Here is a 54,279-nt window from a genome sequence, read left to right as displayed (position 1 = left end):
CCCGGTGATCTCGTCAACGACCAACCCGGAAACCGGCCCGGGAGGGGACTGCTCAGACGAGCGTTGTCCTGGCTGACCACGAGCGAAAACAAGAGCAAGCGACGTGCCTGAAGTTCCGGCCACCTCACGTCGGGGTCCGGAGGACCGGGGCAACGCCAAGGTGTCCGGACAACCGTCGGAATCTCATCCAGGTGTCGATGCGCTGCGGCGCCTCGCGGAACTCACGCCACCGCTTAAACGTCCTCTTCTGCCGAAGAGCGGATGTTGGCGCCATCGTCGACCGGCTCCGTAGCGACCCGCACGGTGGCCACTTCAGGTCGATCGTGCTCGATCAAGGTTCGAGCGGATGATCCCGGTTCGGATCATCCGCCGCCTGGTAGGTGTGAGCCAGGTTGTTCCGCGAGGTCAGCGTGTTCGGATGGTCGGAGCCCAGAAACCGCTCCCGGTCGGCGAGAGTGGCCTCATACAGCGGGATCGCCCGCTCCAAACCACCCACCGACTCGTAGACGCCCGCCAGGTTGTTTTGCGGGACCAGCGTGTCGGGGTGGTCGGGCCGTTGATGCGCCGGGTCGGTCAGCAGGCGCCAAAAGTGGTTGGTGTGCCGGCCACTGAGCGGGACCATCGCCACGAACGACGGATCGAGCGCAATGTCTGCGGGTTGGGCGATGCGGGGGATGATCAGCGCCTCGGAGTCGCCTTCGCCGAGGACGACGAACTTGGCGAAGTACAGCTCCGGGTGCGCCCGGACCGCTTCCCGGACATATTTGCCCTCCTCGGATTCACCGGGCGGGAGCAGGATCGGCCGCACCCACGCTGTTGCCGTGGTCTGACCGGTGCGGAAGTAGCGCAGCCGCTCAGGAACGATGCGGTGCAGCACGCTCGCCGAGTGACTGGCGATGACCGCCTGCATGCGGAAGCTTCTGCTCAGTTCCTGCAGCTGGGTGATGATGCGCGAGATGTAGAACGCGGCCAGGCTGTTTCCGCCTCTTCGACAGCCACGAGAGTCAGGCTGGGCAAGTGCGCCGATCCGAGTTGGAACTCCCTCGCGTGTGGTCCGGAGGCGACGCCGGCCTCGATGTCGAGGGTTGCTCCCAGCAACGCCAGGTGCAGCAGCGAGCGCTGGCCGTCGCTGAGCTCGCGTGCCGGCCGGGCCCGCCCAGTCGGATCGGGCTGGAACACGAGCTCGATCGGCCAGGAGCTGGGCGAAATCGCTTTCCAACGGCCGGAAACGCGGCTCGGCGTGGGTACCGGCACCGTGCAGTTCCCGCCAGCGCCGGGCCAGCACACTTTCGACCGCGGATGTCGCAGGCTCGTCGTGGAACGTTGTGGCCAGCTCGGCGGCGGCGTGCTCCACCTTGCCAGGACCGTGAAAGAGTTCGCCAGCTAGTTGAAACAGTTGATCGAGTGCGCGGGACGTCCGCGAACCAGGTGTCCACCGCCTCCGACTTAGCGTCCACCATTTCGTACCTGGTCAACGGCAGGCGGCTCAGCCAACCCGAGACTTTCACCTCGTGCTGGCGAGCTACCGACGGTCCAGAGGCCAGCGCGCCCTGCGCGCGCGGGCTCCGGGGTCACCTTCACGTCGCCCCCGCGGCCGGAGCATCGCACCACGAGTTACAGGCCTGCAACCTGTCGCTACCGCCAGTGCCGCCGCCGCGTCCCAGCGGGCCCACAGTCGATCACTGGACGATCGTCAAGATAGACACTAAATCGCCCCTACCCATGGGTAGCAAAAAAGCCCAGGTCTGTGACCTGGGCTTTGCTCCCCCGCTTGGACTCGAACCAAGAACCCTCCGGTTAACAGCCGAATGCTCTGCCAGTTGAGCTACAGGGGAATGTTGCTCACTTCCGGTGCCGGTCTCTCCGACCGACAAGAGAAACTTTAGCCCATGCCCGCACACCCTCCGCACCCACCCCCCACTTGGCGCAACCGCCCCCTCGCGGCCGTTTTCCTGGACAATGGACAGTCGGACGACCTATCGATGGAAGGCGTGGACGCGGATGAAGAAGTTCCTGCTGGGGGCAGGCCTGGGGTACGTGCTGGGCGCCAAGGCAGGCCGGGGGCGGTACGAGCAGCTCGTGCGCACCTACCGCCGCATCGTCGACCACCCCATGGTCCAAGGTGCCGCCGGGGTTGCGCGGGCCAAGATCAGCGAGAAGGTCAAACGGTAGCCACCACGAACACCCGGCGGAACTCGAACCACGTCGTGCCGTCGGGCCTGGTCGGGTACGTCGCCGCCAGCCGGGGGGCCAGCTCCGTGCGGAACTGCTCCCACTCGGTGTCGGGCAGGGCCGCGCGGATCGGGCGCAGTGCCGTTCCGGTGATCCACTCCAGCACCGGTGACGGCCCCCGCAGCGGCTGCACGTACGTCGTCTCCCAGGCGTCGACTCCGCAGCCTGCGTCGGCCAGGAGGTTCGCGTACTCCTGGGGGCTCGAGACCGCGTCGTCCTCGCGGAGGACCACCTCCGCCAGCCGGGACGACCACGCCGGGGACGCCGCCAGTTCCCTGGTCAGCGCATGCGACGGCGCGTTGAAGTTGCCCGGCACCTGGATCGCCAGGTACGCACCCGAGGGCAGCGAGGACACCCAGCGGCGCAGCAACGCGGAGTGGTCCGGCACCCACTGCAGGACGGCGTTCGACACCACGACGTCGGTGTCCGGCGCCGGCGTCCAGTCGCGGACGTCCAGCAGCGACGCGTCGAGGCCGCGGACACGTGCTGCAGCCACCATTTCGGGTGAACTATCGCTGCACTCAAGCACCGCCGAAGGCCACCGGGAGCGCAGCGACACAGTCAGGTTGCCGGGGCCGCAGCCGAGGTCGACTACGCGGCGGGGCGCCGTCGCGCCGATGCGTGAGACCAGGTCGTAGAACGGCCGGGCCCGCAGGTCGGCGTAGTCGAGGTACTTCTCCGGATCCCACACGGCCGCCTCCCAGCAACAGTACGCTTGTACTGAGTACGAGCGTACTGCTACTCGACCGGGTTGACCAGCTTCGCGGCGGCCTGCTCGGCGATGGCCGCCACCAGGTCGGCGTCGGTGCCCGGGTCGGGCCGGACCTGCAGGACGCTGCCGTCGCGGCCGGGCACCTTGCGCTGCACGAACCACGCTCCCCCGGACCCGATCTCCTGCCGGTGCCGCGAGCGGATCGAACCCTCGACGCGCTGGTAGGCCTCGCGCGGCACCTTGCCCGGTGCGGCCAGCCGGTAGCGGACCGGCGGCAGGTCGGCCAGCAGGACCGCCGAGCCCGCCGTGCCGGCTTCGGCCGACTCGGTCAGCGTGAACACGCCGTCCGCCCAGGCCGCCTTGCCCACGAGGTGCCAGCCGACGCGCCGCGCCGCGCCTTCGGCCGGGACCCACAGCCCGAGCGGCGTCACGACGAGGTACCCACCGCCCTCGACCGGGGCGCTGTCGACGACGTCTTCCCCAGGCGAAAGCGAACCCGTGAAGTCCGGAGGCGTGCGGTCACCCAGCAACCGGCGCAGGAAGCTCATCTCAGCCCCACGCGCCGGCGGCGGCCTGCTCGCCCAGCGACTTCTTGTACTGCTCCAGCGCGACGAGGTCGCCGAACAGCGCGCGGTAGTCGTCCGGCGCTTCGACCGGCGAGAGCCGCTGCAGCTTGCCCTTGATCTCCGCGATCTGCCGGCCGACGAGGCCCTCCTGCAGCCGGGCGAGGATCGACGAGATGTAGCGCGAGTCGACTTCGTCCTTGGCCTGCAACGGTTCCACGGCCAGCTCGGACAGCACGCGCCGGACCGTCCCTTCCGGACAGTGCGGGGCGGCCGCGTCCAGCAGCGACGGCCCGGTCAGGCCCGAACCCGCGCCGCCCGCCTTGAGCACGGCTTCGTGCACCGCGACGTACACCGGGTGCGTGAACGCCTCCAGCGGCAGCGCGTCGTACTCGGGCCCGGCGATCGCGGGCTGCTGCAGCGCCGCCTTCAGCGCCTCGCGCTGGACGGCGAACCGCGGGTCCTTGGGCGCCGGGCGGGCCAGGTCCGGCGTCGCCGAAGCGGCCGGGGCCTCCTGGGCGCCGACGCGGGCCGGTTGCTTGAGGGGCGCGCCGCCACGCCGGTCGGTCGCGCCCGAGCTGCCGCGGACCCGGTTGACCACCTGCGCGACGTCCTGCCAGCCCACCCACCAGGCGAGCTTCGACGCGTAGCCGTCGCGGGCCGCGCGGTCCTTGATCGACGCGACCATCGGCACGGTCTTCTGCAGCGCCGCGACCTGGCCGTCGACCGAGTCGAGGTCGTAGTTCTTGAGCGTGCTCCGGATGACGAACTCGAACAGCGGAGTGCGCCGCGCGACCAGGTCCTTCACCGCGCTGTCGCCCTTGGCCAGGCGCAGCTCGCACGGGTCCATGCCGTCCGGCGCGACCGCGATGTACGTCTGGCCGGCGAACGTCTGGTCGCCTTCGAACGCCTTCAACGCGGCTTTCTGCCCCGCTTCGTCGCCGTCGAAGGTGAAGATCACCTCACCGCGGAAGGCGTCGTCGTCCATCATCAGCCGGCGCAGCACCTTCATGTGGTCCTCGCCGAACGCCGTGCCCGACGACGCGACCGCCGTCGGCACGCCGGCCGCGTGCATCGCCATCACGTCGGTGTAGCCCTCGACCACGACGACCTGGTGCCGCTTCGCGATCTCGCGCTTGGCCAGGTCGAGGCCGAACATGACCTGGGACTTCTTGTAGATCGGCGACTCGGCGGTGTTGAGGTACTTCGCCGAGATCCGGTCGTCGTCGAACAGCCGCCGCGCGCCGAAGCCGACGACCTCGTTGCCGACGTCGCGGATCGGCCAGACCAGGCGCCGGTGGAAGCGGTCCATCGGGCCGCGCTGGCCCTCCTTGGACAGTCCCGCCGTCAGCAGCTCCTTGACCTCGAAACCGCGCGTGAGCAGGTGCTTGGTCAGCTTGTCCCAGCCGCCGGGGGCGTAGCCGCAGCCGAACGTCTTCGCCGCGGACGCGTCGAACCCGCGCTCGGACAGGAAGTCCCGCGCGGTGCGCGCCTCGTCGGTGCCCAGCTGCTCGGCGTAGAACTCCTGGGCCGCGCGGTGCGCCTCGATCAGCCGGCTGCGGCTGCCGCGGTCACGCTGGATCGTCGCGCCGCCACCTTCGTAGGTGAGCCGGAAGCCGATCCGGTCGGCCAGCCGCTCGACGGCCTCCACGAAGGTGATCAGGTCGATCTTCTGGACGAACTTGATCACGTCGCCGCCCTCGCCACAGCCGAAGCAGTGGAAGGTGCCGTGCGTCGGGCGGACGTTGAACGACGGGGTCTTCTCGTTGTGGAACGGGCAGAGGCCCTTCAGGCTGCCCCCACCGGCGCGGCGCAGCGCCACGTACTCCCCGACGACCTCGTCGATCCGGTTCCGCTCGCGCACCTCCGCGATGTCGCTCTCCCGAATCCGTCCTGCCACGCCACCCACTCTAGGCCTTCACCTCTTCACCCCATACGGCACACTCGGGGCATGGCCTCCACGCCCACCGCCCAGGACACCCTCGCCGCGGAGTTCGCCGCGCACCGCGGTCACCTGATCGGGGTCGCCTACCGGCTGACCGGCACGCGCGCCGACGCCGAGGACGCGGTCCAGGAGTCCTGGCTGCGCCTGGCCGGGCTGGACGACGCCGGCCGCGCGGCGATCCGCGACCTGCGGGGCTGGCTCACCACGGTGGTCGGCCGGATCTGCCTGGACCGGCTTAAGTCGGCCGCCGCGCAGCGCGAGCGGTACGTCGGCCAGTGGCTGCCGGAGCCGGTCGTCACGCCGTTCGGGCAGCCGGTGAGCGAGGACCCCCTGGACATCGCGGTCCGCGACGACGGCCTGCGGATGGCCGCGCTGGTCGTCCTCGACAAGCTGACGCCGGAGCAGCGCGTCGCGTTCGTGCTGCACGACGCCTTCTCGGTGCCGTTCGCGGAGATCGCCGACGCGCTCGGCGTCTCGGTCGAGGCCGCCCGCCAGCACGCGTCCCGGGGCCGGAAGGCACTCGCCGACGCCGACCCGGCACCCCGCGTGCCGCTCGACGACCAGGCGCAGATCCTCGAGAAGTTCGTCGGCGCGCTCCTGGCCGGGGACATCCGGGCCATGACCGAGCTGCTCGCCCCGGACGTCGTGCTCATCGGCGACTCGGACGGCAAGGGCCGCACCACCCGCCAGCTCATCCTGGGCCCGGACAAGATCGCCCGGTTCTTCATCGGCCTCATGCGCAAGTACGAGCCGGGGGTGGTCGAGCGCGGCGCGCCGGTGCTGGTCAACGGCGACCTGGGGATGTACCTGCCGCCGATGCCGGGTCGCGAGGGCTTCCTGGCCCTCGACGAGCACGTGCAGTCCGTCAGCGTCCGCGACGGGAAGATCGTGGCCATCTACGACATGGTCAACCCGGACAAGCTGACCCGCATCACGCGTCCCGCCGCCGCGCAAGGGTGATCCCGGCGGACAGCAACACGGCGGCGAAAGCACCGAAGTAAGCCAGCGCCCAGCCCGGGCTCAGCGGCGAGTCCGACAGGACGGCCGCGTTGCCGCCGTCCCTGCCGGCGTTGGCCTCCCCGCTACCGCTGAGGAACTTCGTGACGGCGTTCAGCGGCATCCACCGGTGGATCGCCGGCCCGACCCGGGGGATGAGCGTGACGACGTTCTCCGCCATGAGCGGGTAGGCGACGAGCAGCGCGACCGTGCCGGCGGTGTGGCGCACGAGCAGGCCGACGCCGACCCCGCAGACGGCGGCCAGCGCGAACACCGGACCGGTGCCGGCGACGATCGTCCAGTCCGCGACGCTGTCCAGCGCCAGGTCGGCGTCCGGGGCGAGGACCCGCGCGACCAGCCAGGCCGTGAACGCGGCGGCCTCGCCGAGGAAGAACGCGAAGGCGGCGACGACCACGGCCTTCGCGAGCAAGGCGGGCCACCGGCTCGGCACTGCCTGGAAGGTGCCGTGGATCGTGCCGGAGTGGTACTCGCTGGTCACGGCGAGCGCAGCGGCCAGCAGGACGGCGACCATCCCCAGCTGGTAGCCGAACTGGGTGCTCGCGACGGTGGGCGGCAGCCGCGACTCGGTCGCCGTGAGGGCGGTGAGCGCGGCCGGGGCGGCCAGCGCGACGAGCGCGAAGACGCCGCACACCCAGGGCGTGGCGATGCTGAAGAGCTTGATCCGTTCACTGGCGACGAGGTGCATGCCGGAACGGTCTCGCGGCGGACCCCGGTTCCGCGTCCGACCGGGGTCCGATTCCCGGAGTCCTACGGGAGCGGGACACGGCAGGCGTCGCCCGAGGTGAAGCCCTGGTCGACGATGCCGAGCGCGCTGTTCATCCGGGCGCGCGAGTTCTCCAGCGCGACCTGGTAGGTCAGCTCGACGACGCCCTCGCGGCCGAACTCGCGCTCGAGCTCGGCGACCTGTTCGTCGGTGACGGTGACCTGCTCGCCGGACATCGCGTCGGCGTAGGCGATCGCGAGCCGTTCCTGGCGGCTGAACGCGGGCGACGTCGCGTAGTCGTCGATCTTCCTCAGCCGCTCGATGTCGAGGCCGTCGTGCTTCTGCAGCATCGTGCCGAAGTCGACGCACCACGAGCAGCCGATCCGGGTCGCGACGCGGTAGACGGCGAGCTCGCGCACGTTCGCCGGCACCTTCTTCGAGGCCCGCTCCACCATCAGCTCGTGCACGGCATTGGCCCGCAGCAGGCCGGCGTGGTGCGCGGCGACGGCCATCGGCTCGGGCACCGCGCCGTAGCGCCGGCCCGCGAAGCGGTACATCAGCTTGAGCACCAGGCCGGCTTCGGACGTCTTCTTCGCGGGGATGCGAGGCATCTGCGTTCTCCTTCGTTCGCGGTCACGAGGGGGACGAGACCGCTTCCGAAGACGTGACAGCGGGCGCGGTGACGCAGGCCACGAGCATGATCGCGGCCGCCGAGCCGAACACGACCGTGAGGCCGGCGGCGCCGAGCCCGCCGGTCGTGGCCAGCGCGAGCCAGCCGAACACCGCGGCGCCGGCCAGCCCGCCGGCCTGCCGGGCGAAGGTCAGCGAGCCCAGCGTGACGCCCATCAGGTCGCGGCGGGCACGGGTCTGGCCCAGGACGGTGTACGCGGACGTGCAGACGGCGAAGGCCGCGCCGATCGCGAACAGCCCCGGCACGAGGAGCCACGGAGTGCCGCCGAGAGCGGCCGCGACGGCGACCGCGGCGAGCCCGGCCGTGCCGAGCAGGCAGCCGAACCGGCCCCACGTCGCCATTTCCGGACGTCGGCGGGCCAGCGCGGCGAAGGACGCGGACAGGGCGAGCTGCCCGGCGGTCATCGCGACGAGCAGCGCGCCGGTCCCCGCCGCGGCCGCGGTCAAGGCCGCGACCAGCGCGACGTAGGTGAAGGTGCCGTAGAGCGCGGCGCCGGCGAGGCCGTTGACCACCACCGCGCGGGCCAGGACGGCGTCCGCGAAGACCTTCGGCGAGATCAGCGGGCTCTTGGTGCGACGCTGCCGTCGCACGAACAGGAACCCGGCTCCCCCGGCGATTCCGGCCAGGATCGGCGTCCACAGTGGACTTCGGGCGAGGTCGTCGACCGTGCCGAGCGCGACGACCGCCGACCCCGCGGCCACGAGCAGTGCGCTGCTCACGACGTCGAACTTTTCCTTGGTGCGACTCGGTTTCGCGGGCAGCCCGCGCAGGCCGAGCACCAGGGCGGGCACGCAGAGCGGGAGGTTGACCAGGAAGATCCACCGCCAGCCCGGGCCCGCGGCGAGCAGCCCGCCCAGGGGTGGACCGCCGAGGGTGGCGGCCGCGAAGACCGCCGTCTGCCAGCCCTGGCGGCGCAGCAGCTCGTCGCGCTCGAACAGCTCGCCGAGCGCGCTCATCGCCGTGACGATCAGGCCGCTCCCGCCCAGGCCCTGCAACGCGCGGGCGGCGATCAGCGAGCCGAGGTCGGGCGCGGCGGCACACCACGCCGAGGCCGCGGCGAACACGAGAACCGAGCAGGCGAACGAGATCCGGCGGCCGTGGAGGTCGCCGAGCCGGCCGTGCAACGGCGTCGCGACGGTGAGGGTGAGCAGGCCGGCGGCGGTCACCGCGACGAGGCCGGTGCGGACGTGCAGGTCTTCGCCGATCGAGGGCAGGGCCGCGGTGACGATCAGGCCGTCGAGCTGGGCCATGGCCATGCCGAGCAGCAGACCCGCGAAGGCGAGGTTCCGAGATGCGTGCATAAAGCACACGTTATAACGTGCCTTATGCACGCATCAAGCTCCGACGGTGGCCCCGCCCTCTTCCGGCTGGTCCGGCACTGGTCGCGCCAGTGGGCCCCGGACGTCGTCGAGCGCTTCGACTCCGACGCCCCGGCCGCGTGGACGGTGCCGAACCTGCTGGTCATCCAGGCCGTCGACGGCGCCACGGCGGACGAGGTGACGGTCGCCGACGTGGCCCACCAGCTGGGCATCGACCGCTCGGTGGCCAGCCGGATGGTCGGCGAAGCCGGGCGAGACGGCTTCGTGGTGCGCTCGACGTCGGCCCGGGACGCGCGCCGCGCGGTGCTGACGCTCACCGAAGCGGCGAAGGAGTTCCTCGCGGCTTCGCAGGCCCACCAGCGCCAGGCGTTCGAGACGCTGGTGGGCGACTGGCCGCGCGAGGACCGCGAACGCTTCGCCGGCTACTTGACCCGGCTCGCGGACGAAGTCCTCGGTTAGCCCAGGATTTCGTTCAGCACTTCCCACGCCTGCCAGGCGCGCGTGACGCCGAACTGGGCGTTGAACCGCAGGGCCGCGCGCACGTCTTCCGGCGACGCGCCGCCCCGGAGCGCGCGGCCGACGTGGATGCGGAACGTGTCGGCCAGCGTCTGGTAATGCACGTCGACGCTGAGGCTGACCAGGCCGCGCTCGCGTTCGCTCAGCGTGCCCGGCCCGTGCCCGGCGCGCATCCGCGACTGCAGGTCGAAGTACCCGGTGAAGTGCGCGTCCAGCTCGTCCAGCCGCGCCCGTACTTCGGCCGGCAGCGGACTGGGCCCGTCGGACAGCGGTTCGGGGACCGCGCGCTCCGGCTCGAGGCCCAGTTCCGTTTCGAGCTCGGCGATCCGCTCGATGCCCGCCGTCGCGGCGTGGTAGCCGCAGTCGTAGGAGACGAACCGCAGCAGCTCCCGGATGTCCGAAGTGGACACTCCGGCGGCCAGCCCGGCCCGCACGTGGGCGCTGAACGCCAGGCCCAGGCTCGCCTGGCAGACGTCGGCCGTGACGCACAGAAACGTCTTTTCCCGGTCGGTCAGCTCCGGGATCGCCCGGACGTACTTCGCGGTGGCGCCGACCAGCTGGGCAAACGCCGGATCGAGTGCGGCCAGCCGCTCGAGGCTCGTCGGTGGTGCGGTGGTGGTCAAAGTCGAGCTCCCTCAGTGTGGTGAACATTCGTAGCGCTACAGCTGTAGTGCGAGTGACGCTACACCTGTAGCGCAATAGGTGTCCAGCTACACTGGGCCGACCATGACCGAGACCCGCCGCCGTCCCAACGCCCGTGGCCAGGGCGAGCTGCTGCGCGAAGAGATCGTCACGGCCGCCGTGCGGATGCTCGACGAGCTGGCCGACGACGAAGCACTGTCCCTGCGGGCCGTCGCGCGCGCGGTGTCGATCGCGGCGACGTCGGTCTACCTGCACTTCCCGGACCGCGACGCGCTCGTGCTGGCCGCGATGCAACGCTGTCACGAGGAGCTCGTCGGCACCGGCGACGCCGCGGCCGCGGAAGCTCCGGACCCGGCGAGCGCGCTGCGGGCCCGGATCCTGACGCAGGCGGCGTGGGCGCGTGAGCACCCCGGGCTCTACAAGGTGCTGCACGAGAGCAAGGTCCACCGGCGGCTCGGCATGCCGTTCAAGGAGGTCATGGTCGCGCGCACGGTCGAGGCGGTCCAGGCGTGCATGGACGCGGGCCTGGCCCCGGCCGGCGACGCCGCGACCGTCGCGATCGACCTGCGGACCGCCGTCAACGGCATGCTGGCGCAGCGGATCAACGAGCCCGACCTGCCGTGGCCGCCCGCCGTCGAACAAGTCGACCGGTTCCTGGTGAAGCTGGTCGGCCTGCGGCTGTGACTTGTGCTCCCGGCCGCGAGCGGCTTGGGTGGGCCGGTATGACCCCGGGTTTCCAGACGGTGATCCCGCGGATGGTGGTGAGCGATCTCGTCGCCGCCGTCGCGTTCCTGCGCTCGGTCTTCGGCGCGACCGGAGAAGTCGAAAGCGGCCGGCCCGCCGAGATCCGCATCGGCGGCTCGCTCGTGATGCTGTCGGCCGAAGGCGAGCGCGAGCTGTTCCCCGCGTTCCTCCACGTGTACGTCCCCGACGCGGACGCGACGTACCGCCGAGCCCTCGACTGCGGCGCGACGAGCCTGGAGGCCCCGGCGAACATGCCCTACGGCGACCGGCGAGCGATGGTCCGCGACCCGTTCGGCAACGTCTTCCAGATCGCGCACCGCCGTGGGTGAAGGACCGGGCGCCCGCCCTGTTCGACGGCAGGTTTCGCCGTAACCCGAACGGGTTCCTGGGCTGCCGACGTGTAACGCGCTGTCGGTCGCGCCGCGACTTCGCAAGGGTAATCCGCCTGCGAAGGAGCCACGTGAACCCGGAATTCGGGCCGTACCGGATCGAGCGGCCGATCGCGCGCGGCGGCATGGGCGAAGTCCTGCGCGCCCGCGACACCCGGCTCGACCGGGTCGTGGCGTTGAAGGTGCTGCCGCCCCACCTCGCCGCCGACGAAGAGTTCCGCGAACGCTTCCGCCGCGAAGCCCACGCGGCGGCCCGGCTGCGCGAGCCGCACATCGTGCCGATTCACGCGTTCGGGGAAATCGACGGCCGCCTCTACCTGGACATGCAGCTCGTCGAAGGCGACGACCTGGCGACGAGGCTGAGCAAGCACGGACCGATGGACCCGGGCGAAGCCGTCGACGTGATCGGCCAGATCGCCCAGGCCCTCACCGCCGCGCACGCCGAGGGCCTGGTCCACCGGGACGTCAAGCCGTCGAACATCCTGATCAACGGAACCGGGTTCGCCTACCTGGTGGACTTCGGGATCGCGCGGTCGCAGGAGTCGGCGACCGGACTGACCGGTGCCGGCGCGGCGATCGGCACGCTCGACTACATGGCTCCCGAACGGTTCACCGGTGCGCGGCCCGACCAGCGCGTCGACGTCTACGCCCTGGCGTGCGTGCTGCACCAGTGCCTGACCGCAACCAAGCCGTTCGCCGCGACGACGGCCGCGTCCCTCCTCAACGCCCACCTGAACCAGGCGCCGCCGCGCCCGAGCCGGCTGCGCCCGGGCATCCCCGGGGCGCTCGACGGCGTCGTGGCCCGGGGCATGGCGAAGAGCCCGGACGACCGGTACCCCACCGCCGCGGCACTGGCGGCGGGTGCGAGCGCAGCACTCGGCTCACCGCAGGTGCATCCCGGCTTCGCGGCCCCGCCCGCCGCGACCCGGGCCTTCACCAGGGTCGAACCGGATGCCGTGCCACCGCGCAAGACGGGCCTCCTGGTCGCGCTCACGATCGTCACGGTCCTGCTGCTCGGCGGGGTGGGTGCGCTGATCGCGCTGCCCGCCCTTTTGTCGCGGACGCCGGCCGGGACACCGACCTCGACGCCCCTCGCCGCACCGGTACCGATTCCGGTGCGCACGAGCACCCCGGCGGCGGAGACGACCGTCCCCGTCGCGGTGACCACGGCCAGTTCGAGCCGGCCGTCCACCGGCGACCTCGCCGGCTTTGTCGTCCACTACTACGGGCTGATGCCGGACACCGACTCCGGCTGGGAGCTGATCGGCCCGAACCTGCGGCTGCGGACGCGGGACAGCTACGACAAGTTCTGGAGCAAGTTCAGTGGCGCCGAGGTTCTCGGGACGCCCGCGGTCGAGGGCAGCACGGTGACCGCGCGGATCCGGCTGCACTACCGCGACGGCCGCCCGGACAGCACCGAAACGCACGTCCTCGGGATAGCCATGCGGGACGGCAGCCTGTGCATCGACGCCGACGCGGTCGCCAAGAGCCGCTGAGCTACTCGCCCGTGCTGCCGTCGATCGACTCGCGGATGAGGTCGGCGTGGCCGTTGTGGCGGCTGTACTCCTCGACCAGGTGGACCAGGATCCAGCGCAGGCTCGGCGAAGTGCCGTCCCGTCGCGTGTGCTTCGACGCCTGCGAAAGGTCGCCGTTCGTCAACGCCTCCGCGTACAGCTCGCGGGACCGCGTCACCGCTGCCTGCCAGAGCTCGCGGAGCTGCTCCGGGGTGTCCTCCGCGGCGGAATCCCAGTCCCAGTCCGGGTTTTCGCGCCAGTCGACGGTGTTCCACGGGGCCGCCGGCTCGCGGTCGAACAGGACGCAGGAGAACCAGTAGTCCTCGACGTACGCGAGGTGCTTGAGCAGGCCGCCCAGCGTCAAGGTGGACGGCGGGTGCGTCGCGCGCAGGCCCGCTTCGTCCAGCCCGCCGCACTTCCACGCCAGGGTTTCGCGGTGGAAGTCGAGGAAGCCGAGCAGGATCGCGGCTTCGTCGCCGTCGACGGGCGGTTCGGTCCGGCCCTGGTCGTCCACTGAGGTCACGGGCGCCGACTCTACCGAAATTGTCGGACCCCTCCACTAGGTTTCCGGCATGGCTGAATTCGTACTGGTGGCAGGCGCTTGGCTCGGTTCGTGGGCATGGGACGACGTCGTCCCGGGGCTGCGCGAAGCGGGTCACGGCGCACACGCGGTGACGCTGTCCGGCGTCGCCGAAAAACGCGACGAGCCCGGCGGGCAGCAAAAGCACGTGCAGGACATCGTCGACGTCGTCTCGCAAGGCGATCTGCGGGACGTCGTGGTGGTCGGGCACAGCTACTCCGGCATCCCGGTCGGGCAGGCGGCCGAGCGGATCGGCGACCGGCTGAAGCGCGCGGTGTTCGTCGACTCGAACGTGCCGACCGACGGCGAGTCGTTCACCTCTGTCTGGTCCGAGGCGCAGGTGGCGGCGCTCACCGAGCGCGGCTTCTGGCCCGCGCTGACCGCGGAAGACTTTGCGGAGCAAGGGCTTTCGGACGCCGAGATCGCCCGGCTCGTCGAGGGCTCGACCCCGCACCCGGCCGCGTCGCTCACCGAACCCGCGGTGCTTTCCCGGCCGCTGGGCGAGCTGTCGACCACCTACGTCAAGTGCCTGCTCGACGGTGACACGCACAGCCCCGACGTCGTCGAGCTGCTGAAGAGCGACCGCTGGGAGCTGGTGGAGATGACCACCGGGCACTGGCCGATGTTCTCTCAACCGAAGGAGCTGACCGCGATCCTGCTCGACGCCGCGAAGGCCTGACCGACGCGTGCGCCCGGGCGCCGGTCACGGCGTCAGGGGCCGCACGTCCCAGATCCACACCCCGCCGACGAACTCCGCCGGCTTGCGCAGGAGGAGCTCCACAGTGGACTTCAATGCTTCCTGGTTCTGCCGGGGGCCGACCACCAGCACGTCCGCGTTCCAGGCGCGCAGGTCGGCCAGCGCCTGGGTGCGGTCGGCTTCGGTGACGTCCGCGGCCTGCCCCGTCTTCTCGACCTCCGCGAACAGGTCCGAGGTCGGCAGGGGCACCGCGCCGTACCGGCCGCGGCGGTCGTCCGGCGAGGTCGGGCCGACGAAGTAGCCCTCGGGCATCGGGTAGCCGAGGCCCGCGTCGACCTGCCAGTGCAGGGGCTCGGCCTCGCCGGTGCTCGGCAGCGGGACGGGCACGAGCGAGCCACCGGGAGCGACGTACTGGCGCCAGATCCCGTCGGCGAAGAAAGGAGGGGAGAGCGGACGTTCGTGCGTCACCAGCTCCGTCGGCGCGATCGGCAGCAGCACCGCCACCACCGCGCCGATCCAGATCATGCGCAGCGGGAAGACGGGCTTGCCGTCCAGGAGTTCCGGTTGCTCGGCCGCCGCCGTCCAGACGCGGTGCGTCGCGATCGCCAGGAGCGCGCCGACCACCGGGATGCAGCCCATCGCGAGCCGGGATTCGAGCAGTGAGTCCAGCAGCGGGAGCTGGCCCAGCCACTTCCACGGGCCCGGGATGCCGGTGTCGTCGTGCGCCACCGTGATCTCGATGCCGAGGGAAAGGAGGGCCATCACGTACATCGTGATCGCCAGCGCGCGCGACACGACGTCACGCCACAGCCAGATCGTGAGCACGACCATGAGCACGATCAGCGGCCAGCCGAAGAACGCGTTCTCCTCGGTGCGGTTCATCGACACGTCCGCGGCCGCTTCCGGCGCGCCGGCGATCGACTGCGTCGCGAAGCGCGTGAAGGCCGCCGTGTCGTTGCCCGCCGAACCGTGCAGCAGCGAGTGGAAGCTCTGCGGGCCGAAGAACTGCCAGTACAACGGGAATCCGGCGATCAGCAACGCGACGACCGCGCCGATGCCGATCCCCTTGCCCAGCGGCGCCAGCATGCCGCGGATCTCCGCGCGGTGCGGGATCAGGTACGCGACGGCGAACACGACGAAGGTCAGCGCGAAGATCATCAGCGGCTCTTCGCCCAGCAGGATCTGCCACGCGACGAGCAGCCCGAGCACGATCCCGTTGCGCACCGGGCGTTCGCCGTGCGCGAGCTGGATCGTCTTGAGCGCGATGAACGGCAGCACGAACAGCACGACGAAGTTCGGGTGCGCGTTGCCGTGCGAGATCATCGGCGGGGCGAAGCCGCAGAACGCGCCGCCGATCGCGGCCGCGGTGCGGTTCGGCACCAGGTGGCGGGAGAACACCCAGTACCAGCCGGTCGCGGTGCCGGCGAGCCCGGCGGTGAGCACGATCGCCCACGTCAGCGTCGCGCCGAAGGTCAGCGTGATCGGGGCGAGCGGGATGTTGAGGCCGAACATCGCCGCGTTCGCCGCCATGTTGACGCCGAGCGGGTAGTTCTGGAGGTCCGTGGTGAACGGGTTCTGGAAGTGCAGGACGGACTTCGCGACGACCGTCGAGTACCACTCCCACTGGCTCTGGTCGGCGGCGCCGTTCCAGAGGTAGCCGCGCTTGAGGTCGAACCAGAGCCCGTTGTAGAGCAGGATCGTGAACAGCAGGAACCCGCCGGTGATGGCGGAGTCCTGCCACGCCCAGCGTTTCGGGCCTTCGGGTGGTTCGGGGGTGGGCGGGACGAGGTCGGGAACGGCTTCGGACTTCAAGCTCACGGTTCGACCACCCTGGCGAGGAAGTGGAGGGCCCCGGTGCCGGCGTGCCGGACCAGCAGCAGGAACGGCCGGTCGACCGTGACGGTGACCGGGTCGTCGATGATCATCGAGGTGAGGCGCATGGTCAGCGCGGTCGCCGCGGCCCCCTCGAAGCCCTGTTCGTCCACCCGCAGCACGGCCTGGTGCAGCACCTCGGACACGGTCAGCCGCGGGTCCGGGGAGAGTCCGCTCAGGTCGGCCTCGTCGGTGAACATCGTGCGGACGCCGAGGCCGCGCAGCACGCCGGTGAGCGAGCTGGGGACGTCCAGCGAGATCTTCGGCAGCGCGAGCTCGACGGCTTTCGCGCCGATCCCGTCGAGCAAGCTCGTCAGGGTCGGCTGGTCGAGGGCCGCTTCGGCGTCGGCGAGGTCGCCGTCGGGCAGCAGCACCACGGCCTGCAGACCGCCCGCCGCGACCAGCTGCACGGCCTGCCAGCCGGCGGCGTGCGCGTACCCGACGCGTTCGCTGAGCCACATGGTCGGGACGTCGCGAGTGCCGGACGGCGCGTGGAACGGCGCGTCGCTCGTGTTCGCCTCGCGGAACGGCAGCTTCCACGCGGCCTTGAGGTAGAGGGCGTTGACCAGCACGGCCGCGACGTCCCGGTCGATCGAGCCGGGCGGCAGCAGCTGCGGGATGAGGCCGCGCGTGGTGCGCCCGACGTCGTCGTTGATCAGGGCACGCGCGGCTTCGGGCCGGCTCTCGAAGGGCGCGCTCGCGACGGCGGCGCCGGGCCACTCGGCCAGCTCGGCCTTGAAGGAGTCTTCGAGCGGGAGCCGGTCGTCGGCCCACAGCGTGTTCGAGACGGCCAGCTCGGCTTGCTCGCCCCGGGCCTCGTCGACGAGCTGCGCGGCGTCCCGCAAAAGGGTCTTCTGCTCACCGGGATCACCGAGCAGGGCGACGAGCTCGTCGCGGGTCTCCCCCCGCGCGGCCAGGGCGGCCAGGGTCAGCGCGCTGGCCACCGAATACGGCGAGAAACAGGAGTTCCCGCCCTCGGCACCGAGGGCCGCGTGGACGCCGAGGGCGAACCGGAGGTGGCTGTCCGTGGCCATGCGGGCGAGACTACCGGAACGGTTCACCCCACCGGGCGGCCACGCGGAACTCCGCCCACGGGTGACAAATCCCCCACGCGGAAGGCCACCCCCGCATGCCAGGACCACCCCACGCCCAGGTCCGCACCGCCACCTCCCCAGCTCACGTGCCGGAAGGGGCATCACACGTGATTGGCGGGGAATCTCGCGTGATCAGGAAGGCATCACGCGTGATTGAAGGGGCATCACGCGTGATTAGAGGGTCGACACGGCATCAGGCTCGAGCCGCGCCGTGTCGACCCGCCAATCACGCGTGTCGACCCTCGGATCACGCGTGATGCCTCTCCAAACACGCGTGATGCCTCGCTGGACACGGGTGATGCCTCGCCGGACACGCGGGGCGGGCGGTCAGCGGTGGTGGCGGGTTACGTGCCAGGAGTACCACGTGTGGGCTTGGGCGTCCGTCAGGGAGGCGACCTGGTCGATCACCACCCGGAGCAGGCCCGCGTCGTCGCGGGCCGCGTTCCAGGCCGGGACGAACAGCGGGTCCAGGGACTCCGGCGCGCGGCGGGCCAGCGCGTGGACCAGCTCCACCAGCAGCTCGCGCTGGCCCTCCTGCATCGCCAACCGGCGGTGGTCGCTCATCACGTACCGCAGCGCCAGCGCCTTCAGCAGCGCCACCTCCGCCGCGACCTGCTCCGGGACGCACAGCCGCGCCCGGTACCGCCCCAGCGGGCCCTCGCCGAACTCCGCGCGGGTGCCGGTGACCGCCGCCGTCGTGAAGCGGCCAACCAGCTCGCTCGTCAACCGCTTCAACGCCACCTGGGCGCCCGGTGAGCCGTCCGGCTCCGACGACGTCAGCGCCGCCACCACCGGCAGTGCCAGCAGCTCCGCCGCCGCATCCTCCAAAGTGGACACCGACTGGGCCGAGAAGTGCTTGGCCGCGGCCTCCGCGACGGCCGCGCGCTCGTCCGGGTGGGCGAGCACGCGCAGCTTGATCCGGCCGGCCAGGACGCCGTCCTCGACGTCGTGGACCGAGTACGCGACGTCGTCCGCCCAGTCCATGATCTGCGCTTCGAGGCAGGTCTGCTCCGACGGCGCCCCGGAACGGACCCAGTCGAACACCGGCACATCGTCGGCGTACACGCCGTACTTCACCTGCCCCGGCTTGCGCGGCCACGGGTACTTCGTGGTCGCGTCCAGGCACGCGCGGGTCAGGTTGAGCCCCACCGGGTCACCGTCATCGGAGAGCAGCTTCGGCTCCAGCCGGGTGAGGATGCGCAACGTCTGCGCGTTGCCCTCGAACCCGCCGCACGCGGCCGCCACCGAGTCGAGCGCGCGCTCGCCGTTGTGCCCGAACGGCGGGTGCCCGATGTCGTGCGCCAGCCCCGCGGTGTCCACGAGATCCGGGTCCGCGCCCAGCTCCTCGGCGATGCCCCGCCCGATCTGGGCGACCTCCAGCGAGTGCGTCAGCCGGGTGCGCGGGACGCCGGTGACCTCGGCGCCCTCCCCCGGCCCGACCACCTGGGTCTTGCCGGCGAGCCGCCGCAGCGCCGCCGAGTGCAGCACGCGGGCCCGGTCGCGGGAGAACGCGCTGCGCCCGTCCGCGCGCGTGCCGGGCAGCGCCGCGCCCTTCGCCGGCTCCGGCAGCAGGCGGGCGGTGTCGTGCTCCGTGTAGTCCACCCGACCAGCCTAAACGGCGGGACCGACAAAAATCTCAGCCCAGGAACGTGGCGAAGAGGTCGTCGGCCGGGGTCTTCGTCAGCCGGTAGTACAGCAGCGCGCCGGTCTCGCGGACGATGTAGCGCACCTGGGTGACTCGCTCCTGCACGATCGGCCCGCTGTGCGTCGGCGCGGTCCACGCGTCCAGCCCCAGGTCGTCGGCCATGGTCCGGGCCCGGAACGAGTGCCACGGGTCGCTGACGAGCACCGCCGTGTGCCAGCCGCGCCCCTGGACCTCGTCCGCGACCGCCCGGAGGCTGCGCAGCGTGTCGCTGCCTTCCCCGACCGCCAGCGTCGCGGTGGACGGAACGCCGTGCCGCGTCAGCCAGAGCTGACCGGCGCGAGCCTCGGTGAAGTTGTCCTCGGCCTTCTTGCCGCCCGCGGTGACGATCGTCTTCGCGACGCCCGCGTCGTAGAGCTGCTTCGCCTTGACCAGCCGCGCCGCGTAGATGTCCGACGGCTTGCCGTTGTACTGCGCCGCGCCCAGCACCACGATGACGTCGGCGGGCGTCCGGTCGTTCACGCGCGCGACCTGCCAGACGCGGAACGCCGTGCCGCCGACCAGCGCGAGCAGCATGAGGACCGTGCCGAAGGCGATCCGGCGCGCCCAGCTCGCGCGCGTCGGCTTCGTACGTTCAGCGGTACCCACCCGCCCCATCTTGTCAGACGGCCGCGCGCCGCTCAGAGCCAGCCGCGCTCCTCGGAGACGCGGACCGCTTCGGCCCGCGTCCGGGCACCCGTCTTGCCGATCGCGGCGGAGAGATGGTTGCGCACGGTCCCTTCCGACAGGTGCAGGGCCCGCGCGACGTCGGCCACCGTGCTGCCGTCCTTGGCCTCCCGCAACACGTCCCGCTCGCGCCCGGTTAGCGGGCTGGCGCCGGTGGCCAGCGACTCGGCGGCCAGCGCCGGGTCCACCACCCGGAGTCCACTGTGGACTCGACGGACGGCCTCGACGAGCTGCTCGGGCGGGGCGTCCTTGACGACGAACCCGGCCGCGCCCGCCGCCATCGCGCGGGCCAGGTAGCCGGGCCGGCCGAACGTGGTGCAGATGATCACCCGGCACGACGGCAGCGCGGCCCGCAGGTCGGCGGCCGCCTCCAGGCCGTCCTTGCCCGGCATCTGCACGTCGAGCAGGGCGACGTCCGGCTTGGCCTCGCGTGCGGCGGCGACCACCTCGTCGCCGGAGCCGACCTGCCCGACCACCTCGATGTCCGGTTCGAGGCCGAGCACAGTCGCCAGCGCGCCGCGCACCATGGCCTGGTCGTCGGCCAGCAACACCCGGATCAAGCGAGTCCTCCCGCGGGTTCGGCGCGCACGGCCGAGGCGGCCGCGCGAGGTTCCGGCAGCGGGATCTCCGCCCGCACCAGCAATCCTCCCCCGGGCCGCGCCGACGTCCGCAACGTCCCCCCGACGGCGGCGAGCCGCTCCCGGAGCCCGCGCAGGCCGTTGCCCGCGACGACCTCGGTGGCGGTGCCGTCGTCCTCGATCTCCAGCCAGGTGTCCCCGAGCTTCACCTTGACCAGCTTGGCGCCGGAGTGCCGCAGCACGTTCGTCACGGCTTCACGCAGCACGTACCCGAAGACGCTTTGGAACTCGGGCCGCACGTTGTCGACCGCGTGCGGCAGGTCGGCGTCGATCTCCGCGGCCCGCAACGCGGCCCGGGCACCGACGATCTCCGCCGACAGCGACACCTCCCGGTACTCCGACACGGTGGCGCGGACGTCGGACAGCGCACTGCGGGTGAGGCTCTCGACCTCGCGGATCTCCTCGACCGCGCGCGGGATGTCGCCGGCGCTCTCCAGCACCCGCCGGGCCAGCCCGGCCTTGACGGTGATCGTGGTGAGGCTGTGCCCGAGCAGGTCGTGCAGGTCGCGGGCGACGCGCTCGCGTTCGTTCGCCACGGCGAGCGTCGCGATCTCCTCGTTGGCCAGCTGCAGCCGCCGGACCGCGCGGACCAGGCTGGACATGAAGAACATCGCCATCGTCACCGACCCGACGGTGACCAGGTCGCCCCAGTTGTCGGCGAAGCGGCCGTTCACCAGCAGGATCACCGCCGCGACCAGCAGCGCGGCGCCGTCGAGGAGCACCACCCAGGCCAGCGGCAGCAGGAACACCAGCGCGGCGGTGCCGTAGAGCAGGACGAACGGGTTGGTGTGCGTCGCGGCGACCACCGTCAGGCCCAGGGCGAGCATCCAGACGCTGTAGGCGAAGCGGAACGGGCGGCCGCGGTCGAACGCGATCGGGAAGAGCGCGTAGGACACCGCGACGCCGTAGACGAGCACCCACAGCGCCACCACGCCGAAGGTCACCCGGTCCACGGCCAGCAGCGTCTTCGTCACGGGGATGAGGTAGGGCAGGGTGAACACGATCGACAGGAACGGCCACCGGAACTTGTCCGGCCCGCTCTTGCCCCGGTTGGGCGGCGGGTCCTCCCACCACGTGGCGTGGTTGCCCAGCCCGTACTGCTGCGATTCGTCCTTGGCCATCGCCGTTCCCATTCCCCTGTCCCCGGCCCTCAGACCCGGGCGCTGTCCTTACGGTAACGCCTGATCACCAGCGCTCCGAGCACGACCGTCCACGCCCCGAGCACGCCGGCGGCCTGCGGCAGCGAGACCACCATGTCGCTGGTCACGGCGGGTCGCGCGACCTGCAGCACCCAGTACGTCGGCATGAGCTGCGCGACGTCGTGCATCCAGCCCGGCATGGTCTCGATCGGGATCCACAGGCCGCCGAGGAAACCCATGCCGAGGGTGACGATCATGTTGACCGGCTGCATGGAATCGGGCGTGCCGAACTGGCCGAGCAGCAGCCCGAGCAGGACCAGCGGGATCGTGCCGAGCCACACGCCGGCGAAGATCCGCACCCAGCCCGCGGCGTCGAGGTGCACGCCTTCGACCGTCACGGCCAGCAGGGGCACGAGGATCAGCGCGGGCAGCCCCACGAGCATCCCGGAGATGCCCTTGCCCGCCAGGTAGCCGGTGCCGGTCAGCGGGGTCAGGCGCAGCTGCCGCTGCCAGCCGAGCGCGCGTTCCAGGGCGAGCCGGGCGCCGCTGTTCGTCGCCGCGGCGAACGTCCCGAACGTCATCATGTTGATCATGATCGCGGCGGCGATCGCGGCGTGGTCCGGCGCGTCCGCCTTCGTGAAGACGTTGGCCTGCAACAGGAACATCAGTACCGGGAACGCAACGACGAAGATCAGGAACCGCGGCGCCCGGAAGTTCCGGCGGATCTCGGTGAGCAGGTAGGCGGCGTTCATCGCACGGACTCCGGGGTCTCGTCGGCGGTCAGGGAGAGGAAGGCGCCTTCGAGGCCGACGGCGCTGATCTCGACGTCGTGGACGGCGGGCACCGCGGCCTTGAGCGCCCACAGCGTCGCGTCGGAGTCGCCGGTGGAGATCGCGACGCGGTCGCCGCGCAGTTCGAACTCCTTGACGCCGGGCAGCGCCGCGATCGCGGCTTCGGTGGCGCCCGGGACGGCGGCCCGCAGCGTGCGCCCGCCGGCCAGCGCGCGGACCTCGGCGACCGACCCGTCGGCCACGACGCGGCCGCGGCGCATCAGCACCACGCGGTCGGCGAATTCCTCGGCCTCTTCGAGGTAGTGCGTGGCGAACAGGACCGTGCGGCCGGACTCGGTGAACGAGTACATCGACTGCCAGAACTCGCGGCGCGTGCCGACGTCCATCGCGGCGGTCGGCTCGTCGAGGATCAGCAGGTCGGGGTTGCTCACCAGCGCGACAGCGAAGCGCACGCGCTGCTTCTGCCCGCCGGAGAGCTTGTTGGCGCGGCGGCCGGCCAGCTCTTCGACGCCGGCGGCGCGCAGGGCTTCGGCGACCGGCATCGGCCGGCGGTGCAGGGCCGCGACCATGCCGACGGTCTCACCGACGGTCAGGTCGTCCATCAGGGCGCCGCCCTGCAGCATCGCGCCGATCAGGCCGGCGCGGACCGCGTCGACCGGCTTGCGCCCGAACACGCGCACGTCGCCCGCGTCCGGCGTGGTCAGGCCGAGGATCATGTCGACGGTGGTGGACTTGCCCGCGCCGTTGGGGCCGAGCAGGGCGACCACCTCGCCCGGGGCGATCGTGAGGTCGACGCCGTCGACCGCGTGGACGTCACCGTAGTGCTTGCGCAGGCCGGCGAGGTGAACCGCGGCCCCCGCCGCCACCGCCTGGATGTCGTTTTCTCGCATGCCCCCAGGCTGCCGCCCGGGAGGCCCGGGTCCCCGGATCGTGCGTCACGGATTGACCGTGACAGGTGTCAGGGGTACCCGGGCTCCGGGTGGTTCAGCAGCCGATGAGGCGGCCGGCCAGGTAGGACTCCAGCTTGTCGATCGCGACGCGTTCCTGCGCCATGGTGTCGCGGTCGCGGACCGTGACGGCGTTGTCCTCGAGGCTGTCGAAGTCGACCGTCACGCAGTACGGCGTGCCGATCTCTTCCTGACGGCGGTAGCGCTTGCCGATCGACCCGGCGTCGTCGAAGTCGATGTTCCAGTGCTTGCGCAGCAGGTCGGCGACGGCCTTCGCCTTCGGGGTCAGGTCGGCGTTGCGCGACAGCGGTAGCACCGCGGCCTTGTACGGCGCGAGCCGCGGGTCGAGCTTCAGGACCACGCGCTTTTCGGTGCCGCCCTTGGCGTTCGGCACCTCGTCCTCGTGGTAGGCGTCGATCAGGAAGGCCATCATCGACCGGCCGACACCGGCCGCCGGCTCGATCACGAACGGCCGGAACCGCTGCTTCGAGGTCGGGTCGAAGTACGACAGGTCCACGCCCGAGTGGTTCGAGTGCGTGGTCAGGTCGAAGTCGGTGCGGTTGGCGATGCCCTCGAGCTCACCCCACTCCTGACCGGCGTTGAACGAGAACCGGTACTCGATGTCGACGGTCCGCTTCGCGTAGTGCGAAAGCTTTTCCTTCGGGTGCTCGAAGTGGCGCAGGTTCTCGGCGGCGATGCCGAGGTCGGTGTACCACTTCGTGCGCTCGTCGATCCAGTACTGGTGCCAGGTCTCGTCTTCGCCCGGCTCGACGAAGAACTCCATCTCCATCTGCTCGAACTCGCGCGTCCGGAAGATGAAGTTGCCCGGTGTGATCTCGTTGCGGAACGACTTGCCGATCTGGCCGATGCCGAACGGCGGCTTCTTGCGGGCCGTCGTCTGCACGTTGAGGTAGTTGACGAAGATGCCCTGCGCGGTCTCCGGACGGAGGTAGTGCAGGCCTTCTTCGGACTCCACCGGGCCGAGGTAGGTCTTCAGCATCATGTTGAAGTCCCGCGGCGCGGTGTACTTGCCGCGGGTGCCGCAGTTCGGGCAGGGCACGTCGGACAGGTCGTCCTCGGTGGTCTCCTTGCCGGTGCGGCCGGCGTACTCCTCGGCGAGCTGGTCGGCGCGGAACCGCTTGTGGCACGAGAGGCACTCGATCAGCGGGTCGGTGAACACGTTGACGTGCCCCGAAGCCACCCACACCTGGCGCGGCAGGATGACCGAGGAGTCGAGGCCGACGACGTCGTCGCGGCCCTGGACCACGGTCTTCCACCACTGGCGCTTGATGTTGTCCTTGAGCTCGACCCCGAGCGGCCCGTAGTCCCACGCCGAGCGGGTACCGCCGTAGATCTCTCCGCTGGCGAAGACGAAACCACGGCGCTTGCACAGGCTGACTACGGTATCGATGGTGTTCGTGGGCACTCCACGCTCCGGAAGCATGCGGGGACGGTTATCGGACTTGAACGTCCAGGGTATCCGCCGGGGCCGAGTCCTTTTCGCGCAGGCTACGGCCGGGTCACCAGCGACGCCGTCACGACGCGGTTGTCCTCGTATCCCTCGGTCCCGCCGACGTACTCGCCACCGCAGGTGACCAGGAGCAGCTTGTGCGGGCCGTCGGGGTCGAACAGCTGCGCCGAACGGCCGGCCAGCTCGGACTTGTGGATGGTCTCGGTCGCGTCGACCCGGTAGACCCAGGCACCGCCGGCGGCGTCGGTCAGCTTGACCTCCTGCCCCTGCTTGACCTGCCAGAGCTCGTTGAACGGGCCTTTCTTTCCCTTCCAGTTCACGTGCCCGGACAGCAGCGCGACCCCGTGGTCGGCGCCCAGCTTCGCGCCCCACCAAGCGGCTTCGTCGAGCCCCTCGGGGATCTTGAGGGCGCCCGCGTCGTCGAGGTCCTCCTGGACGAGCTTCGCGGCGCCGCCACCGGGGAGCGACAGCTGCGAGGGCGTCTGGCCGGTGTCCTGCTTGGCCTGCTGGCCAGCGGGCTGCTCCGCGACGGGCGTGGTCGTGCCGTTCGCGCCGGCGGGTTCATCCTTTCCGGTGAAGATGAGCAGCGTGGCGACGAGCGCCGCGACCACGAACGCGCCGGCGACGCCGACGATCCACCAGCGGCCGAGGCCCTTCTTCGGTTCCGCCGGGTTCTGCTCCTGCATGCGCCTGTGCTCCTTCGCTGGTCGTGCCGTTGCGAAGACACACATGCGCCGACGGGCGCGGGAGGTTGCACCGAACTCGATCAGCCGGCGGGGCGCGTCACCAGCTTGGCCGTGACCAGGCGGTTCTCGTCGTAGCCCTCGGTGCCGCCGACGTAGTCGCCGCCGCAGGTCACCAGGACCAGGCGGTGCGGGCCGTCCTGGCCGAACCACTTCGCGGCCTGCTCCGGCAGCGTCTCCTTCGGAAGCGTCACCACGCTGTCGACGCGGTAGACCCAGCGGCCGCCGCGCGCGTCGGCCACGCTGACCTCGTCGCCCTCGCGCATGCGCCAGAGCTCGTCGAACGGGCCCCGGTGCCCTTCCCAGTTCACGTGCCCGGACAGCAGCGCCGCACCCTGGGCCGCGCCCAGCTTGGCACCCCACCAGGCGGCGTCACCCAGGCCGCGCGGGATCGGGAGCACGCCGCGGTCGGTGAGCTCCGTGCGGACCAGGCGGGCGGTGGCGCCGTCGGGCAGGCGGACCGTGCCCGGACGCTGCTGCGCGGCGGACTCGCTGTCCGCGGGCAGCACGGCCGGGGCCGCGTTCTCCCCCGGCAGCGAGCCGGGCGGTGGCGCGGCGAGCGCCGTCGGCTCGGGCGGCAGCCAGGTCAGCAGGATGACGCCGGCCGCGAAGGCGGCCACGGCCAGCGCCGCCGAGACGGCGGCCAGCCCGGTGCGCAGCACCTAGTCCGTCCCGGACTTGCGCCGCCTGCCGAGCAGCAGCGCGACGGCCCCGAAGAACACCCCGCCGAAGAGCAGGCCGATGCCGAGCGGGACGCGTGAGCCGTCGCTGCCGGTGTCGGGCTCGGCCGCGCCGAGGTACCCGGCCGGGACCTGGGTCGGCACCGCGGCCTGCGTCGCGCTCGTGCCGCCGCCGGTGGAGCCCGCGGCCTTCGCGACGAAGCCCTTCGGCACCGAGCAGCTGACCCCGCCGAGCACGATGTTCGTCTGCACGTCCTGCAGCGCGGTGCCCGCGGCGTCCTTGACGTGGGTGGTGATCTCGACGTGCCAGCCGGCGACGGCGGTGTAGTCGCCCCCGCGCCAGCCGTCCTGGCGGATCAGCTGGTCGAACGCGGCGACGCGGGTCAGCCTGAGGTCGGAGACCGTGGTGTCCTTGCTCGCGTTCGCGATGTCGCCGGGCGGGCCGAGCCGCAGGTTCTTCAGCTCGAGGCCCGCGGTGCCGCCGGGCATCGGGACGATGCCGAGCCCGCCGTCCTGGCGCACCCACAGCCGGCTCACCGACGACGTGCCGGTCAGCTTCGACGGCGCGGTGCAGTCCACCGACGTCTTCGCGCCTTCGAGCACGAGCACGGTGTCGTCGAGCGCCTTCGCGCCGCCCTGCCAGGAGTCGCGCAGCGCGTAGTTGGTCTCGGCGACGGCGGTGGGCACGGTGGTCGCCTGCAGTGCGGCGACGACGTTGTGGTCGCGGCTCGCGACGCCAGTCGGGTACGGGTTGCCGTCGCTGTAGCGGCCGAGGTCGATCCGGTAGTGCCCGCCGAACGTGGCTCGCTCGCCGTCGTCCTTGGGCACCGTGACGCGGTCCGTGCCGAGCTTCGACTGGCCGGGCAGCAGCGGCGAGCGCTGGGTCTCGGTGATGAGGGCGCCGCCCTTCTGGCCCTCGCTGCCGATCCGGACCGACGCGATGTTCGCGAACGAGACCGGCCCGGTCTTCTCGTCGACGGCCTGGCTCTGCGCCCCGGCGACCCCGGCTCCGACCAGCGGGAAGAGGACGGCCGTCACCGCGGCTGCCTTGGTTGCGAAACGGATCATGTCTCCCCACTGCTCTGCTCGGGCGGGTCGCCAGCGTACGAGAAGCGACGAAACGCTCCGCGACAACCTTGCACCGTCGGCCACGACATGCGAAGCCGAAGAGGCAATTACCCACGAACTCACCCGAATGGAGTACTACGACCGGCCGTAATCCGCAAGGCGCGATCACGGAGCGGGTGATATCGCGGGGAACACTAGGATGGGTGGTGCCGTTATCGGCAATGACTACGGAATTCATGGTCGCCGGCGGCGATGACGAGCAGCGTGGAGGCGGGAATGGCGACAGTCACCGGGGGTGGCGCCCAGCCGGGCCTCGCTGAGTGCGCACCTGCGGCGGCCCAGGCGCCGGCGCACCCGCCCGCGTCGGTCCTCAACGACGCGGGCGACCTGTTGCGCGCGCTGGCGGCCCCGGTCCGGATCGCGATCGTGCTGCAGCTGCGCGCGGCCGACCGGTGCGTGCACGAGCTGGTGGACGCCCTCGACGTCGCCCAGCCGCTGATCAGCCAGCACCTGCGGGTGCTGAAGACGGCCGGGGTGGTCCAGGGCGAGCGGCGCGGGCGCGAGGTCGTCTACCGGCTCGCCGACGACCACCTGGCGCACATCGTCGTCGACGCCGTCGCCCACGTGCAGGAAGGAAAGTGATGAACGCCGTCGTACCGCGCGGCCAGGCCCCGGTGCCCGGGCGCCGATCGACCCGCCAGCGCGCGGCGGTCGTCGAGCTGCTGAGCACCGTCGACGACTTCCGGTCGGCCCAGGAACTGCACGACGAGCTGCGCAAACGCGGCGACGGCATCGGCCTGACGACGGTCTACCGCACGCTGCAGTCGCTGTCGGAGGCCGGCGAGATCGACGTGCTGAGGACGGACTCGGGCGAGGCGATCTACCGCCGCTGCTCGGCGCACCACCACCATCACCTGGTGTGCCGCCTGTGCGGCCGCACGGTGGAGGTCGAGGGGCCGGCGGTGGAGCGCTGGGCGGAGAAGATCGCGGCCGAGCACGGCTTTTCGGAGATCTCGCACACGGTGGAGATCACCGGGACCTGCGCGGAGCACTGACGCCGGCCTGGGCGGTCCTGCCCGGCCGGCCCCGCGCGAGGTCGCGGATGACTCACTCGCGACATGCCCAGCCTCGCGCCGGCATCCGCGCCGATCTGCCGCGCGGTGGCCGGCGGCCGCGGATGTCGCGCCGGCGGGCCGGCCCGGGTCCGGCGAACGGGGCCAGCCGGCCTGGGACCGGTTGAGCGCGGACCAGCGATGGCCGGGCCGAGTTGCCGGACGGCCCCGCCCGAGCCAAGCTCCGCCCGCTCAAGCCGAGCGCCGGGCCGGGACGAGCGCCGGGCGACGGGCAGCCGCCGGACCGATGCCCTGGCCACGAGGGGCTCACTCGAGACCCCCGCCACTCGGTGAACCGAGCCCACGCGGCCCAGCCCGCCGCCGGCGGCGGGCCGGCGGGCGCCGATGGCCCTGCCGGGAAACGAGCCGACCCCGGGACAACCCGACCTCAAGCCGCGGCCCGGGCGGTCCTGCCCGGCGGCGGCCCCAGGCCGGGCCGGGTGCGTCCGGCGGCGGACCAGCGCGGCCGCGCTCGGCACACCGAATCCACCTCACGGCGCCCCCGTGCCGCACGCCGGCGGTCACGGCGGGCGATCGCGCGACCAGCTTCGTCAGTACTCGTACGGGTCCTTCGGGGCCGGAACCGTCGTGATCGAGGCCAAGGTGAAGTCCGGCGTGTAGCTGTTGTCCTTCGTCGCCGTGCCGGGGACGGCTTCGCCCGTCACCTGGATCCACGCGTCGCTCGGCAGGTGGTCGGCTTCGCCGCCGCGGAGGTGGACCGTCACCGGGAACGCGTCCGCCGCGCAGCAGCTGATCACCAGGCGGGCCAGGAGCGTGCGGCCGCCGGTGTGCACCACGAAGCCGGTCAGCGAGATCGTGCGGTGGTCGAGCGTGCCCGACGCGTCCCAGCCCGCCCGGCTGACGAACTCGTTCACCGACAGCGGCACCACGTTCCCCGCGGGCAACGGCGGGAAGGCGGCCGCGTTGGCGGCGGCCGCGCTCGCCGGGACCCGGGACTCGGTGCGGATCACCGAGTCCGCGCCCAGTGCGGGCGGTGCCACCAGGAAGACCGCCAGCACCGGCACCAGCAGCAGCCACGCGGGACGCGCCGAGTGCGAATGACCATCGTGCTCGACGGCTTTCGCCCGCGCGGCAACGAGGTCGCGCACGATCGCGACGGCGCCGAGCAGCACCATGACCGCCCCGCCGGCGATGATCCACGGCTGCTGCGCCGGCTTGACGTAGCGCAGGTAGTCGCCGTTGACCGCGATCTTGACCAGCGCGCCGCCGAGCAGGATCAGCAGGATGTTCTGCGTCTCGCGCCTCATGCCAGCCCCACCACCGATCCGGCCACCACCGCACACGCCGCCGCGACCACGAACGTCACCGGGGCGAACCGCACCGCGAACGACTTGCCGAACGTGCCCGCCTGCAGCGCGAAGAGCTTCACGTCCACCGCCGGCCCCACCACCAGGAACACCAGCTTCGGCAGCATCGGCATCGCCGTCAGCGACGCCGCCACGAACGCGTCCGCCTCACTGCACAGCGCCAACACCACCGCCAGCACCGCCATCACCACGATGCCCAGCACGACCTGCTCGCCCAGCACCCCGAACCAGCGAGCCGGCACCAGCACGTTCAGCGCCGACGAGATCAACGCTCCCAGCACCAGGAAGCCGCCCGCCTCGACCAGGTCCGTGCGGGCCGTCTCGGCGAAGACCCGCCAGCGGTGGCCGCTCGGGACGTCGGGCAGGCGCCGCAACGCGCGTTCGGTGATCCACTCCAGCTTGCCCCAGCGGGCCCACAGCCAGCCCATCACCATCGCCGTCGCCAGCGAACCCGCGAAGCGCGCCAGCACCATCTCCGGCTTGCCCGGGAACGCCACCGCCGTCGCGACCAGCACCACCGGGTTCACCGCCGGCGCCGCCAGCAGGAACGTCAGCGCCGCCGCCGGCGCCACACCCTGCCCCATCAGCCGGCGCGCCACCGGCACCGACGCGCACTCACAGCCCGGCAGCGCGACCCCGGCCAGCCCGGCGACACCGACCGCCGCGCCGGCCCGCCGCGGCAGCACCTTCTCCAGCACGCGAGCAGGCACGAACGCCGCGATGGCCCCGCTGATCAGCACGCCCAGCACGAGGAACGGCAGAGCCTGCACGCAGACCGCGACGAACACGGTCGAGCCGGTGCGCAGCGCGGGCACGTCGAACGCCTGCTGCAGCCAGCCCTGGGCGAGGATCGCGACCAGCAGGATCGCGCACAGCACCTCGACGGAGCTGATGCGGAACCGGCGGGTGCGCCGGGCCGAGTCGGAAACGATGTTCACGAAGGCGATGATGCCAGCCCGGTCCGACAGCCCGGGCGCCGCACAGCCGCGAACGGTCGGGAAGTGCCGGTTTCCGACCGGAATTCGCCGTTCGCGGCGGAAACGACGCCCCGAGTGGGTTACTCGCCCGGCACGATTCCCGGCAAATCGGTCCGCAGCTGCGAAGCCGTCGACACCACCAGCATCAGCAACGTCCCGAGCGCCGCCTCGTCCAGGCCCGCCGCCGGGAACGCGTACCGCAGCGTCACGTCCACGCCGTTGTCGGAGTGCCCGACGCCCAGCGTCCCGAACAGTCCCTGCCCCGCCCGCTCGGCGACGGCGACCGACAGCTCCGGCCCGTCCGCGAGGTCCCAGCCGACCACGCAGGTCAGCGACAGCACGGTGAGGCCTTCGCCGAGCCGGGTCGCCTGGATCACGCACGGGACGTCGCCGTGGGAGAACGTCAGCGCGCCGTCGTCGTCGACGTGCACCTCGAGGTAGCGCTCGAGCGATTCCTTCGCCTGCGTAAGCAGTTCCGCGGTCTCGGCCGCTTCGGTCGCGCTCATGACGACGCCTGGTCGACAGCGCCGCCGAAGCGGCGATCCCGCTTCGCGAACTCCAGGCACGCGCGCCACAGGTGCGTCCGGTCGAAGTCCGGGAACAGCGTGTCCTGGTAGACCATCTCGGCGTAGGCCGACTGCCACAGCAGGAAGTTCGACGTCCGCTGCTCGCCCGAGGGCCGCAGGAACAGGTCGACGTCCGGCATGTCCGGCTGGTACAGGTACTTGCCGATGGTCTTCTCGGTGACCTTGCCGGGATCGAGCTTGCCGTCGGCGACGTCCCGCGCGATCCGCTGCATCGCGTCGCCCAGCTCGGCACGGCCGCCGTAGTTGACGCACATAGTCATGTTCAGCGCCGTGTTGTCCTTGGTCTTCTCCTCGGCCGCCTGCAGCTCCTTGATGACCGACGCCCACAGTTTCGGGCGCCGCCCGGCCCAGCGGATGCGCACGCCGATCGAGCCGAGGTAGTCGACCTGGCGGCGGATCGTGTCGCGGTTGAAGCCCATCAGGAACCGCACCTCTTCGGGGCTGCGCTTCCAGTTCTCCGTCGAGAACGCGTACACCGAGAGCCACTTGACGCCGATCTCGACCGCGCCGGCGGCCACGTCGATCATCACCGCTTCGCCGCGCTTGTGGCCTTCGATCCGCGGCAGGCCGCGCTGGTTGGCCCAGCGGCCGTTGCCGTCCATGACCAGCGCGACGTGCTTCGGGACCAGCTCACGCGGGATCTCCGGCGGCTTCGCGCCGGACGGGTGCGGATCCGGGGCTCGCAGCTCGTACCGCGACGCCTTGTTCTCGCGTCCCCTGCGCAGCACTGCGAGCCTCCCTGGATGGTGAAACCGATCAGGGCCGACCCTACTGCCCGGGCACGACCGTCTCCCGAGCGCGTCGCTCGACCAGGGGAAGGGACCGGAGCTGACGCTCCAGATGCCACTGCAGGTGGGCCGCGACCAGGCCGCTCGCGTCGCGGCGGGTGCCCGGCAGGGTCGACTCGGCCATCGGCCATTCGCCGTGGAGGAGGGCGGTGAGCAGGTCCAGGACCTCGGGCGCGGGGTGCACCGAACCGGGGACGCGGCAGTCCTGGCACATCGAGCCGCCGGCCGCGACGCTGAACGCGACGTGCGGGCCGGGCAGGCCGCAGCGGGCGCACTCGGTGAGGGCGGGCGCCCAGCCGGCGTAGGACATCGCGCGGAGGAAGAACGCGTCGAGCACGAGGGACGCGTCACGCTCCCCGGCGGCGAGGGAACGCAGGGCGCCGCAGACGAGGAGGTAGAGCTTGAGCACCGGTTCGCCCTCTTCGGCCGAGAGCCGGTCCGCGGTTTCGGCGATCGCGCTGGCCGCGGTGTAGCGCTGGTAGTCGGCGACCAGCGGCAGCGCGAACGCGTCGACGGTCTCGACCTGGGTGATCACGTCGAGCGTGCGCCCGGTGTAGAACTGCACGTCGACGTGGCCGAACGGCTCCAGCCGGGCCCCGAACCGCGACGACGTCCGCCGCACACCCTTCGCGACGGCGCGGACCTTGCCGTGCCGGCGCGTGAGCAGGGTGATGATCCGGTCGGCCTCACCCAGCTTGTGCGTGCGCAACACCACCCCGGTGTCGCGGTAGAGGTTCACCACCCCGACATCGTCCCACTCTCGGGCGATGCCGGGGTGGAGCGCCCCGCGGAAGTCAGCAGTAGTAGCCGTAGCAGGTGCTGACGGCGACCGCCGAGGCGATGATCACGATGATCGCCACGACGCAGCCGATGCTGCCCAGGATGGTGGAGATCAGGCAGAGCGTCTTGGTGGTGCGCGACGCCTGCTCCGCCATCATGTAGTTGCCCTGCATCTTGTACGTGCCGACCTCGTTCGACTTCATGATCGCGAAGATGCCGAGGATCAGGCCGCCCAGGAAGAGCGAGGCGATCGCCCAGCCCTTGTAGTCCTTGATGGCGTTGATGTCGCCGCCACCGCCGGGCATGCCGTAGCCGGGGGCGCCGAAGCCGCCGGACGGGGGCTGGCCGTACGGCGCGGGCTGGCCGTAGGCGGGCATCCCGCCCGACGGCGTGCCGTAGGGCTGCTGCGGCTGCTGCTGCGGGAAACCGCCGGACTGCGGCTGCTGGCCGTAAGGCGGCTGCTGCTGGCCGTAGGGATTGGTCATGAACGTCTACCCCAATTACTCGTGAACGTCCCGCCGGGTCACCCCGGCGGTGGTGCGGGAAAAGTGCCTCAGTGCTGCGGCGGCTGGTCGTTCGGCGGCTGGCCGAACTGGCCCGGCTGGAGCTTCTGCGTCGCTTCGGGTCCACCCTGACCTTCGGGGCGGAGCATCTGCGTCCGCTCCGCCTCCTCGTCGAACGGAGACGCGCCGCCGGGGCGGAGCATCTGGGTCCGCTCGGCCTGCTCGTCGAACGCGGACGACGGCTGCTGGCCGGGGGGCGGCGCCAGCGGCTGGCCGAACCCACCGGACTGCGGCTGGTCGAACCCGCCCGGCTGCGGCTGCTGCCCGAAGCCGCCCGGCGCGGGCTGCTGCGGGAAACCACCCGGCTGCGGCTGGTCGAAGCCGCCGGACGGGGGCTGCTGCGGGAAGCCGCCGGGCTGCTGGCCGAACTGACCCGGCTGCTGACCGGCCGGCGGGTAGCCGCCGAACGGCTGCGCGCCGGGCTGGCCCGCGCCGGGCTGCCCGTAGGCGCCGTTGTCGTCGGCGTTGACGACGACCGTGCCGACGATCTTGTCGGCGAGGGTCTGGGACTTGTCGTCCCACAGCGGCCACAGCCAGCCGACGTAGCAGATGACGCCGTCGACGAAGTGGGCGAGGTCGCGCAGGAACGCCATGCCGGCGCCGATCGGCTGCCCGGTGGCCTCGCTGACCAGCTTGATCTTCGCGACGCGCTTGCCGAGCGACTGGCCGGTGTTGCCCTGCTGGATCCAGCGGTTGAAGACCGCCCAGCCGATCCAGGCGAGGGTGCCGAGGATGACGACGATCTGCAGGATGCCGATCTTCCCCATCAGCGCCACGATGATGAAGATCAGGTACAGCAGGGCCAGGGGGCCCATGTCGATGAGCCAGCCGAGTGCGCGCTGGCCCCAGTTCGCGTAGTTTTGTGGTGCACCGAAGGGATTCCCCGGCTGGCCGAACGGCGCCTGCTGCCCGTACGGTGCCGGCTGCCCGAAGGGCGCGGGCTGACCGTACGGCGGCGGTGCCTGACCGGGCGGCGGTTGTCCGAACGGCTGCTGGCCCCCGGGCTGCTGCCCGAACGGCTGCTGACCGTAGGGATCGGTCATCTGGGTCTCCCCCTCGCTGGTCACTCCACCGCGCGTTTCGCGCGGAACCGGTGCGAATGTACGGCACTGGTCCGCGGGAGCGTACTCGGTTCACCTGCGGCCGCGCTGCCCAGGCATCCACTGTCCGGGTGAACCGGACGAGCCTCCGACGCGGTGCGTGGCGAAGCGGTTCCCGTGCGTCGAAAGTCAGACCCGCAGGCCGGTGAACGGGGCGAACGGGAGGTTGCGAATGACGAACCAGACGGCGAACACGACGCCGACGGTCAGCGGCGTCCACCGCCAGTGCAGCCAGCTGTTCACCCAGCGGCCGCGCAGCCGCCCGACCGTCCAGGCGGCCGTGCTCCAGACGAACAAGAGGATGAAGACGAGAGACACGGCGTTGTAGTGCAGGGCCGCGGGGAGGTCGCCGCGCATCAGGCTGTACGCCATCCGCATGCCGCCGCAGCCCGGGCAGTCGATGCCGAACAGCGCCTTGGTCGGGCAGACGGGCAGCCAGCCGCCGGGGGTGGTCGGGTCGCCGATGAGGACCGCCGCGCAGCACACGCCGAGCCCGCCGACGACGGCCATCGGGGCGCCGAGCGCGCGCAACGTGGCCCTGGCGCCGCGGGCCGGGTATCCCGTGTAGACGGTCGTCATGGCACCAGCGACCAGAAGGAGACGCCGACGAGGGCGAACATGACCAGGACGAACGCGAGGTAGAGCACGACCAGCGCCGCGGACGCGATCGCCGACCACATCGCCCACTTGCGGGCTTCGTCGGCGGCTCGGTGCGCTTCGGCGTGGAAGCCCTGGAACCACAGGGAGTTGACCTGACTCGCCTTCACGATGGCGACGATACCCAACGGCAGGCAGCACATCACCGTCGACAGGATCGCCCAGACCAGGTTGTTGTCCGGCGGCGGCCCGTAGTTCGGCACCCAGCCGGGCGGCGGCGGGTACTGCGGGTAGGGCTGGGTCACCGGGATCGCCTCCTGCTGCGTCGTCGTCAGTTCGACGCGGCGTCGTCGGTGAGCGTTCCGAAGAGCAGGACGATCGTCACGATCGCGGCGACCCACAGGACGGCTCCGGCGACGGCGGCGACGACCGCCCACCGCCGGGCGTCGCGAGCCGAAGCCAGCGCCGCGTCCTGCTCGCCCTGCGCCCAGAGCTTTTCGACCTTGGCGGCCTGGTAGATCGAGAGGACGCCGAACGGCAGGCAGCACAGGACGGCGCTGACGATCCCCCAGACCAGGTTGGTCGCGGGCGGGGGCCCGGGGTTGTAGTCGGCGGGCGGCCGCGGCTGTTCGGCCACGTCAGAACCCGAGCCGGCGCAGCTGACGGGGGTCGCGCTGCCACTCCTTGGCCACCTTGACGTGCAGGTCGAGGTAGACCTTGGAGCCGAGCAGCGCCTCGATGTTCTTGCGCGCGGTGGCCCCGACCTCGCGCAGCCGCTCGCCCTTGTGCCCGAGGATGATGCCCTTCTGGCTGGGCCTTTCCACGTACAGGAACGCGTGCACGTCGATGAGGTCGTCGCGGCCTTCGCGCGCCAGCATCTCCTCGACGGTGACGGCGATCGAGTGCGGCAGCTCGTCGCGGACGCCTTCGAGCGCCGCCTCGCGGATCAGCTCGGCGACCAGCGTCTGCTCGGGCTCGTCGGTGAGCTCGCCGCCCGGGTAGAGCTGCGGCCCCTCCGGGAGCTTGCCGACGAGGAGGTCCGCGAGCGCGCCGACCTGGAAGCCGTCCACGGCGGACACCGGGATCAGCTCCGCGAAGTCCATGACCTCCTGCAGCGCGAGGAGCTGCTCTGCGACCTGCTGCGGCTGGACGAGGTCGGTCTTGGTGACGATGCCGATCACCGGCGTGCGCTTGGCGATCTTCTGCAGCTCGGCGGCGATGAACCGGTCGCCGGGCCCGACCTTCTCGTTCGCCGGCACGCACAGGCCGACGACGTCCACTTCGGACCACGTCGTGTGCACGATGTCGTTGAGCCGCTCGCCGAGCAGGGTGCGGGGGCGGTGCAGGCCGGGGGTGTCGATGAGGACGAGCTGGGCGTCCTCGCGGTGCACGATGCCGCGGATCGCGTGGCGCGTGGTCTGCGGCTTGCTGGAGGTGATCGCGACCTTGCTGCCGACGAGGGCGTTGGTCAGCGTCGACTTGCCCGCGTTGGGCCGACCGACGAAGCAGGCGAACCCGGACCGGTGTTCCGTCATCGCTCCAGCACCTCAAGAACCGTGCCGTCGGGGGCGGCGAGGATGATCGGCGCGTACTTCGCCAGGTCGCGGACCGCGTGCACGGACGCGCCCTTGAGCAGCCCTTCTTCGCTGACGACGGCGGCGGCTTCGATGCCTTCGGCGCCGCTGGACAGCGCCGCGGCGACGGCGGCCTGGAGCGCGGTGAGCTTGAACGACGGCTGGTCGACCGTGCCCGCGGCGTAGGTGCGGCCGTCGGTGTCGCGGACCGCGGCGCCTTCGGGGGCCTGGATGCGGGCGCGTGCGGACTTGGCCAGCGTCACCAGTTTCTGGTCCTCGGCCTCGAGGTCAGGCATGTTCGACGCTCCTGTCGCGTTCATCGGGGTTGGGCAGGCGCGTGCGGCGCCGGGTGGTGCGGTCGGCCGGGTCGGTCATCGCATCGGCGGTGGCCGGGTGCACGACCACCGAGGTGATCCGCATGCGGCCGCGCCGGTCCTTGCCGCCTTCGGCGAACAGCCGAAGGCCGGCGACCTCGGCTTCGGCCCCCGGCAGCGGGACCCTACCCAGTCGCTCCGCGAGCAGCCCGCCCACGGTCTCCACGTCGTGGTCTTCGAGGTCGATGCCGAAGAGCTCGCCCAGGTCGTCGACGCTCATCCGGGACGACACGCGGACGGCGCCGCCGGCGAGCTCCTCGACCTCGGGGCGCTCGTCGGCGTCGGACTCGTCGGTGATCTCGCCGACGATCTCTTCGAGGACGTCCTCGATGGTGAGCAGGCCGGCGGTGCCGCCGTACTCGTCGACGGCGATCGCCATGTGGTGGTGCGAGCGCTGCATCTCCTTGAGGAGCTCGTCGAGGCGCTTCGAGTCGGGGACGAAGGAGGCTTCGTTCATCAGCGTGTCGACGATCGTGCTCGAACCGTCCGGGTCCATGTACGCCGACATCAGGTCCTTGATGTTGACGACGCCGACGATGTCGTCGACCGAGTCGCCGATCACCGGGAGCCGGGTGAAGCCGGTGCGCAGGGCCAGCGCCAGTGCCTGGCGGACGGTCTTGGTGCGCTCGATCCAGACGATCTCGGTGCGCGGCACCATGACCTCGCGGGCGACGGTGTCGCCGAGCTCGAACACCGAGTGGATCATCTCGCGCTCGGAGTCCTCGACGACGCCGCGTTGCTGGGCGAGGTCGACGAGCTCGCGCAGCTCGACCTCGGAGGTGAACGGGCCTTCGCGGAAGCCCTGACCGGGGGTGATGGCGTTACCGATGAGGATGAGCAGCCGGGACAGCGGGCCGAGGATCGAGCCGAGGACGCGGACGGGCCCGGCGACGTAGCGGCCGATGCGGTAGGGGTGCTGGCGGCCGAGGGTGCGGGGGCCGACGCCGATGAGGACGTAGCTGACCACGACCATGACGACGGCGGCGACGAGGACGGCGAGGCCGAGAGGCCGGAGCCGGGTGCCGACGAAGACCGTGACGAGCACGGTGGCGGTGAGCTCGCAGCCGAGGCGCAGCAGGAGCAGCAGGTTGATGTGCCGGCGGCGTTCGGCGACGACGGCGGCGAGCTGGCGGGCACCGGGCAGCCCGAGCCGGGCGAGGCCTTCGGCCCGGGCTTGCGACACGGTGCTGATGGCGGCGTCGGCCGCCGCGAACACGCCCGCGAGGAGCACGAGCGCGATCGCGAAGAGGAGCTGGACCATGGCTGGCGCCTAGGGCGTTTCCCCGGTGGCCGGTTCGGCGGCCGGCGCGGCGCCCGTGTCGAGTCCGGCGATGCCGAGGACGCGGTCGTCGGTGTTGCGCTGGGCGTCGCGCTTCTCCAGTGCGGAGACGGCGTCCTGGTACTCGCCGAGGATCCGCTTCTGGAGGGCGAACATCTCGCGTTCCTCGGCGGGTTCGGCGTGGTCGTAACCGAGGAGGTGGAGGCAGCCGTGCACGGTGAGCAGGTGCAGCTCGTCGATCAGGCCGTGGCCCGCGGTCTTGGCCTGGTCCTTGGCGAACGCCGGGCAGAGCACGATGTCCCCGAGCAGCGCCGGCGACGCGTCGGGCGCGTCCGGGCGGCGGGAGGAGTCGAGCTCGTCCATCGGGAAGGCCATGACGTCGGTGGGGCCGGGGAGGTCCATCCAGCGTTCGTGCAGGTCTTCCATGACTTCGAGGGTGACGAGCAGGATGGACAGCTCGGCGAGCGGGCTGACCTCCATCTTGTCGAGGGCGTAGCGGGCGGCCGAGACGATGGACGTCTCGTCGACGTCGACGCCGGACTCGTTGGCGATCTCGATGCTCACCGCCGGTTGCCCTTCCAGCCGTTGCCCTGCTGCTGGTCCTGCGCGTCCTGCACGGCCTGCCACTTCTCGTAGGCGTCGACGATGTCGCCGACGAGCTTGTGCCGGACGACGTCCTGGCTGGTCAGTTCGGCGAAGTGGAGTCCTTCGACGCCGCCGAGGATGTCGCGCACGACGCGGAGGCCGCTGCGCTGCCCGTTGGGGAGGTCGACCTGGGTGACGTCGCCGGTGACGACGATCTTGGAGCCCTGGCCGAGGCGGGTGAGGAACATCTTCATCTGCTCGGGCGTGGTGTTCTGGGCCTCGTCGAGGATGATGAAGGCGTCGTTGAGCGTGCGGCCGCGCATGTAGGCGAGCGGCGCGATCTCGATGGTGCCGGCCTGCATGAGCCGCGGGATGGACTCGGGTTCGACCATGTCGTGCAGCGCGTCGTAGAGCGGCCGCAGGTAGGGGTCGATCTTCTCGTTGAGCGTGCCGGGCAGGTAGCCGAGGCGCTCGCCGGCTTCGACGGCCGGGCGGGTCAGCACGATGCGGGTGACCTGCTTGGCCTGGAGGGCCTGGACGGCCTTCGCCATGGCGAGGTAGGTCTTACCGGTGCCGGCGGGGCCGATGCCGAAGACGACGGTGTGCTTGTCGATGGCGTCGACGTAGCGCTTCTGGTTGAGCGTCTTGGGCCGGATGGTCTTGCCGCGGCGGGAGACGATGTTGAGGCTGAGGACCTCGGCGGGCGACGCGTCTCCGCTGGAGAGCATGCCGATGGTGCGCCGGACGGTGTCCGGGCCGACCTGCTGCCCGCCGGTGGCGAGGGTGACGAGGTCGGCGAAGACGCGCTCGGCGAAGGCGACGTCGGCGGGGGTGCCGGTGAGGGTGACCTCGTTGCCGCGGACGTGCACGTCGGCGGCGAGGAGTTCCTCGGCGACGCGCAGGTTCTCGTCGCGGGAGCCGAGCAGGCTGAGCGCGGCGGCGTCGGGAATGGGGAACCGGGACTGGGCCGCCTGCACGGCGGCATCCTCGGTCTTGGCGACGTCCCCGGGGACATCGGGTCGGGCGGCGCCACCCGGTACGGTTCCGGCCACGTGGCCTCAGGCCTGCTTTCTCGGTGAGGGAGAACGGACCCCACCAACGATACTGGCACCCACCGACAGAACGCAGACGGGTTTGGGCTAGTCCTGCTCAGGAGCCCCGAAGAGCCCCAGAGGCTCACCCCCCAGGACATGCGCATGAACATGAAAAACGGTCTGCCCGGCATCCCCATCGGTGTTGAAGACAACCCGATACCCGGACTCGGCAACACCCTCAAGCTCAGCAACCTTACGAGCAGCGAGAGCAACCTGAGCAAGCAACTGAGGATCACCAGCAGCAAGCTCCCCAAGGTTCCGATACCGCTTCTTGGGCACGACCAGCACATGAACCTTCGCCTGAGGCCGAATATCCCGAAAGGCAAAGGTGGCATCGTCCTGATAGACAACATCAGCAGGGATCTGACCAGCAATGATCCGCTCGAAGAGAGTCTCATCCTCACTCATAGGAGACACCCTATCGACCCCAGCCAACAACAAGACCGGCACCGAGCGGGGGGTCCGGGGGGAACCCCCGGCTGGGGGTCTGGGGGTTTGACCCCCAGAGAACACAACGAACGCGAAGCGGCCCCCGACCGAAGCGAAGCGAGGAAGGGGGCCGCGGAGCGGTAGACCCTGGGGGTCGATCTACCGCTGCCGCGGCGGCCGCCGGACCGAGGGGGGAGGTGCCCGGCGGAGCTTTGTAACTTCCCAGTGGCGCGGCACCCGGTTCGGGCCGTGACGGTCCGGAACGGTGCGTGCTGCGTTAGTAAACGAGAGTAACGGGTCGGAGTGTGATCGCGCCATAACTGGGCGCAAAATCGGGGTTCTTTTTTCCGGTGATCTTTTCACCGCCACCGGGCGGTGAGGGCGCCCAGCGCGCCGAGTGCGACGGCCGCGGCGGTGGAGGTGCGCAGCACTGTCGTCCCGAGGCGGACGGCTCGGGCGCCGGCTTCGCGCAGGGTGCGGAGCTCGTCGTCGGTGATGCCGCCTTCGGGGCCGACGACCAGGAGGATGTCGCCGGTGTCGGGCAGGTCGAGGTCGGTGAGGCGGTCGGGGACGTCGGACTCGAGCACGATCGTCAGGGAGGTGGTGGCGATCAGTCCGGCGAGCTCGTGGGTGCCGGCGGGTTCGGTGACGTCGGGGATGTGGGCGCGGCGGGCTTGTTTGGCGGCGGCGCGGGCGGTGGCGCGCCAGCGGGCGAGGGCTTTGTCGCCGCGTCCGCCGTCGTCCCACTTGGCGACGCTGCGGGCGGCGCGCCAGGGGACGATCGCGTCGATGCCGGCTTCGGTGGCGAGCTCGACGGCGAGCTCGCCGCGGTCGCCTTTGGCGAGGGCTTGGGCGAGGACGACGCGCAGGGCGGGCGGTTCCTCGGTCCAGCTCTCCTCGACCGTGAGCGTCAGGACGGCGTCGCGGCCGGGCTGGACGGCTTCGACGACGCAGCGGGCCATGGTGCCCGCGCCGTCGGAGAGGACCAGCCGCTCCCCCGTGCGCAGGCGGCGGACGGTGGCCGCGTGCCGGGCTTCCTCGCCGTCGAGGACCGCGTGCCCGCTCTTGGGCACCGAGGCGGCGAGGAAGACCGGCAGGGTGGTGTCGGGCACGGTCAGCGGTGGTTCTTGGCGCGCAGCTTGGAGAACAGGCCGCCGTGCTTGGTGCCGTTGGACGCCAGGGTCGGGACTTCTTCGCCGCGCTGCCGGGCGAGCTCGACGAGGAGCTCGCTCTGGGCTTCGTCGAGCTTCGTCGGGACCACGACGTCGATGTGGACGTGGAGGTCGCCGCGGCCGTCGACGCGGCCGGAGGACCGCAGGCGGGGCATGCCCTTGCCGGTGAGGACGAGCTCGGCGTTGGGCTGGGTGCCGGCTTCGACGTCGAGCTCGTAGTCGCCGTCGATGAGCGTGGAGATGGGCACCGTGGCGCCGAGGGCGGCGGTGGTCATCGGGATGCGGAAGTTGCAGTGCAGGTCGTGGCCCTGGCGGACGAAGACCTCGTGCGGGGTCTCGTCGATCTCGACGTAGAGGTCGCCGGCCGGGCCGCCGCCGGGGCCGACCTCGCCCTGGCCGGAGAGGCGGATGCGCATGCCGTCGCCGACGCCCGGCGGGATCTTCGCGGTGACGTTGCGGCGGGCGCGGATGCGGCCGTCGCCGCCGCACTGGCGGCAGGGGTCGGGGATGACCTCGCCGAAGCCGCGGCAGACCGGGCACGGGCGGGCCGTGACGACCTGGCCGAGGAAGGACCGCTGGACGGACTGGACCTCGCCGGCGCCGCCGCAGGTGTCGCAGGTCTTGACGCCGGTGCCTTCGGTGGTGCCGGCGCCGCGGCAGAGGTCGCAGACGATCGCGGTGTCGACGGCGATCTCCTTGTCGACGCCGGTGGCGCAGTCCTCGAGGGACAGGCCGAGCCGGATCAGCGCGTCGGAGCCGGGCTGGACGCGGCTGCGGGGTCCTCGCCCGCGTCCGCCGCCGCCGCCCCCGGCCGCGCCGAAGAAGGCGTCCATGATGTCGCCGAGGCCGCCGAACCCGGCGAACGGGTCGCCGCCGCCCCCGCCGCGCGCGCCACCGTCCATCGGGTCGCCGCCGAGGTCGACGATCTTGCGCTTCTGCGGGTCGGACAGCACCTCGTAGGCCGTCGTCACCTCGCCGAACTTGTGCTGCGCGTCTTCCGACGGGTTGACGTCGGGGTGCAGCTCCCTGGCCAGCTTCCGGTACGCGCGCTTGATGTCCTGGTCGCTCGCGTTCTTGGCCACCCCGAGGATGCCGTAGTAGTCCCTCGCCACCGTCTCTGCTTCTCCTTCTGCTCTGCCCGGCTCAGCGGCCGGCCAGGATCTGCCCCACGTAGTTGGCGACCGCGCGCACCGCGGCGATCGTGCCGGGGTAGTCCATCCGGGTCGGGCCGACCACCCCCATGCCGCCGAGCACCATGTCCTGGCCGTATCCGATCGAGACGACCGAGGTGCTGCGCATCTGCTCGTCCTCATTTTCCTCACCGATGCGCACGGTGATCGCACCGGGGTTGCGCGCGGCGGCCAGGAGCTTCAGCACGACCACCTGCTCCTCGAGGGCTTCGAGGACCTGGCGCAGCGAACCCGGGAAGTCGGCGACGTTCCGCGTGAGGTTCGCGGTGCCGCCGAGGACCAGGCGTTCTTCGGGGTGTTCGGCCAGCGACTCGACCAGGACCGTGGTGACGCGGATGAGCGCGTCCCGCAGCTCGCCGGGCGCCTTGTCGGGCAGCTCGGCGACGCGCGCGGCGGCCTCGTTGAGCCGGCGGCCGGACATGGCCGTGTTGAGCACCGAGCGCAGCCGCGCCACGTCCTCTTCGGTGACGACGTCGCCGAGGTCGACCGTGCGCTGGTCGACGCGGCCGTTGTCGGCGATCAGCACCAGCATCAGCCGCGCCGGGGTGAGCGGCACCACCTCGAGGTGGCGCACCTTGGCGTTGGTCAGCATCGGGTACTGGACGACGGCGACCTGCCGGGTCAGCTGCGCGAGCAGCCGGACCGAGCGGCGGAGGACGTCGTCGAGGTCGGTGCCGCTGTCGAGGAAGGTGGTGATGGCCCGCCGCTCGGCCGCGCTCAGGGGCTTGATCTCCGAGAGCCGGTCGACGAAGAGCCGGTAGCCCTTGTCGGTCGGCACCCGCCCCGCGCTGGTGTGCGGCTGGGTGATGTAGCCCTCTTCCTCGAGAGTGGCCATGTCGTTGCGCACGGTGGCGCTCGACACGCCCAGGTTGTGCCGTTCGACGATCGCCTTGGAGCCGACGGGTTCCTGGTTGGACACGTAGTCGGCGACGATCGCGCGCAGCACGTCGAAGCGGCGCTCGTCCGCGTTGGCCACCGTTCCTCACCTACTTCGCTCGCTGCTCACCTTGAGTTTACGGAAGCCTGAGCCGGTCGTGCTCAACCCCGGGGGTGCGCGTCGGGTAAAGAGCGGACAAACGAATTCCCATGCATTCTTCTCGAAATGAATTTCCGGCTTGAAGCGGGAACCGAAAAGCGGTTTGCTGCCTCTGATCCGCATGCCCTCCCCCGACTCGGACCGACTACGAGGTCGCTGTGAACCGAATTGAACCCGCTTCGGCCGGAATGCCCGATATCGCCCGGCGCGCGGCCGAGGCGAAAGCCCGGCTCGAGCGCGTCTCGGCGACCGCCACGAGCGCCGACGGGTCCGTCACGGTCACCGTCAACACCAGCGGTGCGCTGCAGGAACTCACCTTCGGACCGCGTGCGGACGAGCTGCCGCGGGCCCGGCTCGCCCAGGCCGTCCTCGCGGCCGCCAAACGCGCGCAGGTCGACGCCGCCCAGCAGCTGACCGCGATCATGGCGCCGGTGATCGGCGCCGACAGCGACGCGATGGAATTCCTCCGGGAACAGATCCCGGCGCCCGAAGTTCCGGAAGAAGAACCGGCGCCGCCGCGCTGGGAATTCGCCGAAAAGCCACGGGAAACCCCACCGCAAACCCCGCCGCCGCCCGTGCGCCCGGCCCGGCCCCGCCCGGACGACGACGAGGACTTCGGCGGCCCGATCCTGCGCCGGGGGCTGTGATGGCGGGCGAAGCGATGAAGGTCGACTTCGACGTCCTCGGCGGCCACGAGGACGAGATCCGGGAGATCGCCGACCGGGTGCAGCAGGCGGTCGAGGCCGCGGGCACCGCCGGCGCGCTCGACTTCGACGCGTTCGGGCTGGTCGGGCAGGTGTTCGCGCTGCCGATCCAGGCGTGGGTGGACACCGCCGACAGCTTCCTGAACGACGCCGTCGCGGCCGGCCACGAGGTCGCGGACCGGGTGAAAACCGCGCACACGGCGTTCCGCGACCACGAAGACAAGACGAAGTGCCTGATCGAGGGCATCGGCAAGGAGCTCCCGGCATGACCGAGAACGCACTCGTCGCCACGGCCGAGTCGCCGGGCGGCTTCTGGAGCGGCATGGGCGACGGCTCGAAGGGCGAGCTGGACAACGTCAACGCCCAGACCGGCGGCGCGGGCATCTTCAGCGACGCGGCGTCGACGCTCACCGACGCCCGCAACGGCGACTGGGGCAACCTCGCCATGGACGTCGGCACCGACGCCCTCGACCTGCTCGGCGCGGCGATGGACCCGCTCGGCACGCTGGCCAGCGCCGGGGTCGGCTGGCTGATCGAGCACATCAGCTTCCTCAAGGACGGCCTCGACAAGCTGGCCGGCAAGCCCGAAGCCGTCACCGCCAAGGCCGTGACCTGGACGAACATCGCCAAGTCGCTCACGGAGACGGCCGAGAGCTACGAGCAGCAGGCCAAGAAGGTCCAGCAGTCGTTCAGCGACTGCGGGTCGGCCGAGGCGTACCAGAAGACGGCGGAGAGCTACGTCGGCGTGCTGCGCGGAGCGGCTTCGCACGCCGGAGACGCGTCGACGGCCATGAACGTCGGCGCGGCACTGGTCGGCACCGAGCGCGGGCTGATCCGCGACATGATCTCGTCGTTCGTGGGCGAGCTGATCGTCAAGGCCCTGGCCGCGCTGGCCGCGTCCTGGTGCACGTTCGGCGGCACGATCGCGGCGTTCATCGCCGACACGGTCATCGAGGGCGGCGTGCTCGCGGAGAAGATCAGCACGAGGATCGCGAAGATCGTCGAGAAGCTGGAGAGCCTGGCGAAGGGCGCGGGCAAGTCGAAGGCGGCCCTGGAAGGCGCGGCGAACGCGCTGAAGAAGGCCGGCAAGGCGGCCGACAAGATCGTGGACAAGTCGATCGACACCGCCGCGGGCATCGAGCGGAAGGCCAACGAGCTGAAGCAGGCGGGCAAGGAGGCCAAGTCCGCCGAGGAGACGGCGAAGGGCTGGAACGAAGCCGCCGAGTCCCATGTCCCCGGCCGCGAAAAGGTCGAAGGCCTCGGCGACAAGTACTCCGAGGACGGCCGCAGCGCGCTCAAGCCGGCGGAGTGGCAGAAGGCCGGCGGCTATCCGGGGTGGAGCACCGCGGACACCGTCGGTGTCGTGACCGAGGGCCGCCGTCAGGAGAACGAACAGATCGACCGCTACCACGAGGGCCAAGAGTCCTACGAGAAGGAACACCCCGAAGGCGAGGCCGAGTGATCGAGCAGGCCGAGGTGGAGCTGGCCAACCGCCACGGCCGGCTCCACCCCTCGCAACGGGGAAAGCTGCTCGACCTCAACTTCTGGGTCGCGGCCGTCCTGGCCATCGCGGGCCTCGTGGTGGCGGTGCTGCTCGCCGCCGTGGCGGAGACCGCCGCCGAAGTCCTCGGCACCCTCGTCCCGATCCTGGCGATCACCGCCTGGCTCGCGTTCGTATGCCGGCGCCGGCTGGCGGACGTGCGGAGCGGTCAGCTGGTCGCGACCACGGGCTGGACCCACGACTTCGGCAGGCAACGACCCGGCGACGACCACCCGATCGCGCTCTCCACCCGGCTCAGCCAGGGCCACAACGAGCACTACTACCTGAAGACGGGCGGCCGGACCTACCCGCTGGAGCGCAAGCTCCGCGAGCGGATCCGGCCGGAGCAGGTCAACACCGTGCTGATCGCCCCGCGCAGCAAGCTGCTGATCAACGTCCTGCCGGCGTAGCGCCGGAGCCGATGGACCCGTGTTCTCGCCGCCCGAGGGAGACCGCCAGGCCCCCTCGGCCGCACCACGAATCTCAGGAGTTGCGGGGGAAGCCCAGGTTCACCCCGGCGTGCGACCGGTCCGGCCACCGCGACGTCACGACCTTCGTCCGGGTGAAGAAGTGGAACCCCTCCGGCCCGTACGCGTGGCTGTCGCCGAACAGCGAGTCCTTCCAGCCGCCGAACGAGTAGTACGCCACCGGGACCGGGATCGGGACGTTCACCCCGACCATGCCGACCTCGACCTCGTTCTGGAAGCGCCGCGCCGACGAGCCGTCGCCGGTGAAGATCGCCACGCCGTTGCCGTACGGGTTCGCGTTGATCAGGTCCAGGGCGTCGTCGTAGGAGGCCGTGCGCGCCACCGACAGCACCGGGCCGAAGATCTCGTCGGTGTAGATCGACATCTCCGGGCGGACGTGGTCGAACAGCGTCGGGCCGAGCCAGAAGCCGTCCGGGGCACCGGAAACCTCGATGCCGCGCCCGTCCACCACCAGCGACGCGCCCGCCGACACCCCGGCGTCCACATAGGACGAAACCCGCGCGTGGTGGGCCGACGTCACCAGGGGGCCCATCTCGGACGACGGGTCACGACCGTCTCCGACGCGCAGCACCGACATCCGCTCGGTGATCTTGCGCACCAGCTCGTCGCCGATCGGGTCGACCGCGACGACCACCGACACCGCCATGCAGCGCTCGCCCGCCGAGCCGAACCCGGCCGACACCGCGGCGTCCGCGGCCAGGTCGAGGTCCGCGTCCGGCAGCACGACCATGTGGTTCTTCGCGCCGCCGAGCGCCTGCACGCGCTTGCCGTGCCCGGTGCCGGTTTCGTAGACGTAGCGCGCGATCGGCGTCGACCCGACGAACGAGATCGCCTTGACGTCGGGGTGCGTCAGCAGGCCGTCCACCGCCACCTTGTCGCCGTGCAGCACGTTCAGCACGCCCGCGGGCAGCCCGGCTTCGGCGAACAGCTCGGCGATGAACAGTGCGGCGGACGGGTCCTTCTCACTCGGCTTGAGCACGACGGTGTTGCCGCAGGCCAGCGCGTTCGGGACGAACCAGAGCGGCACCATCGCCGGGAAGTTGAACGGCGAGATCACCCCGACCACGCCGAGCGGCTGCGCGATCGAGTAGACGTCGACGCCGGTGGACGCGTTCTCGCTGAACCCGCCCTTGAGCAGCTGGGCCGCGCCGCACGCGTACTCGACGTTCTCGATCGCGCGCGCGACCTCGCCCGCCGCGTCGGACTCGACCTTGCCGTGCTCGCTCGTGACGATCTTCGCCAGCTCGTGCTTGCGCGCCACCAGGAGCTCGCGGAAGGCGAACAGCACCCGCGTCCGGCCGGCCAGTGACGTCCCGCGCCAGCCCGGCAGCGCCGCCTTGGCCGCGGCGACGGCCGCTTCGACCTCGGCGTCGCCGGCGAAGTCGACGTGCGCCCGGACCTGCCCGGTGGCGGGGTCGAACACCTCGCCCGAACGCCCGGCGGTCCCGGTGAACGGCTTGCCGTCGATCCAGTGGCTGATGCGGTCGGTCACGGCGGGCACTCCTCGGCTCGGGGACGTCTTCTGCGAGTCTCCGGTCGGGCGCCACGCCACCGCCATCGACAACGTGTACGGAGTCACCGTCCCGGCCGTACAGTCTGTCCCTGCCGATCAGACCCGAGGAGCCATGTACCCGACCGTCGCCGAGGTGCTCGCGCTGCCGGTGCTGCGCCAGGGCCGCCCGCACGTCGTCGCCGGCTCGTCCGGGCTCGACGCCCCGGTGCGCTGGGCGCACGTCGCCGAGGTCGCCGACATCGCGCACCTGCTGCGCGGCGGCGAGCTGGTGCTGACGACCGGCGTCGCGCTGCCCGACGACGGCCCGGCGCTGGCCCGGTACGTCGCCGACCTGGCCGGGGTCGGCGCCGCCGGCCTGGTGATCGAACTGGTCCGGCACTGGAGCGACAAGCTGCCCGCCGCGCTGGTCGAGTCGGCGGAGAAGCACGGCCTGCCGCTGGTGACGCTCTCGCGCGAGACCCGGTACGTGAGCGTCACCGAGGCGGTGAACGGCCAGATCGTCGACGCCCAGGTCGCCGAGCTGCGCGCCGCCGAGCGCGTGCACGAGACGTTCACCGCGCTGACGGTCGCGGGCGCCGAACCCGGCGTCGTCCTGGGCGAAGTCGCCCGGTTGACCGAGCAGCCGGTGGTGCTGGAGACGCTGTCGCACGAGGTCCTCGCCTACGACGCGGCGGGCGCCGACCCGGCCGAGCTGCTCACCGGCTGGCCGGCCCGGTCGCGGGTGGTCCAGGTCGGCGAGCGGACCGGCTACCACCCCGGCTCGGGCTGGCTGGTGACCGTCGTCGGCGCGCGCGGGCACGACTGGGGACGCCTCGTGGTCGTCTGCGCCGACCAGCCGCCGCGCCGCCACCAGGTGGTCGCCGAGCGGGCCGCGTCGGCGCTGGCCGTGCACCGGCTCGTGGCCAAGGACTCCGACAGCCTGGAGCGCCAAGCCCATCGGGCCGTGCTGCACGAGCTGCTCGCGTCGCCGGCCCCGACGGCGGAGCTGCTGGCGCGGGCCTCGGCACTGGCCGTGCCGCTGACCGGGCGGCAGCTGGTCGGGCTCGCGGTCCGGCCTCGGCTGGTCGGCAGCCGTCCCGCTCTTTCGACGCCGCCGGTGCTGCGCGAACTCGCCGAGGCGACGGTGCTCGCGGCCCGCCGCGCGAAGGTGTCGGCGCTGGTGGCGACCGACGACCTCGGCGTGCGCGCGCTGATCGCGCTGTCGCCGGAGGCGAACGCCGACACCGTGCTGCACCGGCTCGCCACCGACGTCCACGAGGCCAGGGGCAGCGCGCCCGGCGTGCTCGCGGTCGGCACGACGGTGTCGTCGCCCGCCGAAGCGGGCCGGACGCTGCTGGAGGCCGGCCAGGTCGCGGCGGCGGCGTTGGGCGCGGGCGCCGAGCGCGTGCTGCACCGGCTGTCGGACGTCCGCCTGCGCGGCCTGCTGCACCTGCTTTCGGGCGACGAGCGCGTGACGGCGTTCGCGGTGCGGGAGCTCGGGCCGCTGCTCCAGCGCGACGCGGCGTCCGGCAGCCGGCTGGTGCAGGCGCTGCGGCACTACTGCGAGCAGGGCGGCAACAAGTCGGCGGCCGCGGCGGCGGCGCACACCTCGCGGACGGCGTACTACCAGCAGCTCGCCCGGATCGAGCAGGTCCTCGGCGTCCGGCTGGAGGACCCGGAGTCGATGCTCTCGCTCTACGTGGCGTTGCTGTCGCTGGACCTCACCCGGCCGAGGGAAGAAGACTCACCCGGACGGGGAGCACAGTGATCGACCTCGGGCTGCCGATGGAACCGATATGGCCCTACTCCCCTTCGCTGCCTGCCTGATGAGCCTGAGCTGCCTCGCGCCGGCGCAGCCGCCGGCGTCGACGTTGCAGCTGACCAGCCACGACACCGCCAACCGGATCGGCTCGGTGGTGCTGACGTGCGACCCGACCGGCGGCACGCACCCCAAGCGCGACAAGGCGTGCGACGTGCTTTCGGGCGTCGGCGGCGACTTCTCGCGGATCACCGCGAAGCACCAGGCGTGCACGCTGATCTACGCCCCGGTCGACGTGACGGTCGTCGGCACCTGGCGGGGAAAGCCGGTGTCGTACCGGACGTCGTTCCCGAACCGCTGCGCCGCGGACCGCGACTCGGACGACGTCTTCGCCTTCTGAGGGCTTGGCGCGCGGAAGCCGCCGGGCCGCCCCCACGACGGCCCGGTGGCTCCCGCGCAATGCTTTTAACTACGCACAGCCCGCGCCGGCGGTTCAGCAGTTGCCGAGAGTCACGTCGCGGGCCGCCGAGCGGCTGAGGTTCCAGGCGGGCCAGCCGTCGGGGGTGTCGCCGGCGAGGACCTGGCGCAGTACGCAGCTGCGGAGCGGTTCCGGCAGCCGGGCCGACACCACCGGGACGACGTCGGCGGAGAACCCGGCCAGGTAGCGGTGGTCAAGGGGTTTCCCGGCGGCCGCGCGGTCGAGGTTGGCGTCGGCGATGAGGCGTTCCGGGTCGAGCACGGCGAGCACCAGCAGCGCCGCGGCGGCGGTGCCGATCGCCGCGCGCGGCAGCCACGCCGAGCGAAGCTTGAGCAGCGACGCCGCCACCAGCACGAACACGGCACCGAACCAGAGTTCGCAGACCTCGACCAGCAGCCGCAGGACGGTGAAGCCGTAGGCCTCCTGGTAGGTCCACATGCGACTCAGCGCCGACCCGACGAGCACCAGGCTCAACGCGCTCAGGGCGCCCAGCAGGACGCGCTGGCGGAGCCGGTCGGCCTTCGTGACGTTCGGCGCCCAGCGCAAGGCCGCGGCGACGATGGCCAGCGTCAGCACGGTGACGGCGCACAGCTGCCAGAAGCCGCCGCGGGCGTATTCGGCGGAGGTGAGGTTGCTGGTGCGCAGGACGTACCCGGTCCCGCCGAAGAGGACGACCAGCCGAACGCCGACGAACACGCTGAACAGCAGGACGAGGACGGTCAGCGGGAGTGTCCACTCCAGACCGTACTTGGTCCGGTATGGACGGTCTGTTTCCGCGCGATGCGCTGGTGCGGCGAGGAAGTAGCAGGCCCCGGCGACGAGCAGCGCCGCGGCGAGGAACACGCAGCACCACCGCACGAGGACGTCGAGACTGAGATCGGGGACGACGGCGTTGACCACGGCGGCGAAGGCGGCATCGGCACTGGCGAGCAGCGGCACGAAGACGGCGACGAGCGCGGCGGTGGCGAGTACGGCGAGCCCGATCCGCCGGGCGACACCGTCCCGGCGGGCGGCGAACCGGCCGACCCCGCGCCCGGCCCAGGGAACGGCGCGCAGGGCTTCGAGCGGGACGGCGAGCATGTCGTAGACGATGGAGTTGACGGTCCGCTTCCCCACGACGGCGAGCGACCCGGTGACGAAGGCGCCGAGCACGCAGAGGACGAACAGCCACCCGGAGGCCCGCACGGCGCCCATCCCGAGCAGGGCGAGGGTGAGGAAGGCCCAGCCGGCGCTGCCCCAGGTGAAGGACCCGGAGCCCGCCGCCGACCGCCGATCGGCGAGGAAGACGGCGAGGGTGACGGCCACTCCGGCGAGCAGCCATCCGACGCCGGGCCGGTCGACGGGGAGCACGAGAGCGGCAGCGACCCCGGCTAGCCCGGCGGCGGGGAGAACGGCGGGCGGGAGCGGGACGACGGCGGACTTGGGAGGCGGGATCGGCCGCATGAGAACGGGAGGAGCCGCGACGGCGACACCGCCGGTCCAGGCTTCACCAGCTGTGGGTTCGAATGAAGCCCCGCCGCCTGCCGCACCTGCGGGGCCGGCCGAGCCACCCCCAGCAACTCGGCCGACCCGCGCCCCGCTTCCTGCCGCACCAGCGGATCCAGCCGAGCCACCCCCAGCGACTCGGCCGACCCGCGCCCCGCTTCCTGCCGCACCAGCGGATCCAGTCGAGCCACCCCCAGCGACTCGGCCGGCCCGCGCCCCGCGGCCCGCCGTCTGCGCGGATCCGGCCGGATCGCCCGGCTCGCCACCGCCCGCTCCTCCAATGCGGCTCGGACCGAGGATGCCCTCGCGAACCGACCGGACGGCGCCTCCCCCGCCGACCCCGGCTCGGGTGAAGCCACCCCCGCCGATCGCTTGCCCCGCGGCACCCGCTTCTCCGCGCCCGGCTCGTCGGGCTCACCGACCCTGCTCTTCGGCATGTTCCTCAACTCTCGTTCGCGTTCGCAAATGTCATGGCCCGCACTGCCCTCTCAGTCAGTCCCCAAGAGAACGTCAGCCCGTCGGCAACGTCACCCGGATCCGGCTCCCGACCCCGGCTTCGGGCGAAACCACCCCGATCGTCCCGCCGTGCAGCTCCACCGCCCACCGCGCGATCGCCAGCCCCAGCCCCGTCCCGCCGCCGGATGGCCGCTCGCCGCGCGTGAACCGCTCGAACACCCTCAGGCGATCCGCCGGGGCTATCCCCGGGCCCTCGTCGCACACGTCTATCCGAATCTCGCCCGGCCGGACCTCGGCCAGTACCCGCACCGAGCCGCCCGCCGGGCCGTGGCGGGCCGCGTTCTCCAGCAGGTTCGCCATCACCTGGAACAGCCGGCCGCGGTCCGCCGTCACCTCCGCGTCCGGTGGGGAAACCGCCACCGAGAACGTCACCCCGCGCACCAGCGCCGCCTCCGACACCGCTTCGGAAAGCAGCACCGAAAGGCAAAACGACGTCTTGTGCAACGGAATCGCCCCCGCGTCGAGGCGCGACAGGTCCAGCAGCTCGTCCACCAGCGTCGCCAGTCGTTCGGTCTGCTGCAGCGCCGTCTTCAACGTGGCGGGATCGGGATCTTCGACGCCGTCGACCAAGTTCTCCAGCACTCCGCTCAACGCCGTGATCGGCGTCCGCAGCTCGTGCGACACGTTCGCGATCAGCTCGCGGCGCTGCCGATCCGCGTCGCCGAGGTCGCCCGCCATCAGGTTGAACGCCTGCGCCAGCTCGCCCACCTCGTCCCGCGTGGTGGCTCGGACGCGGCGCGTGTAGTCGCCCTTCGCCATCGCCCGCACCGCGCCCGTCATCTCGCGCAGCGGCCGGGTCATCCCGTGCGCCAGCACCTGCGACAACACCAGCGCCAGCACCATCGCCGTGATCGTCGTCCTGGGTGGCAGCCACCCGATCTGCCAGTTGAAGAACGCGAACGCGACCCCGCCGGACGCGACCATCAGGATCGCCAGCTTCAGCTTGATCGACCGGACGCCGTCCAGCGGCCGCGGCAGCAGCTCGACCACCCTGACCAGCAGCGCCTTCACGATCCCGCCTCCAGCGCGTACCCGACGCCGTGCACCGTCCGGATGAGGTCGGCGCCAAGCTTCCGCCGCAGCGCCTTGATGTGGCTGTCGACCGCCCGGGTGCCCGCGGACGTGCTGTGGACGTCCCAGTCCCACACCTCCGACAACAGCCTTTCGCGCGGCTGCACCACTCGCGGCCGCCGCGCGAAGTGCACCAGCAGGTCGAACTCGATCGGCGTCAGCTGCGCCGCCACGCCGGCCCGGGCGACACGCCGCTGGTCGACGTCGATCTCGAGGTCGCCGAGCACGATCCGCGTGCCCACCACCGAAGACGAGCGCTCGACCCGCCGCAGCAGCGCGTGCACCCGCGCCGTCAGCACCCGCATCGAGAACGGCTTCGTGAGGTAGTCGTCGGCGCCGACGCCCAGCCCGACCAGCATGTCCGTCTCGTCGGCGCGCGCGGTCAGCATGAGCACCGGCACCGGCCGCCGCCCCTGGATCCGGCGGCAGACCTCCAGGCCGTCGAAGCCCGGGAGCATGACGTCCAGCACCACGAGATCCGGCTCCGCGGCCGTGTCCGCTTCGACCGCGGCCGGCCCGTCGTGGGCGACGTCGACGCTGAACCCCTCGGCCCGCAGCCGGGCCGCGATCGACGCGGCGATCGTGACGTCGTCCTCGACGACGAGCACCCGCCGCACTCCTGCTTCCATGGGGACGACCTTAGGGATCGGCGGTGGAGAGGGTCCGCGCGAAGTGTGAAGATCCTGTGGAGACGTTTCACCCGCTTTGCCGGTTCGTGACGGCGAGATGTGTGACGCAGGTCATGCACCCCGGCGCCCGTTCGCGCAATCGACAGTCTGCACTCCTGATCAGGGAAGAGTGAACAGTCTGCCGTTGCCCCGGCCACAACGCGGCGCGCAGGATTCCGCAATGGCGCCGACACCCGCAGACCAGCGCGTGCACGACGACGGCCGGGTCGAGCTCGAACCCGCCGACGTCGGGTCTCTCGAAGGCAGCCGGTTCTTCAACGAAGAGCTGGCCCCCGTCCCCGTCGCAAAACGGACCTGGACCACCTACAACTACTTCGCGCTCTGGATGGGGATGGCCCACAACATCCCCAGCTACGCACTGGCCGCGTCGCTGATCGCGCTCGGCATGAACTGGGTGCAGGCGCTGATCACGATCAC

At 71.5% G+C, this 54,279-nt stretch carries 61 protein-coding genes and 1 tRNA gene (2 of these 62 cut by a window edge); 17 read left to right on the top strand and 45 right to left on the bottom strand.

The window, feature by feature from the left end:
- On the top strand, positions 1–111 hold the end of the coding sequence (locus ACZ7PG_RS48605; RefSeq protein ID WP_470246034.1) for a response regulator. The gene continues 693 nt to the left of window position 1, outside the view; 111 of the gene's 804 nt are visible here — the last part of the coding sequence; its start codon lies beyond the left edge, outside the window; it ends in the stop codon at positions 109–111.
- Positions 112–331: 220 nt separating this feature from the next.
- Here ACZ7PG_RS48605 and ACZ7PG_RS48600 read toward each other — a convergent pair whose 3' ends face one another.
- The gene (locus ACZ7PG_RS48600) at positions 332–910 is read right to left on the bottom strand and encodes a tetratricopeptide repeat protein (RefSeq protein WP_470246033.1); all 579 of its coding nucleotides are present in this window, start codon (positions 908–910) and stop codon (positions 332–334) included.
- An 852-nt stretch (positions 911–1,762) separates the two neighbouring features.
- A tRNA-Asn gene (locus ACZ7PG_RS48595) sits at positions 1,763–1,835 on the bottom strand.
- A gap of 124 nt (positions 1,836–1,959) precedes the next feature.
- Here ACZ7PG_RS48595 and ACZ7PG_RS48590 point away from each other — a divergent pair.
- On the top strand, positions 1,960–2,172 hold the full coding sequence (locus tag ACZ7PG_RS48590) for a hypothetical protein (protein ID WP_470246505.1): 213 nt from the start codon (positions 1,960–1,962) through the stop codon (positions 2,170–2,172).
- Here the strand turns inward: ACZ7PG_RS48590 and ACZ7PG_RS48585 are convergent.
- From ACZ7PG_RS48585 to dnaG, 3 genes are read right to left on the bottom strand one after another with little or no spacing between them, the layout of a single operon-like run.
- Entirely contained in the window at positions 2,162–2,923 is a 762-nt protein-coding gene (locus ACZ7PG_RS48585; RefSeq protein WP_470246032.1) for a trans-aconitate 2-methyltransferase, read from the bottom strand. The two genes, ACZ7PG_RS48590 and ACZ7PG_RS48585, sit on opposite strands and share 11 nt — an antisense overlap.
- Before the next feature lie 47 nt (positions 2,924–2,970).
- Positions 2,971–3,492 (bottom strand): hypothetical protein, encoded by a 522-nt coding sequence (locus ACZ7PG_RS48580; RefSeq protein ID WP_470246031.1) that lies wholly within the window; start codon positions 3,490–3,492, stop codon positions 2,971–2,973.
- 1 nt (position 3,493) lies between these two features.
- On the bottom strand, positions 3,494–5,416 hold the full coding sequence (gene dnaG / locus ACZ7PG_RS48575) for a DNA primase (protein ID WP_470246030.1): 1,923 nt from the start codon (positions 5,414–5,416) through the stop codon (positions 3,494–3,496).
- A 42-nt stretch (positions 5,417–5,458) separates the two neighbouring features.
- Between dnaG and ACZ7PG_RS48570 the strand changes: the two genes are divergently transcribed.
- Entirely contained in the window at positions 5,459–6,412 is a 954-nt protein-coding gene (locus ACZ7PG_RS48570; protein WP_470246029.1) for a sigma-70 family RNA polymerase sigma factor, read from the top strand.
- On the opposite strand, the gene ACZ7PG_RS48565 is transcribed toward ACZ7PG_RS48570, so the two are convergent.
- The 3 genes from ACZ7PG_RS48565 to ACZ7PG_RS48555 all read right to left on the bottom strand — a co-directional run bounded on the left by ACZ7PG_RS48565 (position 6,384) and on the right by ACZ7PG_RS48555 (position 9,164).
- Positions 6,384–7,154 carry a hypothetical protein gene (locus ACZ7PG_RS48565; RefSeq protein WP_470246028.1) on the bottom strand — a complete coding sequence of 257 codons (771 nt, stop codon included), beginning with the start codon at positions 7,152–7,154 and terminating at the stop codon, positions 6,384–6,386. The genes ACZ7PG_RS48570 and ACZ7PG_RS48565 overlap by 29 nt on opposite strands.
- 62 nt (positions 7,155–7,216) lie before the next feature.
- Positions 7,217–7,783: a carboxymuconolactone decarboxylase family protein gene (locus ACZ7PG_RS48560; protein WP_470246027.1), complete on the bottom strand. Its 567-nt coding sequence runs from the start codon at positions 7,781–7,783 to the stop codon at positions 7,217–7,219.
- A gap of 22 nt (positions 7,784–7,805) precedes the next feature.
- Positions 7,806–9,164 carry an MFS transporter gene (locus ACZ7PG_RS48555; protein ID WP_470246026.1) on the bottom strand — a complete coding sequence of 453 codons (1,359 nt, stop codon included), beginning with the start codon at positions 9,162–9,164 and terminating at the stop codon, positions 7,806–7,808.
- 24 nt (positions 9,165–9,188) lie between these two features.
- On the opposite strand from ACZ7PG_RS48555, the gene ACZ7PG_RS48550 reads away from it, so the two are divergent.
- A complete protein-coding gene (locus tag ACZ7PG_RS48550; RefSeq protein ID WP_470246025.1) occupies positions 9,189–9,641 on the top strand; it encodes a MarR family winged helix-turn-helix transcriptional regulator in 453 nt (150 codons plus the stop codon).
- Here ACZ7PG_RS48550 and ACZ7PG_RS48545 read toward each other — a convergent pair.
- Positions 9,638–10,321, bottom strand: coding sequence for a carboxymuconolactone decarboxylase family protein (locus tag ACZ7PG_RS48545; protein ID WP_470246024.1), 684 nt, complete (start codon positions 10,319–10,321; stop codon positions 9,638–9,640). The genes ACZ7PG_RS48550 and ACZ7PG_RS48545 overlap by 4 nt on opposite strands.
- A 103-nt stretch (positions 10,322–10,424) precedes the next feature.
- Between ACZ7PG_RS48545 and ACZ7PG_RS48540 the strand changes: the two genes are divergently transcribed.
- The 3 genes from ACZ7PG_RS48540 (at position 10,425) to ACZ7PG_RS48530 (ending at position 12,969) form a co-directional block, all read left to right on the top strand.
- A complete protein-coding gene (locus ACZ7PG_RS48540; protein WP_470246023.1) occupies positions 10,425–11,024 on the top strand; it encodes a TetR/AcrR family transcriptional regulator in 600 nt (199 codons plus the stop codon).
- A gap of 38 nt (positions 11,025–11,062) precedes the next feature.
- Positions 11,063–11,413, top strand: a complete 351-nt coding sequence (locus tag ACZ7PG_RS48535) for a VOC family protein (RefSeq protein ID WP_470246022.1) — start codon at positions 11,063–11,065, stop codon at positions 11,411–11,413.
- A 131-nt stretch (positions 11,414–11,544) separates the two neighbouring features.
- Positions 11,545–12,969 carry a serine/threonine-protein kinase gene (locus tag ACZ7PG_RS48530; RefSeq protein WP_470246021.1) on the top strand — a complete coding sequence of 475 codons (1,425 nt, stop codon included), beginning with the start codon at positions 11,545–11,547 and terminating at the stop codon, positions 12,967–12,969.
- Position 12,970: 1 nt separating this feature from the next.
- Here the strand turns inward: ACZ7PG_RS48530 and ACZ7PG_RS48525 are convergent, their stop codons facing one another.
- Positions 12,971–13,510, bottom strand: coding sequence for a DinB family protein (locus ACZ7PG_RS48525; protein ID WP_470246020.1), 540 nt, complete (start codon positions 13,508–13,510; stop codon positions 12,971–12,973).
- Positions 13,511–13,559: 49 nt separating this feature from the next.
- On the opposite strand from ACZ7PG_RS48525, the gene ACZ7PG_RS48520 reads away from it, so the two are divergent.
- Positions 13,560–14,246 (top strand): alpha/beta fold hydrolase, encoded by a 687-nt coding sequence (locus ACZ7PG_RS48520; protein ID WP_470246019.1) that lies wholly within the window; start codon positions 13,560–13,562, stop codon positions 14,244–14,246.
- A gap of 24 nt (positions 14,247–14,270) precedes the next feature.
- On the opposite strand, the gene ACZ7PG_RS48515 is transcribed toward ACZ7PG_RS48520, so the two are convergent.
- From ACZ7PG_RS48515 to ACZ7PG_RS48460, 12 genes are all read right to left on the bottom strand, one after another.
- Positions 14,271–16,082: a glycosyl transferase gene (locus ACZ7PG_RS48515; RefSeq protein WP_470246018.1), complete on the bottom strand. Its 1,812-nt coding sequence runs from the start codon at positions 16,080–16,082 to the stop codon at positions 14,271–14,273.
- Positions 16,079–17,170, bottom strand: coding sequence for a serpin family protein (locus ACZ7PG_RS48510; RefSeq protein ID WP_470246017.1), 1,092 nt, complete (start codon positions 17,168–17,170; stop codon positions 16,079–16,081). Before ACZ7PG_RS48510 ends, ACZ7PG_RS48515 begins: the two co-directional genes overlap by 4 nt.
- A 387-nt stretch (positions 17,171–17,557) precedes the next feature.
- A complete protein-coding gene (locus tag ACZ7PG_RS48505) occupies positions 17,558–18,832 on the bottom strand; it encodes a deoxyguanosinetriphosphate triphosphohydrolase (RefSeq protein WP_470246016.1) in 1,275 nt (424 codons plus the stop codon).
- Positions 18,833–18,866: 34 nt separating this feature from the next.
- Positions 18,867–19,520 carry a YdcF family protein gene (locus tag ACZ7PG_RS48500; RefSeq protein WP_470246015.1) on the bottom strand — a complete coding sequence of 218 codons (654 nt, stop codon included), beginning with the start codon at positions 19,518–19,520 and terminating at the stop codon, positions 18,867–18,869.
- 32 nt (positions 19,521–19,552) lie between these two features.
- Complete coding sequence (locus tag ACZ7PG_RS48495) at positions 19,553–20,158, bottom strand: response regulator transcription factor (RefSeq protein WP_470246014.1); 606 nt, start codon at positions 20,156–20,158, stop codon at positions 19,553–19,555.
- Entirely contained in the window at positions 20,155–21,357 is a 1,203-nt protein-coding gene (locus ACZ7PG_RS48490) for a sensor histidine kinase (RefSeq protein WP_470246013.1), read from the bottom strand. Before ACZ7PG_RS48490 ends, ACZ7PG_RS48495 begins: the two co-directional genes overlap by 4 nt.
- Before the next feature lie 29 nt (positions 21,358–21,386).
- Entirely contained in the window at positions 21,387–22,127 is a 741-nt protein-coding gene (locus ACZ7PG_RS48485; protein ID WP_470246012.1) for an ABC transporter permease, read from the bottom strand.
- Complete coding sequence (locus ACZ7PG_RS48480; protein ID WP_470246011.1) at positions 22,124–23,056, bottom strand: ABC transporter ATP-binding protein; 933 nt, start codon at positions 23,054–23,056, stop codon at positions 22,124–22,126. The genes ACZ7PG_RS48485 and ACZ7PG_RS48480 overlap by 4 nt, the downstream gene beginning before the upstream one ends.
- Positions 23,057–23,150: 94 nt before the next feature.
- Positions 23,151–24,539 (bottom strand): glycine--tRNA ligase, encoded by a 1,389-nt coding sequence (locus ACZ7PG_RS48475; RefSeq protein WP_470246010.1) that lies wholly within the window; start codon positions 24,537–24,539, stop codon positions 23,151–23,153.
- 83 nt (positions 24,540–24,622) lie between these two features.
- Positions 24,623–25,270 (bottom strand): class F sortase, encoded by a 648-nt coding sequence (locus tag ACZ7PG_RS48470; RefSeq protein ID WP_470246009.1) that lies wholly within the window; start codon positions 25,268–25,270, stop codon positions 24,623–24,625.
- Between the two features lie 80 nt (positions 25,271–25,350).
- Positions 25,351–25,989, bottom strand: a complete 639-nt coding sequence (locus tag ACZ7PG_RS48465; RefSeq protein WP_470246008.1) for a class F sortase — start codon at positions 25,987–25,989, stop codon at positions 25,351–25,353.
- Positions 25,990–27,075, bottom strand: a complete 1,086-nt coding sequence (locus tag ACZ7PG_RS48460) for an LPXTG cell wall anchor domain-containing protein (RefSeq protein WP_470246007.1) — start codon at positions 27,073–27,075, stop codon at positions 25,990–25,992.
- A gap of 276 nt (positions 27,076–27,351) precedes the next feature.
- On the opposite strand from ACZ7PG_RS48460, the gene ACZ7PG_RS48455 reads away from it, so the two are divergent.
- Together ACZ7PG_RS48455 and ACZ7PG_RS48450 are read left to right on the top strand one after the other, a co-directional pair.
- A complete protein-coding gene (locus ACZ7PG_RS48455; RefSeq protein ID WP_470246006.1) occupies positions 27,352–27,717 on the top strand; it encodes an ArsR/SmtB family transcription factor in 366 nt (121 codons plus the stop codon).
- Entirely contained in the window at positions 27,717–28,130 is a 414-nt protein-coding gene (locus tag ACZ7PG_RS48450) for a Fur family transcriptional regulator (RefSeq protein WP_470246005.1), read from the top strand. Before ACZ7PG_RS48455 ends, ACZ7PG_RS48450 begins: the two co-directional genes overlap by 1 nt.
- Positions 28,131–28,738: 608 nt before the next feature.
- Here the strand turns inward: ACZ7PG_RS48450 and ACZ7PG_RS48445 are convergent.
- The 19 genes from ACZ7PG_RS48445 to hrcA form a co-directional block, all read right to left on the bottom strand.
- Positions 28,739–29,455, bottom strand: coding sequence for a TIGR03943 family putative permease subunit (locus tag ACZ7PG_RS48445; protein ID WP_470246004.1), 717 nt, complete (start codon positions 29,453–29,455; stop codon positions 28,739–28,741).
- The gene (locus ACZ7PG_RS48440) at positions 29,452–30,453 is read right to left on the bottom strand and encodes a permease (protein WP_470246003.1); all 1,002 of its coding nucleotides are present in this window, start codon (positions 30,451–30,453) and stop codon (positions 29,452–29,454) included. Before ACZ7PG_RS48440 ends, ACZ7PG_RS48445 begins: the two co-directional genes overlap by 4 nt.
- A gap of 119 nt (positions 30,454–30,572) precedes the next feature.
- Positions 30,573–30,998 (bottom strand): YbjN domain-containing protein, encoded by a 426-nt coding sequence (locus tag ACZ7PG_RS48435; protein ID WP_470246002.1) that lies wholly within the window; start codon positions 30,996–30,998, stop codon positions 30,573–30,575.
- A complete protein-coding gene (locus ACZ7PG_RS48430; protein ID WP_470246001.1) occupies positions 30,995–31,807 on the bottom strand; it encodes an isoprenyl transferase in 813 nt (270 codons plus the stop codon). The genes ACZ7PG_RS48435 and ACZ7PG_RS48430 overlap by 4 nt, the downstream gene beginning before the upstream one ends.
- A gap of 40 nt (positions 31,808–31,847) precedes the next feature.
- Positions 31,848–32,609 carry a DNA repair protein RecO gene (recO, locus tag ACZ7PG_RS48425; protein WP_470246000.1) on the bottom strand — a complete coding sequence of 254 codons (762 nt, stop codon included), beginning with the start codon at positions 32,607–32,609 and terminating at the stop codon, positions 31,848–31,850.
- A 52-nt stretch (positions 32,610–32,661) separates the two neighbouring features.
- Positions 32,662–33,132 (bottom strand): CD225/dispanin family protein, encoded by a 471-nt coding sequence (locus tag ACZ7PG_RS48420; protein WP_470245999.1) that lies wholly within the window; start codon positions 33,130–33,132, stop codon positions 32,662–32,664.
- Between the two features lie 68 nt (positions 33,133–33,200).
- Positions 33,201–34,253 (bottom strand): RDD family protein, encoded by a 1,053-nt coding sequence (locus tag ACZ7PG_RS48415; RefSeq protein WP_470245998.1) that lies wholly within the window; start codon positions 34,251–34,253, stop codon positions 33,201–33,203.
- Between the two features lie 186 nt (positions 34,254–34,439).
- Complete coding sequence (locus ACZ7PG_RS48410) at positions 34,440–34,889, bottom strand: DUF2752 domain-containing protein (protein ID WP_470245997.1); 450 nt, start codon at positions 34,887–34,889, stop codon at positions 34,440–34,442.
- Positions 34,886–35,212, bottom strand: coding sequence for a CD225/dispanin family protein (locus ACZ7PG_RS48405; protein WP_470245996.1), 327 nt, complete (start codon positions 35,210–35,212; stop codon positions 34,886–34,888). The genes ACZ7PG_RS48410 and ACZ7PG_RS48405 overlap by 4 nt, the downstream gene beginning before the upstream one ends.
- A 26-nt stretch (positions 35,213–35,238) precedes the next feature.
- Positions 35,239–35,544, bottom strand: coding sequence for a CD225/dispanin family protein (locus ACZ7PG_RS48400; RefSeq protein WP_470245995.1), 306 nt, complete (start codon positions 35,542–35,544; stop codon positions 35,239–35,241).
- Position 35,545: 1 nt separating this feature from the next.
- The gene (gene era, locus ACZ7PG_RS48395; RefSeq protein ID WP_470245994.1) at positions 35,546–36,442 is read right to left on the bottom strand and encodes a GTPase Era; all 897 of its coding nucleotides are present in this window, start codon (positions 36,440–36,442) and stop codon (positions 35,546–35,548) included.
- On the bottom strand, positions 36,439–36,777 hold the full coding sequence (locus tag ACZ7PG_RS48390) for a cytidine deaminase (protein ID WP_470245993.1): 339 nt from the start codon (positions 36,775–36,777) through the stop codon (positions 36,439–36,441). The genes era and ACZ7PG_RS48390 overlap by 4 nt, the downstream gene beginning before the upstream one ends.
- A complete protein-coding gene (locus ACZ7PG_RS48385) occupies positions 36,770–38,116 on the bottom strand; it encodes a hemolysin family protein (RefSeq protein ID WP_470245992.1) in 1,347 nt (448 codons plus the stop codon). Before ACZ7PG_RS48385 ends, ACZ7PG_RS48390 begins: the two co-directional genes overlap by 8 nt.
- A 9-nt stretch (positions 38,117–38,125) precedes the next feature.
- Positions 38,126–38,698 (bottom strand): rRNA maturation RNase YbeY, encoded by a 573-nt coding sequence (gene ybeY, locus ACZ7PG_RS48380; RefSeq protein WP_470245991.1) that lies wholly within the window; start codon positions 38,696–38,698, stop codon positions 38,126–38,128.
- Positions 38,695–39,771: a PhoH family protein gene (locus ACZ7PG_RS48375; RefSeq protein WP_470245990.1), complete on the bottom strand. Its 1,077-nt coding sequence runs from the start codon at positions 39,769–39,771 to the stop codon at positions 38,695–38,697. The genes ybeY and ACZ7PG_RS48375 overlap by 4 nt, the downstream gene beginning before the upstream one ends.
- 87 nt (positions 39,772–39,858) lie before the next feature.
- On the bottom strand, positions 39,859–40,221 hold the full coding sequence (locus ACZ7PG_RS48370; RefSeq protein WP_470245989.1) for a histidine triad nucleotide-binding protein: 363 nt from the start codon (positions 40,219–40,221) through the stop codon (positions 39,859–39,861).
- Between the two features lie 380 nt (positions 40,222–40,601).
- Positions 40,602–41,354: a 16S rRNA (uracil(1498)-N(3))-methyltransferase gene (locus ACZ7PG_RS48365; RefSeq protein ID WP_470245988.1), complete on the bottom strand. Its 753-nt coding sequence runs from the start codon at positions 41,352–41,354 to the stop codon at positions 40,602–40,604.
- Between the two features lie 2 nt (positions 41,355–41,356).
- The gene (gene dnaJ, locus ACZ7PG_RS48360) at positions 41,357–42,526 is read right to left on the bottom strand and encodes a molecular chaperone DnaJ (protein WP_470245987.1); all 1,170 of its coding nucleotides are present in this window, start codon (positions 42,524–42,526) and stop codon (positions 41,357–41,359) included.
- A gap of 31 nt (positions 42,527–42,557) precedes the next feature.
- A complete protein-coding gene (gene hrcA / locus ACZ7PG_RS48355) occupies positions 42,558–43,580 on the bottom strand; it encodes a heat-inducible transcriptional repressor HrcA (protein WP_470245986.1) in 1,023 nt (340 codons plus the stop codon).
- A 248-nt stretch (positions 43,581–43,828) separates the two neighbouring features.
- Here hrcA and ACZ7PG_RS48350 point away from each other — a divergent pair, with 248 nt between their 5' ends.
- Genes ACZ7PG_RS48350 through ACZ7PG_RS48335 form a run of 4 tightly spaced genes read left to right on the top strand, consistent with a single transcriptional unit; the run spans position 43,829 to position 46,294 of the window.
- A complete protein-coding gene (locus ACZ7PG_RS48350) occupies positions 43,829–44,287 on the top strand; it encodes a YbaB/EbfC family nucleoid-associated protein (RefSeq protein ID WP_470245985.1) in 459 nt (152 codons plus the stop codon).
- Positions 44,287–44,613, top strand: coding sequence for a type VII secretion target (locus tag ACZ7PG_RS48345; RefSeq protein ID WP_470245984.1), 327 nt, complete (start codon positions 44,287–44,289; stop codon positions 44,611–44,613). Before ACZ7PG_RS48350 ends, ACZ7PG_RS48345 begins: the two co-directional genes overlap by 1 nt.
- Positions 44,610–45,806: a hypothetical protein gene (locus ACZ7PG_RS48340; RefSeq protein WP_470245983.1), complete on the top strand. Its 1,197-nt coding sequence runs from the start codon at positions 44,610–44,612 to the stop codon at positions 45,804–45,806. The genes ACZ7PG_RS48345 and ACZ7PG_RS48340 overlap by 4 nt, the downstream gene beginning before the upstream one ends.
- Positions 45,803–46,294, top strand: a complete 492-nt coding sequence (locus ACZ7PG_RS48335; protein ID WP_470245982.1) for a hypothetical protein — start codon at positions 45,803–45,805, stop codon at positions 46,292–46,294. The genes ACZ7PG_RS48340 and ACZ7PG_RS48335 overlap by 4 nt, the downstream gene beginning before the upstream one ends.
- A gap of 73 nt (positions 46,295–46,367) precedes the next feature.
- Here ACZ7PG_RS48335 and ACZ7PG_RS48330 read toward each other — a convergent pair whose 3' ends face one another.
- Entirely contained in the window at positions 46,368–47,864 is a 1,497-nt protein-coding gene (locus ACZ7PG_RS48330) for a CoA-acylating methylmalonate-semialdehyde dehydrogenase (protein ID WP_470245981.1), read from the bottom strand.
- Positions 47,865–47,997: 133 nt separating this feature from the next.
- Between ACZ7PG_RS48330 and ACZ7PG_RS48325 the strand changes: the two genes are divergently transcribed.
- Both ACZ7PG_RS48325 and ACZ7PG_RS48320 read left to right on the top strand, forming a co-directional pair.
- Positions 47,998–49,632: a PucR family transcriptional regulator gene (locus tag ACZ7PG_RS48325; protein WP_470245980.1), complete on the top strand. Its 1,635-nt coding sequence runs from the start codon at positions 47,998–48,000 to the stop codon at positions 49,630–49,632.
- Positions 49,633–49,690: 58 nt separating this feature from the next.
- Positions 49,691–50,023 carry an SSI family serine proteinase inhibitor gene (locus ACZ7PG_RS48320; protein WP_470246485.1) on the top strand — a complete coding sequence of 111 codons (333 nt, stop codon included), beginning with the start codon at positions 49,691–49,693 and terminating at the stop codon, positions 50,021–50,023.
- Positions 50,024–50,116: 93 nt separating this feature from the next.
- Here the strand turns inward: ACZ7PG_RS48320 and ACZ7PG_RS48315 are convergent, their stop codons facing one another.
- The 3 genes from ACZ7PG_RS48315 to ACZ7PG_RS48305 all read right to left on the bottom strand — a co-directional run bounded on the left by ACZ7PG_RS48315 (position 50,117) and on the right by ACZ7PG_RS48305 (position 53,802).
- Positions 50,117–51,451, bottom strand: a complete 1,335-nt coding sequence (locus ACZ7PG_RS48315) for a DUF4153 domain-containing protein (protein WP_470245979.1) — start codon at positions 51,449–51,451, stop codon at positions 50,117–50,119.
- Positions 51,452–52,096: 645 nt separating this feature from the next.
- Positions 52,097–53,113 carry a sensor histidine kinase gene (locus ACZ7PG_RS48310; RefSeq protein WP_470245978.1) on the bottom strand — a complete coding sequence of 339 codons (1,017 nt, stop codon included), beginning with the start codon at positions 53,111–53,113 and terminating at the stop codon, positions 52,097–52,099.
- Positions 53,110–53,802 (bottom strand): response regulator transcription factor, encoded by a 693-nt coding sequence (locus tag ACZ7PG_RS48305; protein WP_470245977.1) that lies wholly within the window; start codon positions 53,800–53,802, stop codon positions 53,110–53,112. Before ACZ7PG_RS48305 ends, ACZ7PG_RS48310 begins: the two co-directional genes overlap by 4 nt.
- Before the next feature lie 220 nt (positions 53,803–54,022).
- Between ACZ7PG_RS48305 and ACZ7PG_RS48300 the strand changes: the two genes are divergently transcribed.
- Positions 54,023–54,279 carry the 5' portion of an NCS1 family nucleobase:cation symporter-1 gene (locus ACZ7PG_RS48300; protein ID WP_470245976.1) on the top strand. Its footprint extends 1,297 nt past the window's final position, so the window shows 257 of its 1,554 coding nt (coding positions 1–257); the start codon lies at positions 54,023–54,025; its stop codon lies beyond the right edge, outside the window.

The organism is Amycolatopsis sp. NPDC114504 (genome assembly GCF_055633595.1).
This window is presented reverse-complemented; position numbering and strand designations above follow the sequence as displayed.

Coding starts and splice junctions, on each gene's coding strand:
- ACZ7PG_RS48600 (WP_470246033.1), bottom strand. CDS start 910: ATGCAGGCGGTCATCGCCAGTCACTCGGCGAGCGTGCTGCACCGCATC.
- ACZ7PG_RS48590 (WP_470246505.1), top strand. CDS start 1,960: ATGGACAGTCGGACGACCTATCGATGGAAGGCGTGGACGCGGATGAAG.
- ACZ7PG_RS48580 (WP_470246031.1), bottom strand. CDS start 3,492: ATGAGCTTCCTGCGCCGGTTGCTGGGTGACCGCACGCCTCCGGACTTC.
- ACZ7PG_RS48570 (WP_470246029.1), top strand. CDS start 5,459: ATGGCCTCCACGCCCACCGCCCAGGACACCCTCGCCGCGGAGTTCGCC.
- ACZ7PG_RS48565 (WP_470246028.1), bottom strand. CDS start 7,154: ATGCACCTCGTCGCCAGTGAACGGATCAAGCTCTTCAGCATCGCCACG.
- ACZ7PG_RS48560 (WP_470246027.1), bottom strand. CDS start 7,783: ATGCCTCGCATCCCCGCGAAGAAGACGTCCGAAGCCGGCCTGGTGCTC.
- ACZ7PG_RS48555 (WP_470246026.1), bottom strand. CDS start 9,164: ATGCACGCATCTCGGAACCTCGCCTTCGCGGGTCTGCTGCTCGGCATG.
- ACZ7PG_RS48550 (WP_470246025.1), top strand. CDS start 9,189: ATGCACGCATCAAGCTCCGACGGTGGCCCCGCCCTCTTCCGGCTGGTC.
- ACZ7PG_RS48540 (WP_470246023.1), top strand. CDS start 10,425: ATGACCGAGACCCGCCGCCGTCCCAACGCCCGTGGCCAGGGCGAGCTG.
- ACZ7PG_RS48535 (WP_470246022.1), top strand. CDS start 11,063: ATGACCCCGGGTTTCCAGACGGTGATCCCGCGGATGGTGGTGAGCGAT.
- ACZ7PG_RS48520 (WP_470246019.1), top strand. CDS start 13,560: ATGGCTGAATTCGTACTGGTGGCAGGCGCTTGGCTCGGTTCGTGGGCA.
- ACZ7PG_RS48510 (WP_470246017.1), bottom strand. CDS start 17,170: ATGGCCACGGACAGCCACCTCCGGTTCGCCCTCGGCGTCCACGCGGCC.
- ACZ7PG_RS48490 (WP_470246013.1), bottom strand. CDS start 21,357: ATGGCCAAGGACGAATCGCAGCAGTACGGGCTGGGCAACCACGCCACG.
- ACZ7PG_RS48485 (WP_470246012.1), bottom strand. CDS start 22,127: ATGAACGCCGCCTACCTGCTCACCGAGATCCGCCGGAACTTCCGGGCG.
- ACZ7PG_RS48480 (WP_470246011.1), bottom strand. CDS start 23,056: ATGCGAGAAAACGACATCCAGGCGGTGGCGGCGGGGGCCGCGGTTCAC.
- ACZ7PG_RS48470 (WP_470246009.1), bottom strand. CDS start 25,270: ATGCAGGAGCAGAACCCGGCGGAACCGAAGAAGGGCCTCGGCCGCTGG.
- ACZ7PG_RS48460 (WP_470246007.1), bottom strand. CDS start 27,075: ATGATCCGTTTCGCAACCAAGGCAGCCGCGGTGACGGCCGTCCTCTTC.
- ACZ7PG_RS48455 (WP_470246006.1), top strand. CDS start 27,352: ATGGCGACAGTCACCGGGGGTGGCGCCCAGCCGGGCCTCGCTGAGTGC.
- ACZ7PG_RS48450 (WP_470246005.1), top strand. CDS start 27,717: ATGAACGCCGTCGTACCGCGCGGCCAGGCCCCGGTGCCCGGGCGCCGA.
- ACZ7PG_RS48445 (WP_470246004.1), bottom strand. CDS start 29,455: ATGAGGCGCGAGACGCAGAACATCCTGCTGATCCTGCTCGGCGGCGCG.
- ACZ7PG_RS48435 (WP_470246002.1), bottom strand. CDS start 30,998: ATGAGCGCGACCGAAGCGGCCGAGACCGCGGAACTGCTTACGCAGGCG.
- ACZ7PG_RS48420 (WP_470245999.1), bottom strand. CDS start 33,132: ATGACCAATCCCTACGGCCAGCAGCAGCCGCCTTACGGCCAGCAGCCG.
- ACZ7PG_RS48415 (WP_470245998.1), bottom strand. CDS start 34,253: ATGACCGATCCCTACGGTCAGCAGCCGTTCGGGCAGCAGCCCGGGGGC.
- ACZ7PG_RS48410 (WP_470245997.1), bottom strand. CDS start 34,889: ATGACGACCGTCTACACGGGATACCCGGCCCGCGGCGCCAGGGCCACG.
- era (WP_470245994.1), bottom strand. CDS start 36,442: ATGACGGAACACCGGTCCGGGTTCGCCTGCTTCGTCGGTCGGCCCAAC.
- ACZ7PG_RS48390 (WP_470245993.1), bottom strand. CDS start 36,777: ATGCCTGACCTCGAGGCCGAGGACCAGAAACTGGTGACGCTGGCCAAG.
- ACZ7PG_RS48385 (WP_470245992.1), bottom strand. CDS start 38,116: ATGGTCCAGCTCCTCTTCGCGATCGCGCTCGTGCTCCTCGCGGGCGTG.
- ACZ7PG_RS48370 (WP_470245989.1), bottom strand. CDS start 40,221: ATGAGTGAGGATGAGACTCTCTTCGAGCGGATCATTGCTGGTCAGATC.
- ACZ7PG_RS48350 (WP_470245985.1), top strand. CDS start 43,829: ATGCCCGATATCGCCCGGCGCGCGGCCGAGGCGAAAGCCCGGCTCGAG.
- ACZ7PG_RS48345 (WP_470245984.1), top strand. CDS start 44,287: ATGGCGGGCGAAGCGATGAAGGTCGACTTCGACGTCCTCGGCGGCCAC.
- ACZ7PG_RS48340 (WP_470245983.1), top strand. CDS start 44,610: ATGACCGAGAACGCACTCGTCGCCACGGCCGAGTCGCCGGGCGGCTTC.
- ACZ7PG_RS48325 (WP_470245980.1), top strand. CDS start 47,998: ATGTACCCGACCGTCGCCGAGGTGCTCGCGCTGCCGGTGCTGCGCCAG.
- ACZ7PG_RS48320 (WP_470246485.1), top strand. CDS start 49,691: ATGAGCCTGAGCTGCCTCGCGCCGGCGCAGCCGCCGGCGTCGACGTTG.
- ACZ7PG_RS48305 (WP_470245977.1), bottom strand. CDS start 53,802: ATGGAAGCAGGAGTGCGGCGGGTGCTCGTCGTCGAGGACGACGTCACG.